This window comes from uncultured Castellaniella sp. (assembly GCF_937988725.1).
Taxonomy (GTDB): Bacteria; Pseudomonadota; Gammaproteobacteria; order Burkholderiales; family Burkholderiaceae_B; genus Castellaniella.
The window spans coordinates 55,042-111,449 of sequence record NZ_CALKHS010000008.1; the positions used below are offsets into that span (position 1 = coordinate 55,042).

The 56,408-nt window shown below is 66.8% G+C and carries 52 protein-coding genes, 1 tRNA gene and 1 pseudogene (2 of these 54 only partly in view); 25 read left to right on the plus strand and 29 right to left on the minus strand.

Annotated features, from left to right (window positions below; all coding sequences use genetic code 11):
• The 4 genes in view from mrdA to Q0263_RS06455 are tightly spaced (at most 26 nt apart) and all read right to left on the minus strand, a layout consistent with a single transcriptional unit that may run on beyond the window.
• Positions 1–1,401, minus strand: the 5' portion of a protein-coding gene (mrdA, locus tag Q0263_RS06440) for a penicillin-binding protein 2 (protein WP_298014507.1). It extends 636 nt beyond the left edge of the window; the window shows 1,401 of its 2,037 coding nt (coding positions 1–1,401); its start codon is at positions 1,399–1,401; its stop codon lies beyond the left edge, outside the window.
• Positions 1,402–1,410: 9 nt separating this feature from the next.
• The gene (mreD, locus tag Q0263_RS06445) at positions 1,411–1,932 is read right to left on the minus strand and encodes a rod shape-determining protein MreD (RefSeq protein ID WP_298014946.1); all 522 of its coding nucleotides are present in this window, start codon (positions 1,930–1,932) and stop codon (positions 1,411–1,413) included.
• A gap of 25 nt (positions 1,933–1,957) precedes the next feature.
• The gene (gene mreC / locus Q0263_RS06450; RefSeq protein WP_298014509.1) at positions 1,958–2,842 is read right to left on the minus strand and encodes a rod shape-determining protein MreC; all 885 of its coding nucleotides are present in this window, start codon (positions 2,840–2,842) and stop codon (positions 1,958–1,960) included.
• 26 nt (positions 2,843–2,868) lie between these two features.
• Entirely contained in the window at positions 2,869–3,912 is a 1,044-nt protein-coding gene (locus Q0263_RS06455) for a rod shape-determining protein (RefSeq protein ID WP_043685149.1), read from the minus strand.
• Positions 3,913–4,166: 254 nt separating this feature from the next.
• Here Q0263_RS06455 and gatC point away from each other — a divergent pair, with 254 nt between their 5' ends.
• From gatC to gatB, 3 genes are read left to right on the plus strand one after another with little or no spacing between them, the layout of a single operon-like run.
• Positions 4,167–4,475 (plus strand): Asp-tRNA(Asn)/Glu-tRNA(Gln) amidotransferase subunit GatC, encoded by a 309-nt coding sequence (gatC, locus tag Q0263_RS06460; protein WP_298014512.1) that lies wholly within the window; start codon positions 4,167–4,169, stop codon positions 4,473–4,475.
• A gap of 4 nt (positions 4,476–4,479) precedes the next feature.
• Positions 4,480–6,003, plus strand: coding sequence for an Asp-tRNA(Asn)/Glu-tRNA(Gln) amidotransferase subunit GatA (gene gatA, locus Q0263_RS06465; protein ID WP_298014514.1), 1,524 nt, complete (start codon positions 4,480–4,482; stop codon positions 6,001–6,003).
• A complete protein-coding gene (gatB, locus tag Q0263_RS06470) occupies positions 6,003–7,460 on the plus strand; it encodes an Asp-tRNA(Asn)/Glu-tRNA(Gln) amidotransferase subunit GatB (protein WP_298014515.1) in 1,458 nt (485 codons plus the stop codon). The genes gatA and gatB overlap by 1 nt, the downstream gene beginning before the upstream one ends.
• Positions 7,461–7,798: 338 nt before the next feature.
• On the opposite strand, the gene pyrE is transcribed toward gatB, so the two are convergent.
• Positions 7,799–8,473: an orotate phosphoribosyltransferase gene (gene pyrE / locus Q0263_RS06475; RefSeq protein WP_298014516.1), complete on the minus strand. Its 675-nt coding sequence runs from the start codon at positions 8,471–8,473 to the stop codon at positions 7,799–7,801.
• A gap of 125 nt (positions 8,474–8,598) precedes the next feature.
• On the opposite strand from pyrE, the gene Q0263_RS06480 reads away from it, so the two are divergent.
• The 3 genes from Q0263_RS06480 to Q0263_RS06490 all read left to right on the plus strand — a co-directional run bounded on the left by Q0263_RS06480 (position 8,599) and on the right by Q0263_RS06490 (position 10,491).
• Entirely contained in the window at positions 8,599–9,396 is a 798-nt protein-coding gene (locus Q0263_RS06480; protein ID WP_298014517.1) for a class III extradiol ring-cleavage dioxygenase, read from the plus strand.
• A gap of 16 nt (positions 9,397–9,412) precedes the next feature.
• A complete protein-coding gene (locus Q0263_RS06485) occupies positions 9,413–10,204 on the plus strand; it encodes an exodeoxyribonuclease III (protein WP_298014518.1) in 792 nt (263 codons plus the stop codon).
• Between the two features lie 83 nt (positions 10,205–10,287).
• Positions 10,288–10,491, plus strand: a complete 204-nt coding sequence (locus Q0263_RS06490; protein ID WP_298014519.1) for a hypothetical protein — start codon at positions 10,288–10,290, stop codon at positions 10,489–10,491.
• Between the two features lie 157 nt (positions 10,492–10,648).
• On the opposite strand, the gene Q0263_RS06495 is transcribed toward Q0263_RS06490, so the two are convergent.
• The 4 genes from Q0263_RS06495 to Q0263_RS06510 all read right to left on the minus strand — a co-directional run bounded on the left by Q0263_RS06495 (position 10,649) and on the right by Q0263_RS06510 (position 14,942).
• Positions 10,649–11,656, minus strand: a complete 1,008-nt coding sequence (locus Q0263_RS06495; protein WP_298014520.1) for a bile acid:sodium symporter family protein — start codon at positions 11,654–11,656, stop codon at positions 10,649–10,651.
• A gap of 129 nt (positions 11,657–11,785) precedes the next feature.
• Positions 11,786–13,036: a muropeptide transporter gene (locus Q0263_RS06500; protein WP_298014521.1), complete on the minus strand. Its 1,251-nt coding sequence runs from the start codon at positions 13,034–13,036 to the stop codon at positions 11,786–11,788.
• Positions 13,033–13,701, minus strand: a complete 669-nt coding sequence (gene metW, locus Q0263_RS06505; RefSeq protein WP_298014522.1) for a methionine biosynthesis protein MetW — start codon at positions 13,699–13,701, stop codon at positions 13,033–13,035. Before metW ends, Q0263_RS06500 begins: the two co-directional genes overlap by 4 nt.
• Positions 13,698–14,942 carry a homoserine O-acetyltransferase gene (locus Q0263_RS06510; protein ID WP_298014523.1) on the minus strand — a complete coding sequence of 415 codons (1,245 nt, stop codon included), beginning with the start codon at positions 14,940–14,942 and terminating at the stop codon, positions 13,698–13,700. The genes metW and Q0263_RS06510 overlap by 4 nt, the downstream gene beginning before the upstream one ends.
• 271 nt (positions 14,943–15,213) lie before the next feature.
• On the opposite strand from Q0263_RS06510, the gene Q0263_RS06515 reads away from it, so the two are divergent.
• From Q0263_RS06515 to Q0263_RS06530, 4 genes and pseudogenes are all read left to right on the plus strand, one after another.
• Positions 15,214–15,516 carry a helix-turn-helix domain-containing protein gene (locus Q0263_RS06515; protein ID WP_298014524.1) on the plus strand — a complete coding sequence of 101 codons (303 nt, stop codon included), beginning with the start codon at positions 15,214–15,216 and terminating at the stop codon, positions 15,514–15,516.
• 36 nt (positions 15,517–15,552) lie between these two features.
• On the plus strand, positions 15,553–17,121 hold the full coding sequence (gene gshA / locus Q0263_RS06520) for a glutamate--cysteine ligase (protein WP_298014525.1): 1,569 nt from the start codon (positions 15,553–15,555) through the stop codon (positions 17,119–17,121).
• A 61-nt stretch (positions 17,122–17,182) separates the two neighbouring features.
• A pseudogene (locus Q0263_RS06525) lies at positions 17,183–17,647 on the plus strand (GNAT family N-acetyltransferase); the annotation flags it as partial.
• 45 nt (positions 17,648–17,692) lie between these two features.
• Positions 17,693–18,406 (plus strand): SDR family oxidoreductase, encoded by a 714-nt coding sequence (locus Q0263_RS06530; RefSeq protein WP_298014948.1) that lies wholly within the window; start codon positions 17,693–17,695, stop codon positions 18,404–18,406.
• Between the two features lie 6 nt (positions 18,407–18,412).
• On the opposite strand, the gene Q0263_RS06535 is transcribed toward Q0263_RS06530, so the two are convergent.
• The gene (locus Q0263_RS06535; protein ID WP_298014526.1) at positions 18,413–21,655 is read right to left on the minus strand and encodes an autotransporter domain-containing protein; all 3,243 of its coding nucleotides are present in this window, start codon (positions 21,653–21,655) and stop codon (positions 18,413–18,415) included.
• A gap of 328 nt (positions 21,656–21,983) precedes the next feature.
• Entirely contained in the window at positions 21,984–22,466 is a 483-nt protein-coding gene (locus tag Q0263_RS06540; RefSeq protein WP_298014528.1) for an Lrp/AsnC family transcriptional regulator, read from the minus strand.
• 86 nt (positions 22,467–22,552) lie between these two features.
• Between Q0263_RS06540 and Q0263_RS06545 the strand changes: the two genes are divergently transcribed.
• The 4 genes from Q0263_RS06545 to Q0263_RS06560 are packed head-to-tail and all read left to right on the plus strand — an operon-like array spanning position 22,553 to position 24,772.
• Entirely contained in the window at positions 22,553–23,443 is an 891-nt protein-coding gene (locus tag Q0263_RS06545; RefSeq protein WP_298014529.1) for an EamA family transporter, read from the plus strand.
• Between the two features lie 39 nt (positions 23,444–23,482).
• Positions 23,483–23,761 carry a type II toxin-antitoxin system RelE/ParE family toxin gene (locus tag Q0263_RS06550; RefSeq protein WP_298014531.1) on the plus strand — a complete coding sequence of 93 codons (279 nt, stop codon included), beginning with the start codon at positions 23,483–23,485 and terminating at the stop codon, positions 23,759–23,761.
• 11 nt (positions 23,762–23,772) lie between these two features.
• Positions 23,773–24,075, plus strand: coding sequence for a HigA family addiction module antitoxin (locus tag Q0263_RS06555; protein WP_298014533.1), 303 nt, complete (start codon positions 23,773–23,775; stop codon positions 24,073–24,075).
• Between the two features lie 37 nt (positions 24,076–24,112).
• Positions 24,113–24,772 (plus strand): hypothetical protein, encoded by a 660-nt coding sequence (locus Q0263_RS06560; RefSeq protein WP_298014535.1) that lies wholly within the window; start codon positions 24,113–24,115, stop codon positions 24,770–24,772.
• Between the two features lie 18 nt (positions 24,773–24,790).
• On the opposite strand, the gene Q0263_RS06565 is transcribed toward Q0263_RS06560, so the two are convergent.
• Positions 24,791–24,865: transfer RNA gene (locus tag Q0263_RS06565), tRNA-Arg, on the minus strand.
• Positions 24,866–25,071: 206 nt separating this feature from the next.
• Between Q0263_RS06565 and Q0263_RS06570 the strand changes: the two genes are divergently transcribed.
• The 4 genes from Q0263_RS06570 (at position 25,072) to Q0263_RS06585 (ending at position 28,290) form a co-directional block, all read left to right on the plus strand.
• Positions 25,072–25,983: a c-type cytochrome gene (locus Q0263_RS06570; protein ID WP_298014537.1), complete on the plus strand. Its 912-nt coding sequence runs from the start codon at positions 25,072–25,074 to the stop codon at positions 25,981–25,983.
• 137 nt (positions 25,984–26,120) lie between these two features.
• A complete protein-coding gene (locus Q0263_RS06575) occupies positions 26,121–27,122 on the plus strand; it encodes a nitronate monooxygenase (protein ID WP_298014949.1) in 1,002 nt (333 codons plus the stop codon).
• Positions 27,119–27,850 (plus strand): enoyl-CoA hydratase-related protein, encoded by a 732-nt coding sequence (locus tag Q0263_RS06580; protein ID WP_298014539.1) that lies wholly within the window; start codon positions 27,119–27,121, stop codon positions 27,848–27,850. The genes Q0263_RS06575 and Q0263_RS06580 overlap by 4 nt, the downstream gene beginning before the upstream one ends.
• A 212-nt stretch (positions 27,851–28,062) precedes the next feature.
• Positions 28,063–28,290, plus strand: coding sequence for a hypothetical protein (locus tag Q0263_RS06585; RefSeq protein ID WP_298014541.1), 228 nt, complete (start codon positions 28,063–28,065; stop codon positions 28,288–28,290).
• A gap of 83 nt (positions 28,291–28,373) precedes the next feature.
• Here the strand turns inward: Q0263_RS06585 and Q0263_RS06590 are convergent, their stop codons facing one another.
• The 4 genes from Q0263_RS06590 to Q0263_RS06605 form a co-directional block, all read right to left on the minus strand.
• The gene (locus Q0263_RS06590) at positions 28,374–30,578 is read right to left on the minus strand and encodes a UvrD-helicase domain-containing protein (RefSeq protein WP_298014543.1); all 2,205 of its coding nucleotides are present in this window, start codon (positions 30,576–30,578) and stop codon (positions 28,374–28,376) included.
• Position 30,579: 1 nt separating this feature from the next.
• Positions 30,580–32,676 carry a primosomal protein N' gene (locus Q0263_RS06595; protein ID WP_298014545.1) on the minus strand — a complete coding sequence of 699 codons (2,097 nt, stop codon included), beginning with the start codon at positions 32,674–32,676 and terminating at the stop codon, positions 30,580–30,582.
• A 254-nt stretch (positions 32,677–32,930) separates the two neighbouring features.
• Positions 32,931–33,998, minus strand: coding sequence for a uroporphyrinogen decarboxylase (hemE, locus tag Q0263_RS06600; protein WP_298014547.1), 1,068 nt, complete (start codon positions 33,996–33,998; stop codon positions 32,931–32,933).
• A gap of 1 nt (position 33,999) precedes the next feature.
• The gene (locus Q0263_RS06605) at positions 34,000–34,854 is read right to left on the minus strand and encodes a helix-turn-helix domain-containing protein (protein WP_298014550.1); all 855 of its coding nucleotides are present in this window, start codon (positions 34,852–34,854) and stop codon (positions 34,000–34,002) included.
• Between the two features lie 299 nt (positions 34,855–35,153).
• On the opposite strand from Q0263_RS06605, the gene Q0263_RS06610 reads away from it, so the two are divergent.
• Positions 35,154–36,473, plus strand: a complete 1,320-nt coding sequence (locus Q0263_RS06610) for a sodium:alanine symporter family protein (protein WP_298014951.1) — start codon at positions 35,154–35,156, stop codon at positions 36,471–36,473.
• Between the two features lie 52 nt (positions 36,474–36,525).
• On the opposite strand, the gene Q0263_RS06615 is transcribed toward Q0263_RS06610, so the two are convergent.
• From Q0263_RS06615 to Q0263_RS06655, 9 genes are all read right to left on the minus strand, one after another.
• Complete coding sequence (locus tag Q0263_RS06615; protein ID WP_298014552.1) at positions 36,526–37,551, minus strand: ABC transporter ATP-binding protein; 1,026 nt, start codon at positions 37,549–37,551, stop codon at positions 36,526–36,528.
• The gene (locus Q0263_RS06620; RefSeq protein ID WP_298014554.1) at positions 37,548–38,600 is read right to left on the minus strand and encodes an ABC transporter ATP-binding protein; all 1,053 of its coding nucleotides are present in this window, start codon (positions 38,598–38,600) and stop codon (positions 37,548–37,550) included. The genes Q0263_RS06615 and Q0263_RS06620 overlap by 4 nt, the downstream gene beginning before the upstream one ends.
• A complete protein-coding gene (ddpC, locus tag Q0263_RS06625; protein WP_298014556.1) occupies positions 38,597–39,430 on the minus strand; it encodes a D,D-dipeptide ABC transporter permease in 834 nt (277 codons plus the stop codon). Before ddpC ends, Q0263_RS06620 begins: the two co-directional genes overlap by 4 nt.
• Positions 39,427–40,449, minus strand: a complete 1,023-nt coding sequence (locus Q0263_RS06630; RefSeq protein WP_298014558.1) for an ABC transporter permease — start codon at positions 40,447–40,449, stop codon at positions 39,427–39,429. The genes ddpC and Q0263_RS06630 overlap by 4 nt, the downstream gene beginning before the upstream one ends.
• A 55-nt stretch (positions 40,450–40,504) precedes the next feature.
• A complete protein-coding gene (locus Q0263_RS06635; protein ID WP_298014560.1) occupies positions 40,505–42,067 on the minus strand; it encodes an ABC transporter substrate-binding protein in 1,563 nt (520 codons plus the stop codon).
• A gap of 37 nt (positions 42,068–42,104) precedes the next feature.
• Entirely contained in the window at positions 42,105–42,665 is a 561-nt protein-coding gene (gene ddpX, locus Q0263_RS06640) for a D-alanyl-D-alanine dipeptidase (RefSeq protein ID WP_298014562.1), read from the minus strand.
• A 61-nt stretch (positions 42,666–42,726) separates the two neighbouring features.
• Positions 42,727–44,313 carry a glucose-6-phosphate isomerase gene (pgi, locus tag Q0263_RS06645; protein WP_298014564.1) on the minus strand — a complete coding sequence of 529 codons (1,587 nt, stop codon included), beginning with the start codon at positions 44,311–44,313 and terminating at the stop codon, positions 42,727–42,729.
• Between the two features lie 121 nt (positions 44,314–44,434).
• Positions 44,435–45,631 (minus strand): acetyl-CoA C-acyltransferase, encoded by a 1,197-nt coding sequence (locus tag Q0263_RS06650; RefSeq protein ID WP_298014566.1) that lies wholly within the window; start codon positions 45,629–45,631, stop codon positions 44,435–44,437.
• A gap of 11 nt (positions 45,632–45,642) precedes the next feature.
• Positions 45,643–48,066: a 3-hydroxyacyl-CoA dehydrogenase NAD-binding domain-containing protein gene (locus Q0263_RS06655; RefSeq protein WP_298014568.1), complete on the minus strand. Its 2,424-nt coding sequence runs from the start codon at positions 48,064–48,066 to the stop codon at positions 45,643–45,645.
• Positions 48,067–48,353: 287 nt separating this feature from the next.
• On the opposite strand from Q0263_RS06655, the gene Q0263_RS06660 reads away from it, so the two are divergent.
• The 3 genes from Q0263_RS06660 to Q0263_RS06670 all read left to right on the plus strand — a co-directional run bounded on the left by Q0263_RS06660 (position 48,354) and on the right by Q0263_RS06670 (position 50,222).
• Positions 48,354–49,124: a hypothetical protein gene (locus Q0263_RS06660; protein ID WP_298014570.1), complete on the plus strand. Its 771-nt coding sequence runs from the start codon at positions 48,354–48,356 to the stop codon at positions 49,122–49,124.
• Between the two features lie 130 nt (positions 49,125–49,254).
• Positions 49,255–49,626 (plus strand): DUF3597 domain-containing protein, encoded by a 372-nt coding sequence (locus Q0263_RS06665; RefSeq protein WP_298014572.1) that lies wholly within the window; start codon positions 49,255–49,257, stop codon positions 49,624–49,626.
• A 26-nt stretch (positions 49,627–49,652) separates the two neighbouring features.
• Complete coding sequence (locus tag Q0263_RS06670) at positions 49,653–50,222, plus strand: DUF937 domain-containing protein (RefSeq protein ID WP_298014573.1); 570 nt, start codon at positions 49,653–49,655, stop codon at positions 50,220–50,222.
• A gap of 34 nt (positions 50,223–50,256) precedes the next feature.
• Here Q0263_RS06670 and Q0263_RS06675 read toward each other — a convergent pair whose 3' ends face one another.
• The 4 genes from Q0263_RS06675 to Q0263_RS06690 all read right to left on the minus strand — a co-directional run bounded on the left by Q0263_RS06675 (position 50,257) and on the right by Q0263_RS06690 (position 54,204).
• The gene (locus Q0263_RS06675; protein ID WP_298014575.1) at positions 50,257–50,532 is read right to left on the minus strand and encodes a BrnA antitoxin family protein; all 276 of its coding nucleotides are present in this window, start codon (positions 50,530–50,532) and stop codon (positions 50,257–50,259) included.
• On the minus strand, positions 50,504–50,785 hold the full coding sequence (locus tag Q0263_RS06680; protein WP_298014577.1) for a BrnT family toxin: 282 nt from the start codon (positions 50,783–50,785) through the stop codon (positions 50,504–50,506). The genes Q0263_RS06675 and Q0263_RS06680 overlap by 29 nt, the downstream gene beginning before the upstream one ends.
• A gap of 151 nt (positions 50,786–50,936) precedes the next feature.
• A complete protein-coding gene (locus tag Q0263_RS06685) occupies positions 50,937–53,240 on the minus strand; it encodes a TonB-dependent siderophore receptor (RefSeq protein ID WP_298014580.1) in 2,304 nt (767 codons plus the stop codon).
• A gap of 103 nt (positions 53,241–53,343) precedes the next feature.
• The gene (locus Q0263_RS06690) at positions 53,344–54,204 is read right to left on the minus strand and encodes an alpha/beta hydrolase (protein ID WP_298014582.1); all 861 of its coding nucleotides are present in this window, start codon (positions 54,202–54,204) and stop codon (positions 53,344–53,346) included.
• A gap of 54 nt (positions 54,205–54,258) precedes the next feature.
• On the opposite strand from Q0263_RS06690, the gene Q0263_RS06695 reads away from it, so the two are divergent.
• The 3 genes in view from Q0263_RS06695 to Q0263_RS06705 are tightly spaced (at most 36 nt apart) and all read left to right on the plus strand, a layout consistent with a single transcriptional unit that may run on beyond the window.
• Positions 54,259–55,314 carry an iron ABC transporter permease gene (locus Q0263_RS06695; RefSeq protein WP_298014584.1) on the plus strand — a complete coding sequence of 352 codons (1,056 nt, stop codon included), beginning with the start codon at positions 54,259–54,261 and terminating at the stop codon, positions 55,312–55,314.
• A 19-nt stretch (positions 55,315–55,333) separates the two neighbouring features.
• Positions 55,334–56,116: an ABC transporter ATP-binding protein gene (locus Q0263_RS06700; protein ID WP_298014586.1), complete on the plus strand. Its 783-nt coding sequence runs from the start codon at positions 55,334–55,336 to the stop codon at positions 56,114–56,116.
• Between the two features lie 36 nt (positions 56,117–56,152).
• Positions 56,153–56,408 carry the start of an ABC transporter substrate-binding protein gene (locus Q0263_RS06705; RefSeq protein WP_298014588.1) on the plus strand. Its footprint extends 950 nt past the window's final position, so the window shows 256 of its 1,206 coding nt (coding positions 1–256); its start codon is at positions 56,153–56,155; the stop codon falls past the right edge of the window.

A 56,408-nucleotide genomic window follows, 5' to 3' on the forward strand; every position in this document is an offset into this window, starting at 1 on the left:
CGCCAGCTGCAGCAGGGTGAAGGCGTTGTAGCCCTGGCCCACCGTCACGGAAACCGTTTCACCTTGATACCAATGCTGCTGCGCCGGTTTCTTGTAAGTCTTGCGCTTCCATTCCCGCGAAGGCAGCACGCCGCGCCGTTCGCCGTCCAGATCGATGCCGGTGATCTGGCCGAAACCGAACTGCTTGCTGAAATCGTGCAGGGCATCGACGTCCATCATGGCGCCCAGCGAAAAGAAGTAGGTGTCCGAGGACACGACGATCGCCTTGTGCAGATTGGTCGGCCCGTACACGGCTCCGCCCGCATTGCGGAATTTCTGGCCGGCCAGCTCGAAGTACCCCGGGTCCGGCACCAGGTCCTGGGCGCCGCGCAAGCCCATTTCCAGCGCCGCCAGGGCGACGAAGGGCTTGTACGTCGAACCGATCGGATAGGTGCCGTACAAGGGCCGGTTGATCAGGGGATGATCCGGCGATTCATTGAGCTTGCGCCAGTTCTCGACGTCGATGCCGTCGACGAACAGGTTCGGATCGAACGACGGCGAGGACACGAAGGCCAGGACCTCGCCGGTATGCGGCGCAATGGCCACCAGCGCCCCGCGCCGGCCGTCGAACTGGGCTTCGGCAAGTTTCTGCAGGCCGACATCCAGGGACAATTCCAGGTTCGAGCCCGGGATCGGGTCGGTGCGGCTCAGTTCGCGCACGGGCCGGCCGGTCGCCGTGACTTCCAGTTCCTCGACCCCGGTGCGGCCATGCAGCACTTTCTCCCAGGTCTTTTCGATGCCTTTCTTGCCCATCACCAGGGTGCCCCGGTAATTGCCTTCCTGGCCGGTGTCTTCCAGATGCTGCTCGTCCGCTTCCGATATCCGGCCCACGAAACCCAGCACATGGGCCGCGGATTCCTGCAGGGGGTAGGATCGCACCCAGCGGGCCTGCAGGCTGACGCCCGGGAATTCGAAGGCATGCACGGCGAACCAGGACGCCTCGATGTCGTTCAGGTTGTTGCGCAGCAGCACCGGCGCGTAGCGGCCGCTCTGCTGGTAGAGCCGCAGGAATTTGCGCTGATCGCTCTCGCTGATGTAGATGAGTTCCCGCAGCCGGTCCAGCAGGTCTTCGACCTTTCCCTGGACCTGCGCCCGCGTCACCAGCAGCGTGTAATCCCGCTGGTTGGTCGCCATGGTTTCGCCATTGCGATCCGTGATCTGGCCGCGCCGGGGCGGCACCGGCACGATGGTGATGCGGTTCTGATCGGCGCGCGCCGCCAGATTGTCGTAACGCACGACCTGCAGGTACCACAAGCGGCCGACCAGCAGCAGCAGGCACACCGTGGCGAACACGCCCGCCACCCAGGCGCGCAGCAGCACCGTCTGACGCTGGTGCAGGCCGGTCTTGCGAAACTCAAACATACCGCGCCGTCATACCGCGCCGACGTCGTCGCCATCCAGCCGGCGCTGAGGCAGCAACAGCAGCACGTCCGCCAGGGGCAGCAGCGCGCCGGTGATCAGCGCCGCCCATAGCCAGTCCCAACCCACCCATTCGCCGTTGAGCCAGGCCCCCAGCAGCCGCGGCACCAGGGCCGCCAGCACGAAAACAGGCAGCACGTGCAGCGTCTGGACCCAGACATTGAAATGCTGCAGGCGCCGGTGCAGGCGCAGCACCCCGTAGGCGCACAGCACGTAATTCAAGGCATGCAGGCCCAGCAGGCCGGAATCATGCACGTCCATCAGCAGGCCCAGGACAAAGGCCGTCAGCAAGCCGACGCGCCCCGGTTCGTGCAGGCACCAGAATGCCAGCACCAGCACCAGCAGGTCGGGCACCGGCTGCCACAGGCGCCAGGGCAGCAGGGACGCCAGCCAGACCAGCAGCAAGGTTCCCCACACCAGCACGGCCGATGAGGGCCGGTGGAAGGGCGCGGCATCCACCGGCTGCAGGGACATCAGCGAGGAGCCCCCCGCCGGCCGTTTACTGGTCACCAAGGGCACGTTCGATCTCCTCGGATTTGGGCTCTTTCGACACATCGACGCGCAGCACCAGGAAATGGCGATAGCGTTCGGGATGCGACAGGGGTTCGGCAACCGCCACGGCGAAGCCGGTTCCCGGGTCGCGGTCCACCTTGTCCACCCGGCCCACGGACAGTCCCGCCGGGAACAGGCCGCCGATGCCGCTGGTCACCAGCGTATCGCCCGCCTGCACGTCCATGTTGGCGGTCAGGTAGCGGACTTCCAGCTTGCCGACTTCGTCGCTGCCGAAGGCGATCAGGCGCAGGCCGTTGCGCAGCACCTGGACCGGGATGGACACCTGGTCATCGATCAGCAGGGCGGCTTCGGACGTGAACGGCGTGACGTGGATGATCTGACCCACGACCCCGCCCTCGTCGATGACCGGCATGCCGGGCGCGATGCCCGCGTCGGAGCCCTTGTTGAAGATCAGCCGATGGCTGAAGGCGTTGGGCGGCACGTAGAAGACTTCGACGGCCACCGACTGCTGGGAAATGGACTCGGACACGTTCAGCAGGCGGCGCAATTGCTCGTTTTCGGTCGTCAGCTGGGCCGCATGCGTGACCAATTGCGCCATCTCGATCTGCTGCCGGCGCAAGGCGTCCTGCTCCTCGCGAGCCAGCGCGGCCGCGTGCGACCAGCTGTTCACGTATTCCATGGCCTCGCGCGGCGCCAGCACCACCCGTTGGAACGGATAGATGGCCGTCGACAGGGCCTGGCGCACCGGATTCAGGACCGGCCAGTGCGCATCGGTCACGATCAGCGCCAGGCAGGCGGCCAGCAGCAGGACCAGGCGGACTTCGATGCTGGGCCCTCGTTTGAAGAGCCTGAGCGTCCCGGGTTCACGCATGACGAAACAGAGCGCGGAGCGCCCGGTCAATCGTAAATGAAGACCCCGCCCAGACGCTCGAGATGTTCGAGTGCTTCGCCGCAGCCCCGCACGACGCACGTCAGCGGGTCCTCGGCGACGACCACGGGCAGGCCGGTTTCTTCCTGGAGCAGGCGGTCCAGATCATGCAGCAGCGCCCCGCCCCCGGTCAGGGCGATGCCCTTGTCGGTGATGTCCGCGCCCAGTTCGGGTGGCGTCTGTTCCAGGGCGGTCTTCACGGCCGAGACGATCTGATTCAGCGGATCCGTCAGGGATTCGAGGATTTCGTTCGAGGACACCGTGAAGCTGCGCGGCACGCCTTCGGACAGATTGCGACCCTTGACTTCGATCTCGCGGATCTCGGACCCGGGGAACGCCGAGCCGATTTCCTTCTTGATCAGTTCGGCGGTGGGCTCGCCGATCAGCATGCCGTAGTTGCGGCGGATGTAATTGATGATGGCTTCGTCGAACTTGTCGCCGCCGACGCGCACGGAGCCTTTATAGACCATGCCGCCCAGGGAGATCACGGCGACTTCGGTGGTGCCGCCGCCGATGTCCACGACCATGGAGCCGCTGGCGTCGGACACGGCCAGCCCGGCGCCGATGGCGGCGGCCATGGGTTCCTCGATCAGGTAGACCTGGCTGGCGCCCGCGCCCAATGCGGATTCGCGGATGGCGCGGCGTTCGACCTGGGTGGAGCCGCAGGGCACGCAGACGATGATGCGCGGGCTGGGGGCCAGCATGCTGCGCGGATGCACCATGCGGATGAATTGCTTGAGCATCTGCTCGGTCACGGTGAAGTCGGCGATCACGCCGTCTTTCATCGGGCGGATGGCTTCGATGTTGCCGGGCACCCGGCCCAGCATCTGCTTGGCTTCGTGGCCGACGGCCTGGATGATCTTCTTGCCGTTGGGGCCGCCGTCGTGGCGGATGGCGACGACCGAGGGTTCGTCGAGCACGATGCCCTTGCTGCGGACATAGATCAGCGTATTGGCCGTGCCGAGGTCAATCGCCATATCGCTGGAAAAATAGCTGCGTAGGAATCCGAACATGGGCGCACTAATATAAAGAAGATGGAATGGGATTTGCGCACGTAGGGCCCGATGTCGCCGACGATCTAACGCCAACGCAGCAGGCACAGGCCAGGCAAGCCGCATGGAATCGGTAATGATAACTTATAATCCCCCGTGGACATGCCTGAAATAACGGGGAAAGTTTTGCAAAACTTCCGCTTTTGGCATTCCCGGACACATCCGCACACACTCATTCGGCCGTCCCCTGGCGGCGGCCTCTCCGGCAAGACGACATGGCACTGACCGAACAGGACATATCCCGGCTCGCACGGCTTTCGGGCCTGCGTCTGGATTCCAATGACCAATCCCGCGCCCACCAGGAATTGAACCGCATCCTGGGCCTGATCGAAGAACTGCAGGCGGTGGACACGACAGGTATCGAACCCATGGCCCACCCCCTGGCGGCCCACCAGCCCATCGCGCTGCGGCTGCGCGACGACGCGGCCGATCCGGCCCAGTCGGCCGAGCAGCGCGACGCCTGCCTGCAGAACGCCCCGGCGGCCCATCAGGGCCTGTTCCTCGTGCCCACCGTCATCGAATAAGGCCATGACCCAGCTTTCCGAATTCCACAGCATCCCGGCGCTGGGCGAAGCCCTGCGCGCCCGGCGCGTCAGCGCCGCCGAACTGGCCGCGGACGCCCTGCGCGCCGCCCGCGCGCACTCCGACGCCAACGTCTTCCTGCACATCGACGACGAGCTGACCCTGGCCCAGGCCCGCGAAGCCGACCAGGCGCTGGCCGACGGCCGGGCGGGCCCGCTGACCGGCATCCCCATCGCCCACAAGGACCTGTTCGTGACGCGCGGCTGGCGCACCACCGCCGCCAGTCGCATGCTGGCCGATTACGTCAGCCCCTTCGACGCCACGGTCGTGGACCGCCTGCGCCAGGCCGGCGCCGTGTCCCTGGGCAAGCTCAGCTGCGATGAATTCGCCATGGGCTCGGCCAACGAGAATTCCGCCTTCGGCCCCGTGCGCAACCCCTGGGACGCCGAGCGCATCCCGGGCGGCTCCTCGGGCGGCTCCGCCGCCGCCGTGGCCTCCGGCCTGGTGCTGGGCGCCACCGGCACCGACACGGGCGGCTCGGTGCGCCAGCCCGCCGCCTACTGCGGCGTCAGCGGCATCAAACCCACCTACGGCACCGTCTCGCGCTACGGCATCATCGCCTATGCCTCCAGCCTGGACCAGGCCGGCCCCCTGGCCCGCAGCGCCCGCGACCTGGTGCCGCTGCTGGACGCCATGAGCGGCTTCGATCCCCAGGACTCCACCAGCCTGGAATCCTGCGACGGCCGGTCCAACGCCGCCGGCCGCATCCAGGCCGACTTCGACGCCGCCCAGGCCGCTTTCCAGGCGGCGGGCGATCTGCCCCTGAAGGGCCTGCGCATCGGGGTGCCGCGCGAATTCTTCAACGAAGGCCTGGCCGCCGACGTGGGCGCCGCCATCGAATCGGCGCTGAAGGTCTTTGAATCGCTGGGCGCCTCCCGCGTGGACGTCTCCCTGCCCCGCACCCGCCTGTCGATCCCGGCGTACTACGTCATCGCCCCCGCCGAAGCGTCCAGCAACTTGTCGCGCTACGACGGGGTGCGCTACGGCCACCGGGCGGCCCAGTACACCGACCTGGCCGACATGACCAGCCGCTCGCGCTCGGAAGGCTTCGGCGAAGAAGTGCGCCGCCGCATCCTGGTGGGCACCTACGTGCTGTCGCACGGCTACTACGACGCCTACTATCTGCAGGCCCAGCGCGTGCGGCGCATGATCGTCGACGACTTCCAGCAGGCCCTGTCGCGGGACTGCGACGTCATCATGGGCCCGGTCACGCCCAGCACGGCCCGGCGCATCGGCGACAACCGCCAGGACCCCATCGCCGACTGGCTGGGCGACATCTACACCCTGGGCGTCAGCCTGGCCGGCCTGCCCGGCATGTCCATCCCCTGCGGTTTCGGCGGGGATTCGGGCAAGCTGCCCATCGGCCTGCAGATCGTCGGCCGCTATTTCGACGAAGGCCGCCTGCTGGCCCTGGCCGACCGCTACCAGCAGGCCACCGACTGGCACCAACGCACACCGGAACACGCATAATGGATTGGGAAATCGTCATCGGGCTGGAAACCCACGCCCAGCTGTCCACGCAGTCGAAGATCTTTTCGCGCAGCAGCACGCGTTTCGGCGCCGAGCCCAACACGCAGGCCAACGCCGTGGACATGGCCCTGCCGGGTTCGCTGCCGGCCATGAACCGGGGCGCGGTGGAACGCGCCATCCAGTTCGGCCTGGCGATCGGCGCCCAGGTGGCGCACCGGTCCGTGTTCGCGCGTAAGAACTATTTCTACCCCGACCTGCCGAAGAACTACCAGATCAGCCAGTTCGAACTGCCCATCGTGGTCGGCGGCCGGCTGTCGTTCTTCGTGGGCGAACAGGAACACACGATCAACCTGACGCGCGCCCACCTGGAAGAAGACGCGGGCAAGTCCCTGCACGAACACTTCACCGGGCCGCACGGCGAATCGTCCAGCGGCATCGACCTGAACCGCGCCGGCACGCCGCTGCTGGAAATCGTGACCGAACCGGAAATGCGCTCGGCCGCCGAGGCCGTGGCCTACGCCCGCACCCTGCACGGCCTGGTGGTCTGGCTGGGCATCTGCGACGGCAACATGCAGGAAGGCTCTTTCCGCTGCGACGCCAACGTGTCGGTGCGCCCGCGCGGCCAGACTGCCTTCGGCACGCGCTGCGAAATCAAGAACCTGAATTCCTTCCGCTTCCTGGAACGCGCCATCCAGTACGAAGTCCGCCGCCAGATCGAGCTGATCGAGGACGGCGGCAAGGTGGTGCAGGAAACCCGCCTGTACGACGCGGACCGCGATGAAACCCGCAGCATGCGCACGAAGGAAGATTCCGACGACTACCGCTATTTCCCCGATCCCGATCTGCCGCCGCTGATCGTGTCGCCGGAATGGATCGAGCAGGTGCGCGCCACGCTGCCGGAACTGCCGGCGGCCAAGCGCGCCCGCTTCGAATCGGACATGGGCCTGACGGCCTACGATGCCGCGCAGCTGACGCTGCACCGCGCCGTGGCGGACTATTTCGAATCGACCGCCGCGGCCCTGCCCGCCGGGCAGGCGAAGCAGGCGGCCAACTGGATCCTGGGCGAACTGTCGGCGTCGCTGAATCGCGACGGCCTGGAAATCGCGCAGTCTCCGGTTTCTCCCGCGCAACTGGCGGCGCTGATCACCCGCATCCAGGACGGGACGATTTCGACGAAGATCGCCCGCGACGTGTTCGCGGCGATGTGGACGGGCGAATCGGGCGGCGACGCGGACGCGATCATCGAATCGAAGGGCCTGCGCCAGATCAGCGACACGGGGGCGATCGAAGCGATGATCGACCAGGTGCTGGCGGCCAATCCCGCGATCGTGGAGGAATACCACGCGGGCAAGCAGAAGGCGTTCAATTCGCTGGTGGGCCAGGTGATGAAGGCGGCCAAGGGGAAGGCGAATCCGCAGCAGGTGAACACGGTTCTGAAGCAGCGGCTGGACGCGTAGTTTTCTGATCTACGCCCGGCTCATCACCACTGCTGGGGGTTGTGTAAACCTCGGCCGGTGCGCATGCAGATCTGTGAGGCTGGGCGGCGCCTTGTCTTCCGGGCGCTGTTGGAGGCCGTCGGTCATTTCATGGGAATCGGGGAGGCAAGCGAGCCACCGTTCAAGCGGGACGCTTGTGATTCGTCCAGTGGACGAATCACCCCGCGCGTTTGGCGAGCGCCCCGATTTCCGTGAAATGACCGAGCAGTCCCGGCGCAGCCGGGACCGGCCGACCGGCGCCCGGAAGACAAGGCGCCGCCCGGTCGGCTCAAGAACTCAAATCAGGCGACAGCAAGCCTTCAAGCAGAAATCCCGTACCGATCCCGATAAGCCGCAACAGCGTCCCGATGCTCGGCCAACGCGGCATCCCCCTCCAGCAGCGCCATCACATCCACCAGAGACGCAATGCTGACCACCGGAATCCCGTAGGTCTGCTCCACATCCTGCACCGCTGAATGCGCCGACAAAGCGCCCTCCGCGCCCGCGCGCTCCATCCGGTCCAGCGCGATCAGCACCGCCGCGGGCTGGGCGCCCGCCGCGCGGATCAGCGTCACCGATTCGCGCACCGACGTGCCCGCCGTGATCACGTCGTCGATGATCACCACCCGGCCCTGCAAAGGCGCGCCCACCAGCACACCGCCCTCGCCGTGGTCCTTGGCTTCCTTGCGATTGAAGGCGAAGGGCACCGGCCGGCCGGCCAGGGCGGACTGGCCCGACAGCGCCACCGCCGTGGTCGTCGCCAGCGGGATGCCCTTGTAGGCCGGGCCGAACAGCATGTCGAAATCCAGCCCGGCATCGACCAGCGCCTGCGCGTAGAACTGCCCCAGGCGGCCGACGCTGGCGCCATCGTTGAACAGGCCCGCGTTGAAAAAATACGGACTCAGGCGCCCGGACTTGGTCTTGAACTCGCCAAAACGCAGAACGCCCTGTTCCAGGGCAAAACGGACGAAGGCTTGGGCGTGCGAACCGGGCATGGCGGCAATCTCGGAATCTGGGAAGGCCACATTATCGGATATTTCCAGGCAGGCTATGCTTTCTGATTCGGCACGCCTATCATTTAGCCCTCGAAGTCCCACATGCAGCACGAAGGAACGCTCTCATGCGCCAGCCTGTCTATTTCATCTCCCACGGCGGCGGCCCCTGGCCCTGGATGCCGGACGCCACGCACAACTATGCGGCGCTCACGGCGGCCCTGCAGAGCATCCCCGCCGCGCTGCCGCAGGCGCCCCGGGCCATCCTGATGGTGTCCGCCCACTGGATCACCCGCGGCCAGCTCAAGGTCAGCGGCCACCCGCAGCCCGGCATGGTGTACGACTACCACGGCTTCCCGGCGAACACCTACGAAATCCAGTACACGGCGCCCGGCTCGCCCCGCCTGTCGGCGCGGGTCCAGTCCCTGCTGTCCGCCCAAGGCATTCCCGTGGTCGAGGACACGCGGCGCGGTTTCGACCACGGCGCCTTCGTGCCGGCCTACGTCATGTATCCCAAGGCGCAGATTCCCATGGTGCAGCTGTCGATCGAAGCCGGCTTCGACCCGGCCTGGCACCAGGCGCTGGGGGCCGCCCTGCAGCCCTTGCGCGACGAGAACATCCTGATCATCGGCAGCGGCCTCAGCTACCACAACCTGCGCGGCTTCGGTCCGGCGGGCCGGGAACCATCCGCCCTGTTCGACGCCTGGCTGCAGGACGCCCTCGTCGGCACGCCGCCGGATCAGCGCCAGGCCCGGCTGCAGCGCTGGGAAGAAGCCCCCGCCGCCCGCATCTGCCACCCCATGGAAGACCATCTGGTCCCCCTGTTCGTCGCCGAGGGGGCGGCCGGCGACGACGCCGCCACCTGTTTCCACCACGAAACCAACGCATCCGGCGGGCTGACCGTGTCCAGCTTCCGGTTCGGATAAAAGGAAAAGGAATACCGTGCTGCGCATCACCTCGCTGAACGTCAACGGCATCCGTTCCGCCTACCGCAAGGGCCTGGCGAACTGGCTGCAAATCCAGAAACCCGACATCGTCTGCCTGCAGGAAATCAAGATCCAGGACTCGGATCTGACCGACGAGCTGCGCCACCCGGACGGCTACGTCGGGCATTTCCACCATGCGGAAAAGAAAGGCTACAGCGGCGTGGGCCTGTATCTGCGCCAGGCCGCGGACGCCGTGACCATCGGCATGGACTGCCCGGAATTCGACGCCGAAGGCCGCATCCTGCGGGCCGACTGGCCCGGCCTGAGCGTCATCAGCGCCTACCTGCCATCCGGGTCCAGCGGCGACGAACGCCAGGCAGCGAAATACCGATTCCTGGACCACTACCAGAACTGGCTGGACGCGCTGATGCGCGAACACCGCGACACCGGCCGCGAATTCGTCATCTGCGGCGACTGGAACATCGCCCACCGCGAAATCGACCTGAAGAACTGGAAGGGCAACCTGAAGAACAGCGGCTTCCTGCCCGAGGAACGCGCCTGGATGACGCAGCTGTTCGAGCAGCGCGGCTGGGTGGACGTCTACCGCCAGCTGCATCCGGATACCGAGGGCGAGGCCTACACCTGGTGGAGCAATCGCGGCCAGGCCTGGGCCAAGAACGTGGGGTGGCGCATCGACTACCACGTCGCCACGCCCGGCATCGCCGCCCGGGCGCAGGCCGCCAGCGTCTACAAGGACGAACGCTTCAGCGACCACGCGCCGCTGACGATCGACTACGCGCTGCCCTGACGGGATGCATGTCCAAACCGCATCATTCTCCCCGCGATCCGCTGAAATTGTTATACTGGCCCCAGATCTCCTTGGAGCGTTCCATGTCCGAATCCGTTGAAAGCGCTGTCGCTGCCGCATCCGGCCTGCAAAACTGGTCCATGATGCAGGAAAAGCAGAATCTTTTGCTACGCAAGGTCCTGGACGGTCAGTCCAACACCATCCTCAGCCTGGTGAACTCCGTTCCCAGCGTGCCGCAACTGGCCAACGGCGGCGCCGTGGGCACTCTGCTGCACACCACGGCCTGACCCACGCCGCACAGGCCGCCGACCCAGGCGGCTTCCGATAAAAAACCCCGCGATGCGGGGTTTTTTCATGTCCAGGCGCGCTCGTGCCACGGGTTCCTGCCCGACCGCCGGAATCATCGACACGAGGCTGCAAGCGCCGCGCCGACGCGGCGCCCGATCAGGCGGGCGCCCGCCGCCGGTGATGAGCCTGCTCATCCTGGCGCTGATAGTTCTGCGCCAGGACCGCGCACACCATCAGCTGGATCTGGTGGAAGATCATCAGCGGCAACAGCACCGGCCCGATGGCGCTGGCGCTGAACAGCACGCCGGCCATCGGCACGCCGGTCGCCATGCTCTTCTTCGAACCGCAGAAGACGATGGTGATCTCGTCGGGACGCTTGAAACCCAGCTTGCGGGTGGACCAGGTATTGAGCACCAGCACGATGGCCAGCAAGGCGGCGCAGCAGATCACCAGCAGCACCAGCGACTGGGGCGCCACTTGATGCCAGAGCCCGGCCACCACCGACTCGCTGAAAGCCGTATACACCACCAGCAGGATGGAACTCTGGTCGACGCTGGTGACCAGCTTGCGATGGCGGTCCATCCAGCGGCCGATCACCGGCCGCATCAGATGCCCGGCGACGAACGGCAGGAAGATCTGCTGACCGATGCGCAGGATCGAGGACAGCAGGGAATTGCTGTCGAGCGCCGACGTATCGGTCTGCAGCAGCAACTGCAGCAGCAGCGGCGTGATGACGATGCCGACGATGCTGGACGCGGAGGCGGCGCACACCGCGGCCGGCACATTGCCCCGGGCGATGGATGTGAAGGCGATCGCCGACTGCACCGTGCCCGGCAGCACGCACAGGTACAGCACGCCCACGTACAGCGGCTCTCCCAGCAGGGGGATCAGGACGGGCCGCAGCACCCAGCCCAGGATCGGGAAGATGACGAAGGTCCAGATGAAGATCACGCCGTGCAGGCGCCAGTGCGTGGCCCCGGCGATGATGGCTTCGCGCGACAGCTTCGCGCCATGCAGGAAGAACAGCAGCGCGATGGCGGCCGCCGTCAGCCATTCGAAAAAGACGGCTCCCTGCCCGTGCGCGGGCAGCAGGGTCGCCGCGGCGACGACGGCGATCAGGATCAGGGTGAAGCGGTCAAACAGCAGGCGTAATTTCGATACCATGGCAAAGGATGCTCCAACGGTCCGGTTCTTTCTTTTGGAGGGCCGAGAATACAGGAACCGCCAAATCACGTTTGGCGACAAGCAATAGCAAAATAGTCTTGAACGGACATTCGAATGGCGGCGTTCACCTCATTGCCCGGCCGGATCCGCATCCAGCCGGCCGATCAGCCCCCGCATCCACCACAACAGCAACAGGCCCGGCAGGGCGATGACCACCGTCATCACGAAGAACGACGGCCAGCCCAGGTGCTCGACGAAAACCGGCGTCAAGGGACCGGCCAGATAGGTGCGTCCCACGGCCGACAGGGCGGACAGCAGGGCGAATTGCGTGGCGGAAAACTGCTGGCGGCACAAGGCCATCAGCAGGGCGACGAAGGCCGCCGTGCCCAGGCCGCCGCACAGGTTCTCCACCGCCACGACCGCGGCCATGGAATACAGGTGCGGCGGGGTCACGGCCAGCATCCAGTAGCCCAGGTTGGACACCGCCTGCAGCAGGCCGAAGGCCATCAGGGCGCGGTACAGCCCCAGGCGCGTCATCAGGCCGCCGCCAGCCAGGGCGCCGATGATGGTGGCCACCAGGCCGAAGACCTTGTTCACCATGCCGACCTCGGTGACGTCGAAGCCCGCCCCCCGGATCAGGAAGGTCGTGGACAAGGCGCCCGCGAAGGCGTCCCCCAGCTTGTAGAGCACGATCAGCAGCAGCACCGTCCAGGCGCCGGACCGCCCGAAGAATTCCTGCAGGGGCGCGATGACCGCCTGCTGGAGATCCCGGGGCGGCTGCGCGGCGCTCTCCGGTTCGGGCGCCCACAGCGTGGCCAGGGACGATGCCGCCATCAGCGCGCCCATCAGCATGTAGGTGCGCCCCCAGCCCAGCCATTGATCGGCCAGGATCAGGGCCAGCCCGCCCGACACCACCATGGCCAGGCGATAGCCCATCACCTTCAGCGCCGCCCCGGCCGCGCGTTCTTCGTGGCGCAGCACGTCCGTGCTGTACGCATCGAAAGCGATGTCCTGGGTCGCCGACAGAAAGGCCACCCAGACCGCCAGCAAGGCCAGCATCCGCAATTCCGAGCCCGGGGAAAAGAAACCCATGGAGGCGATCGAAGCCGCCAGCAGCCACTGCGTCAGGAACACCCAGCCGCGCCGCCGGCCCAGCCACGGCGGGGCATAGCGGTCCACCAGTGGCGCCCACAGGAACTTCAGCGTGTAGGCCGTGCCGGCCAGCGTCAGGAAACCGATGCTCTGCAGGGAGACCTGTTCCACCGTGGCCCAGGCCTGCAGCGTGCCGGAGGTCAGCGCCAGCGGCAGGCCGCTGGCGAAGCCCAGCACCAGCAAAGGAGCGACGCGCCGGCGTCCGTAGACACGCCAGCCGTCCGTCATCCCTGCCTGCCCATGGGCGATTCGAAGCGATAGACCGCCAGCGTGCTGCGCCAGCCGCGCAGCCAGTGGATTTCGGTTTCCCCCCGGAAGGTGGCCAGATGCGTGATGCGCAAGCCCAGTTGAGCGGCCAGCAGCTGAAAGTCCCGCAGCGTGCACAAATGGATGTTGGGCGTGTCGTACCACTGGTACGGCATCTGGTCGTTCACCGGCATGCGCCCGCGCAGGATCGACCAGCCATGCGGCCAGTAGCCGAAATTGGGAAAGGACACGATACCGTACCGGGCCACCCGCGCCATTTCGCGCAGGATGTGTTCGGTATGGTGCATGGATTGCAGCGTCTGCGACAGCACCACGGTATCGAACTGCTGGTCGTCGAACAGGGCCAGGCCTTCTTCCAGGTTCTGCTGGATCACCCGGACCCCGCGCCGCACGGCGGCGATCACCCGTTCATCGTCCAGCTCCACCCCCGCCCCCTGCACCTGGCGGGTGCGCTGCAGGTACGACAGCAGATAGCCGTCGGCGCACCCCAGGTCCAGCACCCGGCTGCCGGGAGCGATCCACTCGGCGATACGCCGCAGGTCGATGCGCGGCGAACCCTCGGGCGCGGTGCTGGAGGGTGGAGTCGGCCGAGTCGCCCGATCGGGAGCGGTGACGGACGGATTCATGCCAGCACCCCCGTCGTCTGGCGCCGTTCGCCCAGGCCCAGGCGCTGAGCGATCTGGTCGTAGTAGCCCTGCACGATGGCGTGATAGCGCACGTCGCCCAGCAGGAAGGCGTCATGGCCGTGCGGGGCGTCGATCTCGGCATAGGTGACTTCCCGCCGGTTCTTCAGCAGGGCCTGCACGATCTCGCGGGAATGTTCCGGCGCGAAGCGCCAGTCCGTGGAAAAGGACACCAGCAGGAAGCGCGCCTGGGCCGGAGCCAGCGCGCGGGCCAGGTCCCCGCCCGTCGCTCGGGCCGGATCGAAATAATCCAGCGCCCGGGTCAGCAGCAGATAGGTATTGGCGTCGAAACGGCGGGAAAACTTTTCCCCCTGGTGCCGCAGATAGGATTCGACCTCGAATTCGACGTCGTAGTTGTAGCGGTAATCGCCGTTGGCGTTGGGCGCGCGCTGGGCCCGCCCGAACTTGGCGGCCATGACCTCGTCGGACTGATAGGTGATGTGCCCCACCATGCGGGCCACCGACAGACCGTGCGTGGGCACCGCGCCATGCGTATAGTAGTCGCCGTCGTGGAAGTCGGGATCGGTCAGGATCGCGCGGCGGGCGACCTCGTTGAAGGCGATGTTCTGGGCCGTCAGGCGGGCCGTGCTGGCCACCACGATGCAGTCGCCCACTCGTTCCGGGCAGGTGATCGCCCAGCTGAGCGCCTGCATGCCGCCCAGCGAGCCTCCCATCACGGCGGCGAAGCGGTCGATGCCGAAATGATCGGCCACCCGCGCCTGCGCCCGCACCCAGTCTTCCACCGTCAGCAAGGGGAACGTGGCGCCCCAGGGCTTGCCGGTCTCGGGGTTGAGGGAGGTGGGGCCGGTCGAACCGAAACAGGAGCCCAGGTTGTTGACGCCGATGACGAAGAAACGGTCGGTATCGACGGCCTTTCCAGGGCCGACCATATTGTCCCACCAGCCGATCTGGTCCGGCTGATCGGCATCCATGCCCGCCACATGATGCGAGGCGTTCAGGGCATGGCAGACCAGCACGGCATTGCTGCGCTGGGCATTCAATTCGCCATAGGTTTCCACCGCCAGGGTATAGGACGACAGCACCTGGCCGCTGGACAAGGTGAGCGGTTCGTCGAAGGATAGGAACTGCGGGGACACATAGCCGACGCTGCCCGTCGGCACGGGAGGACGAACGGACGCGGCGGACGCCGCAGCGGGATCGGAAGAAACGGCAAGGGTGGTCATAGGACCTCTTTAGCTGGATTTATGGGGCGCCCGCAAGCGGATCAGGCAAATCGGCGCAAATTCGTGAATCATTCTAGCACCGCGCCCCCGACCCGGCCTCCTTTCGCGCTGCATAAGCCTTATCACGCGGGGCCCGTACCCCACCGCTTCCGACCCTGTCAGAAAGGACACACCTCCCTGTTTTCTGTGACAATTCCATACACATTTCGTGATACATTCGCTCACGTATGCGCGCAGTAGCCAATAACAATATCTCTACGGGGGGACTACCATGACACAACTGACCGCTCGCGAACACGACTGCCTGTACTGGGCTTCCCAAGGCAAGACCAGCTGGGAAATGGGCCGCATCCTGGGCATCACGGAACGGACGGCCAACTTCCACATCGCCAACTCATGCGACAAGCTGGGAGTCAGGTCGCGCCAGGCCGCCATCACCCAGGCGCTGCAGCGCAAGCTGCTGGATCTGGACAAATTCACCCGGACGGGATCGCCGGAATACCGCCAGGACAAGTCCGGCCCCGCACCGCCCCGCCTGCGACATCTTGCCGGGACCGTGCCCTGCGTCAGCTAAAATCGGTTTATTCAGACCAACCCGGTACCGTATATCATGACCCAGGCCTTCGACCGGCGCAGCCTGCTCGCTGCCCATCCCGAGCTGTTGCGCACGATCCGGCGCGGCATCGAGAAAGAAGGCCTGCGGGTGGATGCCGGGGGGACGCTGGCACGCACGCCGCACCCCGTTTCGCTGGGCGCGGCGCTGACCAACCCCCGCATCACCACGGACTATTCCGAAGCGCTCCTGGAACTCGTCACCAGCCCGGATGCGTCGCCCGACGCCCTGATCCGCGAACTGACCGACATCCACACCTTCGTCGCGCTGCGCAATCCCGACGAGGCCATCTGGAACCAGTCCATGCCGGCCCACCTGCCGGCGCAGGCCGACATCCCGGTCGCCTGGTACGGCACGTCCAACACCGGCATGCTCAAGCACGTCTACCGCCAGGGCCTGGCCTGGAGATACGGAAAGATCATGCAATGCATCGCGGGGGTGCATTACAACTTTTCCCTGCCGGAATCCGCCTGGGATCTGCTGATCCCGGGCGGCACGCCGAAGGAACGGCGCAACGCGGGCTACATGGGGCTGATCCGCAACTTCATGCGCCATTCCTGGCTGCTGATGTACCTGTTCGGCGCCTCGCCCGCCATGTCGCGCAGCTTCCTGCAGAACGCCGGCCTGGAAGCCCAGCTGACCCACCTGAGCCCCGACACCTACTGCCTGCCCTGGGCCACCAGCCTGCGCATGAGCGACCTGGGCTACAAGAACCCCACGCAATCCGAACTGCACCTCTGCTACAACGACCTGGACACCTTCACGGCCCGCATCCACGCAGCCGTCACCACGCCCTGGCCCGCCTACGAAGCCATCGGCACCCACCGCGACGGCCAGCGCATCCAGCTGAACACCAACATCCTGCAGATCGAGAACGAGTACTACGCCACGATCCGGCCCAAACAGACGGCCGGGCGCTGCGAGCGGCCCAACACCATCCTGCACCAGCGCGGCATCCAGTACGTGGAAGCGCGCTGCATGGACATCGACCCCTGGGAACCGGCTGGCATATCCGCGGACACCAGCCGCTTCCTGGACGCCTTCCTGCTGTACTGCGCCCTGGAAGACAGCCCCCTGTTTCCCGCGCCCGGCACCTGCCAGGAAAGCCAGGCCAATTTCGCGCTCGTCGCCCGCGAAGGCCGCCGGCCCGGTCTGCGGCTCATGCACGAAGGCCAGGCCGTCGGACTGCAGGACTGGGCCGACCGCATCCTGTCGGGCATCGCGCCCTACGCCGAACTGCTGGATCAGCACACGGGCGACCGCGGGCACATGGCCACGCTGGACCAGCAGCGCCACAAGGTGCAGGACGCGTCCGCCACGCCCTCCGCCCGCCTGCTGGCGGCGCTGCGCGACAGCGGCCAGGAATTCCACGACTGGACGCTGGCGCAAAGCCAGGCCCACTGGGCCGTCCTGCAGGCCCGCGGCCTGCCCGCCGACACCTTGGCCGCCTACGACCAGGCCGCCCGGGATTCCCTGGCCGAACAGGCCGCCCTGGAAGCATCGGACACGGAAAGCTTCGAAGATTACGTCGCCCGATTCCACGCGGCCCTGGTGAAAGCGGCCTGAATTCCATGGCCGCGCACACGGGCGCCGTGCGGGGCATCCTCGCCGGGGAAGGCGCGAGGCCATGAGGCGGACGCCCCCCGCCGTCCGCCTGCGCGATTTTCAGCCGGGCGACGCCGACGCCCTCGCGCGGCTGCTCCATGAATCGGTCCGTGAAATCGGCGCCCGGGATTACAGCCAGGCGCAGGTCGAGGCATGGAGTCCCGCCCCCGCCGGCGCGGCTGCGTTTCTGCGGCGCGTCTCCGACGGCAGGCGGGTCCTGGTCGCGATCGATCAGGCGGACCGGCCGGCCGGTTTCATCGAACTCTGCGCCGACGGCTATATAGACTGCTTCTACTGCCACCCCCGCGCTGCGGGAACCGGCGTTGGCGCGATACTGTATGCGCGCCTTGAATCGATCGCGCGGGACATGGGCATGCGATCGCTGCGAGTCGATGCCAGCGAAGCGGCCAGACGCTTCTTCCTGTCACGCGGCTTTCGCGTCATCCAGCGCCGGGAACTCGAACGCAACGGCGTCCCGATCCACAACTTCAGGATGGAAAAAGCAAGAATCGCTCAACCGCAAGGAGTTCCCATGACACAGTCCAGCAACGACAAAGCGCCGGTCATCCTGCTCATCGGCGCCTCGCGCGGCCTCGGGTACGCCATGGCGGCGGAATGTCTGGAAAGAGGATGGAACATCGTCGGCACCGTGCGCCCCGGCGCCCGGACCCCGCTGCACGATCTGGCGGACACGCATCCGGGCCGAGTCACGGTCGAACGACTCGACGTCACCGAGCCTGATCAGATCGCCGCACTGCACGACCGGCTCTCGGGCAGCCGCTTCGACATCCTGTTCGTCAACGCCGGCACCGCAAACGACCGCCAGGACGAAACCATCGCCCAGGTCTCCACGGAGGAATTCGTGAACGTCATGATCACGAACGCACTCAGCCCGATGCGCGTCGTCGAAGCGCTGCAGGACCTGGTGCCCGCCGACGGCCTGATCGGCATCATGTCCTCGGGGCAAGGCAGCATCGCCGGCAATGAAAAAGGCGGACACGAGGTGTATCGCGGCAGCAAGTCGGCCCTGAACCAGTACATGCGCAGCTACGCCGCCCGCCATGCCGGAGAACCGCGCGCCCTCTTGCTGCTGGCGCCCGGCTGGATCCGGACCGCCCTGGGCGGGCCGGACGCGCCGTTCGGCATCGAGGAAGCCATCCCGGACATCGTGAACACGCTGCTCTCGAAGCGCGGCAAGCCCGGGCTGGAATATCTGGATCGCCTGGGCCGCGCCATTCCGTGGTGATGCAACTCAGAACCGTATGTTCAGATCAGCCTCCGCGCCATTGTCATAGGAGCCGGAACCGAACTGCCCCGTGTAGGAGATGCGGAACGTGGCATCGCGGCCGACCGCGAAGTCCAGGCCGGTCCGCAGGACGGCGGCATCCTCGGCGATCGGCACGCCCGCTACGGTGAAGGCATCTCCGCCGGAGAAGGCCAGCGTCGTCCGCGGCGTGGTGTTGCCGTAGGCATGACGCCACCCGATCATGCCGCGCGCCGTTGCCGACGCGCGGCCCAGGTCGACCTGCGTCGTGGCCCAAAGGCCGAGTGTGGTGAACGTGGTATCGGTGTTCCGGGACGAGCTGCTCAGCGCGGCGGCGCCGCCCTGCTCGGTGAAGCCGTCCGTGTGCAACCTGGCATACGCCAGATTGGCGAAGGGCTCGAACGAGGCTGCTGCCGTGTCGATGCGGTAGCCGAGTTCGCCGAACGCCTGGAAAGTGCCGGCATCGTAGTCGGCGGTCAGCCTGTCGGCGAAGCCGGAAAACGCCACCGCGCGACGAGTCGAGACATCGTGCCAGGAGTAGGCCGCGCCGACCCGCAGACCGAGCGCGCCACGCTGCGTGCCGCCGTAGACGCCCAGGTGGTAATTGTCGCTCGACCCGGACGCATCCAGGCCATCGGCGCTGAAGCGGTCGTGACTGTAGCCCGCCAGGATGCCCAGCCGCAGGCGCGGCGCCACCAGCCCGTCCACTCCGGCGAGGAAGCCCCCGGTGGACCGGTGCTGCCCTGCGGCATTGCCATCGCCATCCGTGTCGCCCCATGAACCGAACGTCGATCCCCAGGCGGAAAAGCGCCCGTCATGGGCCGGCGCGGACGCAGTGCCCAGACCGGGCAGAGATCCGCTGTCGGAGACCGTGGAGCCGCCATAACCATAGGCCAGCAGATGCGGCGCCGGTGCGCCGGCATCCTCGAAAGCGACACGGAGACGGCCGTCGATCGCATCGCGGACGAAATGGCTGCTTTCGAGCAGCATGCCTCTGGCGGACGCATGCGCGTCGCCGGCAAGCTGGTCCATGGCTGCACGCGCCTGAGCGGCGGAAAGATTGACCAATGCGCCATAGACAGGGCTGTCCATGCCCAGGCTTTCCGCGCCGGCGCCCACGGCGCGCTGGTTGGGCGTGAAGCCGACGGCCGCGAAGTCGGTGGTGTTGCGCGCCATGGACAGATAGAGATGATTCGCGTCGTAGCTGAGCGACGGCGTCAGGAAGGCCAGGTTCGAGGCCACGCTGAAATCACTGTTCCTGGTAATGCCGCCATCGGCGGTCAGGAGGGTGTAGTCGGTCCGCGTCGCATAGGTGCCGGAGCCGGCCAGCACTTTCACGGTCCCTCCGTTGATCGTGGCCGCGCCGCTGGCGACGATCCGATCCGATTGCCCCGCCGCATTGATCTCGGCCGCGTAGGTCGAGCCAGGGGCGAAGGTGATGTCGGCTACCTTGATCGTCCCGATGGAGTTGCCGGGGGCCAGCGTACCGCCCGAAGCGACGGTCACATGCTCCAGGGTGCCGATGCCGCCCAGCGTGCCGGCCGTATTCACATTCACGTTACCCGAAAGGCTAGCGCCCGGGTGGCTGTCGTCGCCCACCGTCAGCGTGCCGCCTTCGACTGAAGTCGTCCCCGCATAGGCGGTGCTTGCGCCGTTCAGCGCCAGCACGCCCGCGCCTTTCTTCGTCAGCGTGCCGGAACCGGAAATGACCGAATCGAGGGTGGCAGCGTCCGTGAAATCGGCGACGATCCGACCGTCGTTGACGATGGAGGCACCGGTGAACCTGCCCGCGAGGCCGCCCGTGCCTAGATTGAAGGTGCCGGGAGCATAGAGCTTCAGCACGGAAGTGGACACGGCGCCGCCGTTGACGAGATTCAGCGTACCGGAGCTGCCATAGCCGAGATGGATGTTCTTTATATTGTCCCAAGCCGACCCGCTGCCGTCCACGGTGATCGTGGTGCCGGCCGTCCCGACATCGCCAATCAGCGCCTGACCGGTCGTCAGGTGACCGCCCGCCGTCACGTCGACCGTCGTGCCGGCGGCGCCGCTATACGTCCAGAACCAGGAAGCCGACCCGTCGCCCACGACCGCATTCCAGTCCGAGCCGGCTCCGGTGATCGAAACCCGTGTCTGCGCGCCGGCCGTGCTTTGTCCGATGAAAGCGCCATTGGTTTTCAGGGTGCCTCCGCTCTGGATGGTCAGCACGCCAGACCCGGCTCCCTGCCCCAGATAGAACTGCCCAGCGGTAGCATCCACTGCACCATGGTCCGCGATACCCAGGGTCCCGTCATAGCCGGTACCAACCCTCAATCCGCCCGCACCCAGATTCCAGGCCGAACCCCTTCCGGTCACGGTCGCGGAGCTGCCACTGTTGCCGAAGACGGTCCCCCCACGACTTGCGACGGTCCCGCCATTCTTGACGATCAACGTGCCACGCCCCGCCTTGCCGACATCCAGACTGCCCGGCGTCACATCAACGGACCCGCCATCCACAATCAAGGTGCCATCACCGGTCGCTCCGACGCCCAGCGTCATCCCCTGAAAGCCAGTCACGAGGCCACCCGCAGTCACATTCAACGTGCCTGTACCGTCATACCCGACATAGAAATTGCCCGGATATCCTACTGGGCCCACGCTTTCCAGAGTCGCGGCTCCTGACCCGCCTCCGACACTCACCGTGCCATTGCTGCCCGCCTGATTGCCGATCAGCACCGACCCCGCCAGGCTGCCAGTGGTCTTCACCGTCCCGCCATTCGAGATATCCAGCGTCCCGGCGCCAGTGTCGCCTACGACGATGGCGCCGCCGCGCTGACCGAATCCCGGGGAATTGCCGTCGTTGTCCCACACCGCGCCGCTGCCCGAGACCTCGACCTTGCCGCCGGTGTCGATGACTGCGTTACGGGAATTAGCGGTCCCGCTCTGAACCCGCGCGGTGCCGCTCTTGACGTTGACGTCCGTTGAAGAATCGGGCGTCGACGCGGGCGACCACTGACCGGAGTCGGACCAGTCCCCATCGCCGCCACCCCAGTCCGCACCGAACGCAGGCGTCGGAAGAGTCGTCATCGCGAAGACGCCCGAGAGCGCCACGACCAGGGTCAGGTTCCTCTGCCCACGCCATCCGCCGCCATGCCCGAAGCCGGCGCCGCGCGTTCGCCGCCGGGATGTGGATGACGGCTCCGGCGCTTTGGCGGATCGCTGCGGGGATCCGAGAAGAAGGGTCGCTTCGCTCATAGTGTGCTGTCCAGGATGATCCCGGCACAATCGCCCTGAACGGAAACCCGACTTTTCCAGCGGCCCGCATTCCGCAGAAGGTCATGAAGTGAACGCCATTCCGCCCGCTGGCTCCGCCCGGGATGTCCATGTCGCCATAGGGGTTTGGGTACAGTATCACCGCAATCACAATTGGAAACAATGGTGTGACATCAGTAGTTTCCCCGATCACGGCACATCATGCCGTGATCTCCTCCATACAGCTTCCGGCACTTTGAGAATTACCGCTGGAGGGCCTTGACCCAATGCGGCGGGGACGGCGTCACCAACCGCATCTGACCCCAGTTCCCTATGCTTCCTGCGATCCAGGCAGCGGCAGGCCGCGCAGTTGGACGGGTGTGCTTTGAACGATACTGGTTGTGGTCTGGCCATAGACGAGGAACTGGTCGAGCACCTGATCGAGCTGGTCGATCGACGGCAGATAGACTTTAAGCACGAAGCAATCCTCTCCCGTGACGCGATGGCATTCGACCACCTGCGGCAGCGCGCGTGCCAGTTCCGCGATCTTTGGAAGCTGGCCCGGCACTGGCCGCACACGCACATAGGCCGACACGGGGTACCCGAGCGCAACAGGGTCGACCTCCAAACGATAGCCGCGAATCACGCCCGCCTCTTCCAATCGCAGGACGCGCTCGCGCACCGCCGGCGCCGACATGCCGACACGACGCGCAAGCTCTGAGATGCTGAGGCGCGGATCATCGAGCAGCAGGCTCAGCAGCTCGACATTGCGCCGGTCGCGCAGCAATTCCGATGTTTGTAGGTGAAAAGACATTTTTTATGATAAATAAAAATGTTGAATGGCTATATTACCTTCATATCTACATTTATTGACTGCATTTATCTTCCTATGATGGAGTCATGGCTTCCAATGGCTCCGTTCCCGCAATTATCTCCGCATCGACACTCGCTGATCGGCTGCCGCCGCATGTCTTCTTTTTTGTCAGTGCGGTATTCCACTATCTCGGCCCCTCCTTCGCCGTGCTGCTGTTCGCAAGCCTCGCACCACCGGGCGTCGCATGGCTGCGGATTGCCAGCGCCGGTTTGATCTTTGCGCTGTGGCGCAGACCATGGCGCACTTTCACGACGCTGCCTGCACGGGACAAGAGGATCATCATGGGACTGGGCGTCATCCTGGGCCTGATGAACACGCTGTTCTACGAAGCTATCGCCCGACTGCCGCTGGCGACGGTGGGCGCGATCGAATTCCTTGGCCCGATCGCACTCGCGGCTTGGGGCATGCGGACGCGGCGCAACCTCGCTGCGATCACACTGGCAGCAGGCGGCGTCTATGTTCTGACGGATGTCCGCATCGGGGGCGAGCTGCTCGGCTACCTCTTCGCCTTTGCCAACTGCGTATTGTTCATGGGCTATATCATCCTAGGACACCGCATCTCGGCTGGCGGCGCAGGGGTATCCGGCATTGACCGGCTGGGCTGCGCCATGCTCGCCGCGACAGTCGCGGCATTGCCCTTCGGCATCAATGATGCTCTGCCAGCCTTCGCCAACCCCATGCTGCTGGCGGCTGCCATTGGTGTCGGCGTGTCGTCGTCCGTCATTCCCTACGTCTGTGACCAGCTCGCAATGGCGCGACTTCCCCGCGCCAGTTTTGCCCTGTTGCTGTCGCTGCTGCCGGCAAGCGCCACAGTGATCGGCTTTATCGTGCTGCGCCAGACCCCCACACCTGCAGAACTGTTCGGGATCACACTCGTCATCGCTGGCGTGGCGCTGCACCGTTCGTCAGACGCCTAACAGCTTGACGTTGAACGATAAACGATATACGATAAACGCATGATAAAAAGCTTCCGGTGCGGAGAGACACAGGCTCTTTACGAAGGCAAAAATGTCAGGCGCTTTGCCAATTTTCGATCGGTTGCCGAGCGCAAACTACAAATGCTCGACAGCGCCAGCACCTTGGATTTTCTGCGCTCACCACCCGGCAATCGCCTGGAGGCCCTGAAAGGAAACCGTGCAGGACAACACAGCATCCGGGTCAATAGCCAATGGCGTATTTGCTTTGTCTGGACCACCGAAGGTCCTGAATACGTCGAGATCGTCGACTACCACTAAGGAAATACATCATGGCCAGAAACGGTATGCGCCCTATCCATCCCGGTGAAATCCTACGCGAGGAATATCTAGCCCCCATCGGCATGAGTGTCAACGCCCTGGCTACTCATTTGCGCGTTCCCGCGACGCGCATCAATGAAATCGTCCGTGAGCGGCGCGGCATCACACCCGACACCGCTCTGCGGCTCGCTGCGTTCTTTGGGGGCGACGCAAGCTCATGGCTGAACCTGCAGCAGGCCTTCGATCTGAAGTCGGTCGACGAGAAAACCGTCGAACAGATCATCAAGGAAATCCAACCGCTGGAACACGCCTAAGGCCGCCGGTACCATCAAACTGAACCATGACTCCCACATGCCCGATCGGCATCAAACCGGTATGAAGGCAAGCAACCCTATGGAAAACATACCCGACTACTGGCGTGACCACTTTCGGGAGATGGAAAAGCTGACAAAGAAAGGCGCTGACGAACACCTGGCATTGCGCCATGTCCTGTTGTCTCTACGAGACATGCCATATGCACGCCCAGTTCAAGGGAACACGGTCCGGGGCTGCATCACGGAATGGACCGGCACCTGCTCAGCCAAACACATGGCCGCGCACGAGTGGCTCACTTTGCTGGGTTACCACCCGATATTCTGGATGGCATGCTATGCCATCGACTTCAAGCAACCCTATTTTTCCGACCAGTTGCGCGCCGTCGCCAAGGGCATTGAAGTCTACGATGTTCACAATTTCTTGACGTGCGACCTTGGCCACGGCGAAATCATCATCGATATTACGTTTCCAGCCTATTTAGGCCGCTACGGCTTTCCCGTCACCATTGACTGGAACGGAACCGATGACTTCACGCTCTGTTGCAATCCGCAGAACCGGATCGCCCTGGACAGCATTGATACTGCGGACCAACGCAAACGATGTTGGCTGCGGTCACTGAACACAGACGAGACGTATCAAATCAGGGAAGCCGCAATCCAGGAAATGTCACGCTATGCCGGCCACGAAAGGCCATGACCCATTGATTCTTATATATGGCGCGCCCGACAGGAATCGAACCTGTATCAGAAGCTTCGGAAACTCCTATTCTATCCATTGAACTACAGGCGCACGGGTCATCGGCCTGGCGGCCGGGACATCCGCACATCGTTGCGATGCGCGGGCTCGACATTGTAGCGGGTTTATCCTATCCCTGCAGTGTGCCGGGGCTGTCGCTATAATCGAAGGTTGAGGCCTGTAACAGAAACAGTCGGGCGACACGACACCGGCGGCAGGCCAGCGGCCGCATCCCACTATCCCAGGACCAGGAACCCATCATGAGTCTCCCAGAACACGCCGAACACGCGCACGGGCACGAAAGTGCCATCAAGACCCCGAAACAGCTGCTGGTCACGGTCGTGCTGGCGTTCGTGATTCCCATCTCGGTCATCATTCTGCTGGTCAATCTGGTGGGCTCCTCGATCCGCACGGGCTATGGTTCCAACAGCCAGACCGAAGAAGCCATCGCCAAGCGCATCCAGCCGGTGGCCGGATTCAAGCTGGTCGACGCGAACGCGCCGAAGGTCTTCAAGACCGGCGAGCAGGTCTTCCAGTCCACCTGTGTGGCCTGTCACGGCGCGGGTGTGGCCGGGGCGCCGAAGTTCGGCGACAAGGACGCCTGGGCTCCGTTCATCAAACAGGGCTTCGAAGACCTGGCCAAGAACGCCATCCACGGGATCGGCGCCATGCCTCCCAAGGGCGGCAACTCCTCGCTGGACGACTTCGAAGTCGCGCGCGCCGTCGCCTACATGACCAACCAGTCCGGCGCCAACTTCCCGGAACCCAAGGAACCCGCCGGCGACAAGGCCGCCGCGCCCGCAGCGCCCGCCGCCGCGGCCAAACCCGCCGAACAGAAGCCGGCCGCCCAGGCCGCCGCCCCCAAGGCCGCCGAAAAGCCCGCCGAACAGCAGGCCGCCCCGAAGGCCGAGGCCGCCCAGGCGTCCGCCGGCAACACCGTGGGCGAAAAGCTCTACAAGTCCGTCTGCATCACCTGCCACTCGGTGGGCGTGGCCGGCGCGCCGAAGTTCGGCGACAAGGCTTCCTGGGAACCCTTCATCAAGACCGGCCTGGACTCCATGCTGAAGAAGGCCATTTCGGGCGTGGGCGCCATGCCGCCGCGCGGGGGCTCGCAGGCCACCGACGAGGAACTGAAGGCCGCCATCCAGTACATGGTGGATGCCGCCAAATAAGCCGCAGCGCAGAACCGCCGGCTCCGCCCCCCGCCGCCAGATCTGGCCCGGGGGGTTTTTCTTGCGCGACCGAACGCCGACGGCGCATCCGGGATACCCCGCATGATTCAAACGATCGTTTGAATTAGAATAAGCGCATCATTTCGCGGGAGACAATCCTCATGCCCCACCCCCTGGCAGCCTCGCTGCATCGGACCATGACCTTGCCGGTCATGGCCGCCCCCATGTTCATCGTATCCAATCCGGAACTGGTGATCGCGCAATGCGTCAGCGGCATCATCGGCTCCATGCCGGCCCTGAACGCCCGGCCTCAGGCAACGCTGGACGCCTGGCTGACGCGGATCGAGGACGGCCTGGCGGCGGCGCGCGCCGCCGATCCCGACCGACCGATCCCACCCTACGCCATCAATCACATCATCCACCAGTCCAACGACCGGCTGCAGGCGGACCTGGAAACCTGCGCCCGGCACCGCGTGCCGCTGATCATCACCAGCCTGCGGGCGCCCGGCCAGGTCGTGGACGCCGTGCACGGCTGGGGCGGCAAGGTCTTTCACGACGTCACGACCCTGAGACACGCGCGAAAGGCCATCGATGCGGGCGTGGACGGCTTGATCCTGGTCTGCGCCGGCGCCGGCGGGCACGCCGGAACCCTCTCGCCCTTCGCCCTGCTGGGCGAAGTCCGGCGGATATTCGACGGGCCGGTCTGCCTGTCGGGCGCCATCAGCCGGGGACAGGACGTGCTGGCGGCGCGCGCCATGGGCGCGGACTTCGCCTACGTCGGCACGCGCTTCATCGCCAGCGCCGAGGCCAATGCCCAGGCCGAATACAAGCAGATGATCGTCGACACGGCCGCCGCCGACATCGTCTATACCCCCTATTTCACCGGCATCCCCGGCAATTACCTGAAGCCCTGCGTGCGCAACATCGGCCTGGACCCGGACCGGCTGCCCGCGTCCCAGGGCACGAACTTCGGCAGCGACAGCAAAAAAGCCTGGCGCGACATCTGGGGGGCGGGACAGGGAGTGGGCAACATCGACGCCGTGCTGCCCACCGCCGACATCGTCGCCCGCCTGCGCGATGAATACCGACAGGCCGCCCAATCGCTGCGGGACGGCTTCATCACGGAGACTTGCTCATGATCCGCCAGACCCGCAACGGCGCCATCCTGGAAATCCTGATCGACCGGCCGGATCGGCGCAACGCCCTGACCGACGCAATGTATCGCGAGATCGACCGGGCGCTGCAAGCCGCCGACGCCGATTCCGCCTGCGCCGCCGTCATCCTGCACGGCGCGGGCGGCCACTTCACGGCCGGCAACGACCTGGCGGAATTCCAGATGCCGCACAGCAGCCGCGACGTGGGCTCGATCGCTTTCCTGCATACCCTGGCCAGCGTCAACGTGCCCGTCATCGCCGCCGTCCAGGGACAGGCGGTGGGGGTGGGCGTGACCCTGCTGGCCCACTGCGACTTCGTCTATGCCGACCGCAGCGCGGTATTCCGCCTGCCTTTCGTCTCGCTGGGCCTGTGCCCGGAGGGGGCATCCAGCTTCCTGCTGCCCCGGCTGGCGGGCCCGCGCCGCGCCGCGCAATGGCTGCTGCAGGCCCAGCCCTTCGACGCCGACGAGGCGCTGGCCGGCCGGCTGATCAGCGGCATCCAGGAAGACCCGCTGGCCGCCGCCCGCGCATGCGCCCAGGCCCTCGCCGCGCAACCCGCCCAGGCCGTTCGCGCCAGCAAGCAGCTGCTGCGGGCCCCCGAACGCGACACCGTGCACCAGGTGCTGGACGCCGAGGCGGCGGTCTTCTTCGAGCGCCTGAAAAGCGCGGAAGCCCAGGCGGCGTTCCAGCGCTTCTTCGCCCGCAAGGGATAAGCCGGGCGGAGGCCGGGCCGGCGCGACGCCCCGCGCCGGCCTCTTCTTTCGGAGCCGCGCAGCGCGGCCAGCCGGCTTTGTGGTTTTCACCACACTTCGGGGCCGATTTTTCACCCCTAAAAGAACATTAGGGTTTACCCCTAGCTTTATCCTAGGGTTTACCCTATACTGACTCTATCGAAAATCTGAATCTTCTGAAACAGGAGTCAGTCATGAACTACGCTTTCACCTCGAACCTGATGTCTGATGCGCTGGAACGCGCCTACTCTCACGCGTTTCTGACCGAAACGCAGCCCCTGTCCCTGAAGAAGGGCCTGCGCGCCGTGGGCCGTGCGCTGAGCCGGGGCGCCAAGGCTGTGGGCCGCGGCATCGTGGTCGTCATCAATTCCCAGGCCGAAGCGCGCGCCCGCAACATGCTGTACAACCGCGCCCCCTGGTAATCGAGGTCGGGGCCCCGCCCGCGCGGCGGCCCCGGCACACCGGAACGGAACAGCCGCATCGTCTTTGACGGTGCGGCTGTTTTTCATGGGCGCCTGAGGAGGTTCTTCAGGCTGCTCAGGGCGCGGTCGGGGTCCATCTCGGAGGCCCCCGGCACGGAACCATCCGCCTGCGCCTGCAAGCCCATTTCCGCGATGAACCGCGAAGGTTCGCACATGGTGTCCTCGCGCCCGCGCCGGCGCTTGCGGCACCAGCTGATCTGCAGAGTGCGCTGGGCCCGGGTGATGCCGACGTACATCAGGCGGCGCTCCTCCTGGATGCGGCGCACCCGGGCCGCCATCGCCGCCTCGCTGACGTCGCCCTCGTCGTCCCCGCCGCGATGCGGCAGCAGGCCCTCTTCCACCCCGATCAGATAGACGTGCGGAAACTCCAGGCCCTTGGACGCATGCAGGGTGGACAGCTTGACCGCATCCGGCTCCTCGTCATCCGAGCGCTCCAGCATCGTGACCAGCGCCACGTGCTGCACCAGTTCCAGCAGGGTCATGTCGTCCTCGTCGGCCTTGCGCTTGAGCCATTCCAGCAGTTCCAGCACATTGGTCCAACGCGCCTGGGCCTGGCGCTCGTCCAGCGTATCGTAGAGATGGCGTTCGTAGCCCATGGCCGCCAGCAGGTCGTCGAGCACCCGGGCGGCATTGTCTTCGCGCAGGCCGTCGATGCCCACCGCCGCGCCAGCCAGGCCCTCGGGCGCGGCCTGAAGCCCGTTCGCCGCCGGGCGCGCGGCGTCGGACGAAATCTCGCTTCCTTCCACGCCGACAGGCGCCGGATCCGGATCGAATGCCAGCAGATCGCCCTGCGTCGCCGCTCCCGGCAGAGGCGGCACCGCCCCGCCGCGCCGGGCGGCCCGCCCCTGGAAATGCTGGATCAGGTGGACGAAGCCCTGGACGGCATCCCGCTGGCGGGCCGCCGGCAGGATGGCTTCCGTCACGCCGGCGGCGACGGCGAACAGGGACACCCCCAGCCGGGCCGCCTCGCCGCCCAGGGCCTGCAAGGTGTTCTGCCCGATCCCCCGCCGGGGCGTCGTGGCCGCCCGGATGAAGGCGGGGTCCTCGTCCTCGTTGGCGATCAGGCGCAGCCAGGCCAGCACGTCGCGGATTTCCGCCTTGTCGAAAAAACTCTGGCCGCCGGACACGGTATAGGGAATGCGCAGGGTGCGCAGCGCCTGCTCCATGGTCCGGGCCTGGTGGTTGCCGCGATACAGGACGGCGAAGTCCTTCCACTGCGCCTGGCGCTCGAAACGGGATGCCGACAGCCGCATGGCGATGGATTCCGCTTCGATCAGGTCCGAATCCATCGGCGTGACGCCGATGGGGTCGCCCACGCCCAGGTCGGACCACAGCGTCTTGTCGAAGGTCTTGGGATTGTGGCTGATCACCTGATTGGCGGCCTGCAGGATGCGCTGCACCGAGCGGTAGTTCTGTTCCAGCTTGATCAGCCGCAGCTGCGGGTAATCGCGTTCCAGCTGCGCCAGGTTTTCGACCGTGGCGCCGCGCCAGGCGTAGATGGCCTGGTCGTCGTCGCCCACGGCCGTGAACATGGCCCGGTCGCCGCACAGCAGCCGCACCAGCTGGTACTGGCAGGCATTGGTGTCCTGGTATTCGTCCACCAGCAGATACTGCACTCGCGCCTGCCAGCGCTGCCGCACGGACTCGTCATCCTGCAGCAGCTGCGCCGGCAGGCGGATCAGGTCGTCGAAATCGACCGACTGATAGGCCCGCAGCGTGGCCTCGTAGCTGCGATAGACGCGGACGGCCTCCGCCTCGTCGGGCCCCTGGGCCGCCCGGGACGCGCCGTCCGGGTCCAGCTGGGCGTTCTTCCAGAGGGAAATCATCTGCTGGACGGCCCGCAGGCGGGCGCGGTCGGTGGTGGCCAGCAATTCCTGGATGATGCCCTGCGCATCGGTGGCGTCCAGAATGGAAAACCCGCGCTTGAGCCCCAGGGCCGCGTATTCCTCGCGCAGGAAGCGCAGGCCCAGGGAATGGAAGGTGCCCACCGTCAGGCCGCGCAAGAGCCGGGCTTCGACCAGGGTGCGCACGCGCTCGTTCATTTCCCGCGCCGCCTTGTTGGTGAAGGTCAGCGCCACCACGTGGCGGGCCTGGTAGCCGCATTCCTGCAGCAGATAGGCCATCTTCCGCGTGATCACGCGCGTCTTCCCGCTGCCGGCGCCGGCCAGCACCAGACAGGGGCCATTCAGATAGCGCACGGCTTCGTTCTGGCTGGGATTCAGATCCATCTCAGATTTCCTGGGGATCGATTTCGAGCCCCCAGCGCACCGGCCGCCCGGCGGCCAGGGCATCGGCCTGCGGCAGCAGGGCCCGCAGCAAGCCGTGCAGCGCGCCGCGGCGCGAGGATTCGATCAGCAATTGGGCTCGTTCGACCCTGGCCACCCGCACGATCCGCAAGGGGACGGCATCGTACAGACAGACCTCCGCCGATTCCGGCATGGCGTCCGCCTGCGCCCGGACGGCTCGCAGGAAATCCAGGGCATCCGCCAGGCGCGCGGCCTGGGCCGTCAGCAGGGCCTGGCTGGAAAACGGCGGCAGGCCCAGGTCCTCGCGTTCGGCCAGGGCGGATTCGGCGAAACGCACGTAATCGTGCCGACACAACGCCTGATAGACCTGCTGGTCGGGATAATCGGTCTGCACCAGGACCTGCGCGCCGCCTGCGCGCCGCCCGGCGCGGCCCGCGACCTGCATCAGCTGGGCGAACAGGCGTTCCGGCGCCCGGAAGTCCTGGGCGAACAGCATGGTGTCGGCATTCAGCACGCCCACCAGCCCCAGACGCGCGAAGTCGTGGCCTTTGGACACCATCTGCGTGCCGACCAGGATGTCGGCCTGGCCGGCATGCACCTGGGCGAACAAGGCCTCGGCGCTGCCCTTGCGCCGCGTCGCATCGGCATCGATGCGCACGATCCGCGCCTGGGGAAAGCGTTCGGCCAGGAATTCCTCGACCCGCTGCGTACCCCGGCCCATGGGCTGCAAGTCCTGGTCGCCGCAATCCGGGCAGGCGCGGGGCACGGGCCGGGCGTCGCCGCAATGGTGGCACTGCAGCACCGCCCGGCGGCCTTCCCGATGCAGCACCGTGTGCGCCGTGCACCGGCGGCACTGGCTGACCCAGCCGCAGGAAGGGCAGCGCAGCACCGGGGCATAGCCGCGCCGGTTCAGGAACACCAGGCTTTGTTCGCCCTGTTCCAGCCGCGTGGCCAGCGCCTGCAGCAGCTGCGGCGTGAATCCCTGTTCCAGTTGCGCCCGGCGCGTATCGACCAGGCGGATGTCCGGCAGAGGCTGGGCCTGGGCGCGTTCCGGCAGAGACACCAGGCGGTAGTCCCCGCGCTGGGCGCGGCGCCAGCTTTCCAGGGACGGGGTCGCCGACCCCAGGACCACGGGAATCCCCAGGTCATGCCCCCGCCAGACGGCCAGGTCGCGGGCCGAATAGCGCAACCCGTCCTGCTGCTTGTACGAAGCGTCGTGTTCCTCGTCCACCACGATCAGTCCCAGGCGCGGCAGGGGCGTCATCAGCGCCAGCCGGGTGCCCAGCAGCAAAGCCGCCTGCCCCCGGGAGGCCCGCAGCCAGGCTCTCAGCCGCTCGCCATCGGACAGGCGGCTGTGCAGCACCGCCAGATCGCCCGTCGACGCGCAAAGCCGCGTCCTGACGACCTGTTCCAGCTGCGGGGTCAGATTGATTTCCGGCACCAGGATCAGGACCTGCCGTCCCTGGTCCAGCACCTGGCGGGCCAGCCGCAGATACAGTTCGGTCTTGCCGCTGCCCGTCACGCCATGCAGAAGCGCCACGCCATGCCCCGCCGCCCGCAAGGCCTGCAACTGATCCAGGGCGGTGCGCTGGCCGGCCGTCAGGGTCATCGCCGGAGCCGGGACGGCTTCCCCGGCCGCCGATCGCGCGGCGCCCGGCCTGCGGTCCGCCCGGCGGACAGGGCCGCCCGCCGCCCGCGATCCGGTGTAGGCAGCCGGCCTGCGCAGCGGCGGCGGCAGCGCCGGCAGCAGCACCTCGCCCAAAGGGCGGTGGTAGTACTGCGCGGCAAAACCCGCCAGCCGCAGCCAGTCGGCCGGCATGGGCGGCAGATCGTCCAGGACCGCCTCGATAGGGCGCACGCGGTCGGCGGCGACTTCCGGGCGTTCCCGCACGGCCCAGACCATGCCCACCATGGCCCGGCGGCCGAACACCACCCGCACCCGCACGCCCGGCGCAAGCGGCGCATCGTGGGAATAGTCGAACAGCCCCGGCAGGGGGACGTCCAGCGCGACCGCCAGAAAGACCGGCGCGGCGGATCCGCTGGTGCCTTCCGGGCGCGAGGAGTCAGGCGGCTCAAGCATGAGGACGTATTTTTCCGGCCTGTGGATAACTTTGTGGAGAAAGAGGGAACAAATGGATCAACACCAGTTCCCCGATTGAGTCAAGACTTGTCAAAACACCAGTATTTTTTGATTTTCTGTTTTAATTCAACGAATTACAAAAGAAACCCAGATTCATTCCAGGAATGTCGGTATTAACCCCGACCCGACAAAAATTGTGCATAAGCACAAAAGTCAAGCGCCCCGGGAACTGCGGGCCCGGAGCGGCCCCGCCATCAGGCATGATAAGCGCGGCTGGCGGTATGGACTTCGTCGATCAGGGACAGGACGGCATCGGGCGGGGTGAACTGCGAGATGCCATGGCCCAGGTTGAACACATGCCCCCCCGCCCCGACCATGCCGAAATCCGCCAGCACGCGGCGGACTTCCGTGCGGATGGCGGCATCGCTGCCGAACAGCGCCATGGGATCGAGATTGCCCTGCAGCGCCACGCGATCTTCCACGGCGCGCCGCGCCGTGGACAGCCGCGCGGTCCAGTCCAGCCCCACGGCATCGCAGCCGCTGGCGGCGATGTCCTGGATCCACTGGCCGCCGCCCTTGGTGAAGACGATGACGGGGACGCGCTGACCATCGTGTTCGCGCTGCAGGCCATCGAGCACCTGGCGCGTGTAATACAGGGAAAACTGCTGGAACAGCCCATCGGCCAGCACGCCCCCCCAGCTGTCGAACACCATGATGGCCTGGGCGCCGGCGCGGATCTGCGCATTCAGATACGCCTGCACCGCGCGCGCATTGACGTCCAGGATGCGGTGCAGCAGGTCGGGACGCTGATACAGCAGTGTCTTGATCTGCCGGTAATCGCTGCTGCCCTGGCCTTCGACCATATAACAGGCCAGGGTCCAGGGGCTGCCGGAGAACCCGATCAGCGGCACGGCGCCATCCAGCTCGCGGCGGATCAGGGACACGGCGTCGAAGACGTAACGCAGGCTGTCCAGATCGGGCTCCCGCAGGGCGGCGATCGCGGATTCGTCCCGCAGGGGGCGTTCGAAACGCGGCCCTTCCCCGGCCACGAACTGCAGGCCCAGGCCCATGGCGTCGGGCACGGTCAGGATGTCGGAAAACAGAATGGCCGCGTCCAGCGCGAAACGGCGCAAGGGCTGCAGCGTGACCTCACAGGCGTATTCCGGATTCTGGGCCAGGCCGAGAAAGGAGCCCGCCTGGGCGCGGGTCTGGTTGTATTCCGGCAGATAGCGCCCGGCCTGGCGCATCATCCAGACCGGGGTATAGGGCACGGGCTGGCGCTGCAATGCGCGCAGGAACACATCATTTTTCAACTGGGTCACGTCAGGTTTCCTGTGGACAGTCGCGTGATTCACACGCTGGCGGCTTGATCGGAGGAAGACTCTGGATTTTACCCGGCCCGTGCGCGGGAAGGTCGTCGTCCGGATCCGCCCGGTACGGGGCGGGATCGATGTCATGCTTGCGCATCAGGGCCCAGAAGGCGCGGCGGTGCTTCTGGGCCATGCGGGCCGCCAGGGTGACGTTGCCGCCATGGCGGCCCAGCGCCGCGCGGATGTAGGCGCGCTCGAAGCGGGCCACCACCTGGCTTTTGGCATCGCGGAACGAATCCCGCGAGGTCGCCCGCTGCATGGCCAGGGCCACGGCATAGGCTTCCAGTTCGGCCCCCGACCGGTCCAGGATGGTGTTGCAGAGATCGGCTTCGGTGGGCCCCTGGTTCGCCGGCGCCATCTTCCCGGGCATCGCCCGGCTGCCATAGACGGGATCGGGTTCGGCTACGCAGACCGGCGCGAGCCGTCTCAAGGCGCCTTCCAGCCGGGCCCGGAGTTCTTCGGGACAGAAGGGCGGCCGCAGGAAATCGGACGCCCCCAGGGCGATCAGGTCGTGCACCGCCTGGGCCCGCAGCCCGACGGCATAGACCAGCAGCACCGCGGGAAGCCGGCCGGCGCGCACCGCCAGCGCCGTGCGCCACGACGGCAGCGAGGATTCATCGGCATACAGCAAGCCGGCATCGTACCGGCCATGCGTCAGGGCGGGGTCGTCAAACAGCGTGTCGACCACCATGTGGCGCTGCTGCAGGGTGTGCAGATGCAGGCGCCCGCCCAGATGAACCCCTTTCAGGGCCTGGACCCAGCAGGGCTGTTCCAGGGTCAACAACGCGCAATCCAGTCGTTCTCGCATGCCAGGTCTCCCTTGGTGACTGCGGGGTCCGGTCCGACTGCCGTCGCCCCGCCGAAACACCAGAATAGGCACGCCCCGACAACCCGCCTAGTCGCAAAACTACGCTAGGGTTAACCCTTGTTCATGCTCTAATAAGCATCTTTTTGGAACTTATCACTGAATTCAGGGGATTTTCAGAAATATTCACTGAAACCCCAGTGATAGCATGGCGCCAATTTTATCCGGGAAGCAGGAGACAAACCTTGGAAGCATTGAACACTTTCGTCAACGACATCAACGGCCTGGTCTGGGGCCCGCCCATGCTGGTGCTGATCCTCGGCACGGGCTTTTTCCTGATGATCCTGCTGAAGTTCATGCCGCTGCGGCGCATCGGCACGGGCTTCGCCATGATCTGGCGCGGCCGCCATCGCGGCGATGCCGCCACGGGCGAGATCAGCCCCTTCGAAGCCCTGATGACCTGCCTGGCAGCCACCGTCGGGACCGGCAACATCGCCGGCGTGGCGACCGCCATCGCCGTGGGCGGCCCCGGCGCGCTGTTCTGGATGTGGTGTACGGCTCTGGTCGGGATGGCCACCAAATACGCCGAAGTCGTGGTCGCCGTCCATTTCCGTGAAAAGGACGAACGCGGCGAACACGCCGGCGGCCCCATGTACGCCATCAAGAACGGCCTGGGCCGCAAGTGGCTCTGGCTGGGCTTCGCCTTCGCGATCTTCGGCGGCTTCGCCGGCTTCGGCATCGGCAACATGGTCCAGGTCAACAGCATGGCCCAGGCGCTGGAATCCACGTTCTCGGTGCCCACCTGGATCACCGGCGTCGTCACCATGATCCTGATCGGCCTGGTCATCCTGGGCGGCATCAAGCGCATCGGCGCGGTCGCGGCATCCCTGGTGCCGTTCATGTGCGTGGCCTACGTGCTGGCCGGCCTGGTCGTCCTGGCCGTCAACGCGGAACGCATCCCGGAAGCCCTGGACCTGATCTTCACCCACGCCTTCTCGCCCATCGCCGCCACGGGCGGTTTCGCCGGCGCCGCCGTCATGGCCGCCATCCGGTTCGGTGTCGCGCGCGGCATCTTCTCGAACGAGGCCGGCCTGGGCTCGGCCGGCATCGCACAGGCGGCGGGCACCACCAGCAATGCGGTGGAATCCGGCCTGATCGGCATGATGGGCACCTTCATCGATACCATCATCATCTGCAGCATCACCGGCCTGGCCATCGTGTGCTCGGGCGTGTGGAGCAGCGGGGAAAGCGGGGCCGCCCTGTCGGCCAGCGCCTTCGAAGTGTCCATGCCCGGCATCGGCGGCATCATCCTGACCATCGCTCTGGTGATCTTCGCCTTCACCACCATCCTGGGCTGGAGCTACTACGGCGAAAAATGCTGGGAATTCCTGCTGGGCTCCAGATCCACGCTGCCGTACCGCATCGTGTGGGTGGTCGCCATCCCCTTCGGCGCCGTCACGCAGCTGGACTTCGCCTGGCTGCTGGCCGACACCTTGAACGGCCTGATGGCCCTGCCCAACCTGGCTTCGCTGATTTTGCTGAGCCCGGTCATCGTGAAACTGACGCGGGACTATTTCCAGAACCGCGCCTCGACCGGTGAACTGAGCGCGCAGACGAAATAAGCGGCTCGCCGCGCATCGCCGTCGCCCCGGCAGCCCAGGCTGCCGGGGCTTTTTATTTTTGCGCCACGTGGCAGCGGAACAGATGCTGCGGAGCGTCCGCGTCGCACAGCAGCGGCTGCGGTCGTTCGCACCCCTGCCTAGCCCACGGGCAGCGTTCCCGGAAGAAGCAGCCGGCGGGCAGGACGCGGTTGCCCGGCAGCTCCACCGGCTCGGCGGGCGCACCGTCCGTCCAGGGCCGATCCAGGCGCGGCACGGCATCCAGCAATTCCCGGGTATAGGGATGGCGAGGCGTTTCCAGCACGGCGGCTGCGGTCCCCTGTTCGACGATCTGGCCCAGGTACATGACGGCGACCCGGTCGCACAGATGCCGTACGACGGACACATTGTGCGAGATCAGCACATACGTCAGCCCGTGGCGGCCGCGCAGGTCCTGCAGCAGGTTCAGGATCTGCGCCTGCACGGAAATGTCCAGCGCCGAGGTCGGCTCGTCCAGCACGATCACGTCGGGATCGGAGGACAAGGCGCGGGCGATGGCGATGCGCTGGCGCTGGCCGCCGGAAAACTCATGCACGTAACGATCCAGGGTCTCGGGACGCAAGCCGACCTGGACGGCCAGTTCGGCCGCGCAGGCGCGCAAGGCCGCCCTGCCCGACCGCGAATCCCGTCCCGGCGCGGCGCGGCGCCCCCGGACGACGACCGGCTCGACGATGACCTTCCAGGCCGGCAGCCGCGGATCCAGCGAAGACTGGGGATCCTGGAAAACGATCTGGACGTTGGCCGGACGCCCGTCGCCGCGCGGCTGGCGCCGCACCTCGCCTTCCGTGGGCGGCAACAGCCCCATCAGCACCTGGGCCAGCGTGCTTTTTCCGCAGCCGGATTCCCCGACGATGCCGAAGGCCTCGCCGCGCCGGATGCGCAGATCGATGCCGTTGAGCGCATGAGCGGACTGCGCGACGCGGCCCCGCCAGTCGCGGACCATGGGAAATCGGACGCGAACGTCCCGGACCTCCAGGACCAGATCCTGTTCCTGCTGTCCGGCGCCTGCGCCCGGCGCCATGGGGAGATCCATAATCGTCATGTCCGCTCTCCGGGCATGTCCGCCGCCGGCTGCGCCAGGGGATGCCAGCAGGCCAGCAGGCGCTCTTCCGCCGCCCCTTCGCCGGCCGCCGCCGGTTCCGGCGTGTCCGTATCCAGAGGCAGCAAGGCGGGCCGCTGGCGGCAGGCCTCGTCCGCGAAAGCGCAGCGATCGAAGAACGGGCAGCCCGACGGCGGATGGCGCATGTCGGGCACCTGCCCCGGAATCGCCGCCAGCGCCGTCCCCGGCGACGCGCCTTCCGGCAGGCCATCGAGCAGGCCGCGCGTGTAGGGATGGCGCGGATCCCGCAGCACCCGCCGCGTCGGCCCCTGCTCGACCACCGTGCCCGCGTACATCACGTACACCCGGTCGCACAACTGGGACACGACCGCCATGTCGTGCGTGATGAACAGGATGGCGGTGCCCCGCTCGCGCGCGTGGTGGCGCAGCAGCTGCAGGACCTGGCGCTGCACGGTGACGTCCAGCGCCGTCGTGGGCTCGTCCGCGATCAGCAGGTCCGGGTCGCAGGAAAAGGCCATGGCCACCATGACGCGCTGGCGCATGCCGCCCGACAATTCAAAAGGATAGGCCCTCAGCACCTGGGCCGGATCCGGGATCATCATGTCGCGCAGCAGGGATTCCGCCTGGGCCAGGGCGTCGCGCGAACGGACGCGGCGATGCGCGCGCAGGACGCCGCACATCTGTTCGCCGATCCGCTGCGTGGGATTCAGGGCCGTCATCGGTTCCTGAAAGATCATGGCGGCCCGGCGGCCGCGCCACTGGCGCACGATGGATTCCGGGGCGGCCAGCACGTCGTCTCCTCCCAGATGCAGGCTGCCTTCGGCGACCCGGTAGCCGTCCGGCGGCAACAGCCGCAGGGCGGCCATGGCCGTCACGGACTTGCCGGAGCCGGACTCGCCCACGATGCCGACGATCTCCCCCGGCATGACGCGCAGGCTGACGCCATTGAGCGCCCGGACGGCCCCGCCGAAGACGGGGAATTCCAGCGACAGGCCGCGCACGTCCAGGATGGGGGTGGCGTCCGCGTTCATTTCACCCTCGACTTCGGATCCAGCAGATCCCGCACGCCGTCGCCGACCAGATTGCAGGCCAGCGCCGTCACCAGAATGGCGCACCCCGGCGTCACCGTGTACCACCATTGATCCAGCAGGAAATTGCGGCCGGTGGCCACCATGGCCCCCCATTCCGCCGTGGGCTGCTGAGCCCCCAGGCCGATGAAGCCCAGCGCCGCCGCCATCAGGATCGCGCCGCCCACGTCCAGTGTGGCCTGGACCACGATGGGCGAGGCGGCGTTGCGCACCACGTGCCAGCGCACCACGTGGCGCCGGCCGGCGCCGAAGGTCCAGGCGGCCTGCACATAGGCCATCTCGCGGATGCTGAGGGTCTGGCCGCGCGCCAGCCGCACGTAGAAGGGAATCCGGACCAGGGTGATGGCCAGCATGGCGTTGAACAGACTGGGCCCGAGCGCCGCGGCCAGCGCCATGATCAGCACCAGCGACGGGACGGACAGCACGACGTCCATGGTCCGCATGATCAGGCCGTCGATGCGGCCGCCCAGGATGCCGGAAAAACAGCCGACGATCGCGCCGACCACGCTGGCGCACCCGGCCACGAACAAGCCCACCCCGATGGACTGCTGCCCGCCATACAGGACCCGGCTGAAAATGTCGCGCCCGACCTCGTCCGTCCCGAACCAGTGCTGCGCGGACGGCGCCGCCAGGCGCTGGACCAGATTGATCTGCTCCGGATCATACGGCGCCACCCAGCCCGCCAGGCCCACCGCCAGGCCGACGGCCAGCAGGATCAGCAAGCCCAGAAGCATCAGGGGGCTGCGGCGCAGCTGATACCAGAAATAGCTCACCCGATCCCCCGGATGCGCGGATCCAGCCGCCGATACAGCAGGTCAACCAGCAGGTTCAGCACCACGTAGGCGAAAGACACCACGACGGCAAAGCCCATCACCGCCGGGAAATCCAGCGCCTGGATCGAATCCACCACATAGGCCCCCATGCCGGGCCAGCCGAAGACCGTTTCCGTCAGGACCGCGCCATAGAGCAGGTCCCCCAGGGCCAGCCCCAGGACGGTGACGGACGGAATCAGGGCATTGGGCAGGGCGTGGCGCAGCACCACGACCCAGGGCGACAGGCCATAGGCCCGCGCCGTGCGCACGTAGTCCTCGTTCAGCTGTTCGAGCATGGAGGAGCGCACCTGGCGGGCCACCACCCCCAGGTGGACGAAACCCAGGGTGATGGCGGGCAGCAGCATGTGCTGCAGCGCGCTGCGCCACACCGGCCAGTCGCCCGCCAGGGCGGCATCGATCAGGTACAGGCCCGTGACGCCGGGCGGAGGCGCCATGCCCTGGTCGATGCGCCCGCCCCCCGGCAGCCAGCCCAGATTCCCATAGAAAATGACGATCAGGCCCAGGCCCAGCCAGAACGCCGGCGTGGAAATGCCGGCCACGGCCAGCGTCCGGGCCAAGTGATCCGTCAGGCGGTTGCGGTAGACCGCGGACAGCACCCCCAGCGGAATGCCCAGCACGGTCGCCAGGATCAGGGCCACCAGCGCCAATTCCAGCGTCGCAGGGAAAAAGGCGGCGATGTCCTGCAGCACGGGGCGGTGCGTGCGGATGGAGGTGCCCAGATCGCCGTGCAGCAGTTGCCCCATGTAGTGCAGATATTGCTGCGGCAAGGGCAGATCCAGCCCCAGCTGGCTGCGGATGTGGGCGACGATTTCGGGCGTGGCCCGATCGCCCGCCACCAGCCGGGCCGGATCGCCGGGCACCAGATGGGAGATGATGAAGGTGATGAGGGACACCCCCACCACCACCCACACCAGGCTGATCAGACGCCGGCCCACGACCGGCAGCCACGACCCATTCATGCCCGGAACCCTTCGGCGCCCGGCCCGTCAGCGGCCGGGACGAATGGACGATGCGTCATTTCTTCATGTCGGCGACGTTGAAAACGCGCTCCAGCATGGGATTGAAGACGAAGCCCTGCACATTGGCGCCCAGCCCGGCCTGGTAGTTCTTCTGGTACAGATAGGCATAGGCCGCGTCCTTGACGACCTGTTCCTGGACCTGCTTGTACAGGGCGATCCGCTTGGACTGGTCGCTGAGCGTGGCGGCCTCGCGCAGCCAGCCGTCCACCTGGGGATTGGAATAGAAGGACCGGTTGCCCGCCAGGCCCTTCTTGTCCGAATCGAACCAGTAGCTGGTGAACATGTAGGGGTCGGCGAAATCCGGGCTCCAGTTGCCGATGGAAATGTCGAAATTGCCCTGGCCCAGGTTTTCGCGCAAGGTGGCGTTGGCCAGTTTTTCGAGCTTGACCGGGATGCCGGCCGCCGTCAGGTTGGCCTGCACGGTCAGGGCGATGGGTTCCCAGGCGGGATCCTGGGTCGAATAACGAAGCAGCAGCGGGGATTTGACGCCGCCGGCCTTGCTCACCAGGGCCTTGGCGGCCGCCACGTCCTGCTTGGGCTGCGGCAGATCGGCATCGTAGCCCCACATGCCTTCCGGGATCGGACCGCGCATCTGCTTGGCCTGCCCCATCATGATGCCATCGACGATGCCCTTGTAATCCAGCGAATCCACGACCGCGTGGCGCAGATCGGCGCTTCGCAGCGGGCCCTTGGCATTGTTCAGATACAGGTAGGTGACGCGCAGCGACGGAAATTCCGCCACGTGCACGGCCTTGTCCTTCTTCAGGGCTTGCAACTGGTCGACCGGCAGTTCCTCGGCCACGTCCAGATCGCCTTTTTGCAGCTGCAGGCGGCGGGCGGAGGATTCCGGCACGATCTTGACCACGAACTTGTCCAGCACGGGCTTCTTGGACCCGGCGTAATGCGGATTGCGTTCCAGCGTCAGCGCCTGGCCCTTCTGCCAGGAAACCAGCTGATAGGGGCCGGAGCCGGCCGTGTGGCCCGACAGCCAGGCATCGGCGTCCGGGCGCTGCATGGCCTTGGGATTGACGATGGAGGCGCCGTTGTTGGCCAGGGTGTACAGGAAGGGGGCGAACGGCTTTTTCAGGGTGAAGCGCACGGTCTTGGCGTCCACCGCATCGATCTTCATGTCGGCGGGGAAGGCTTCGGACGGGCCCTGCTTTTTGGCCAGCAGCCGTTCGAAGGATTGTTTCACGGCCTGCGCATCCACGGCCGTGCCGTCCGCGAACTGCTGGCCGGCGTTCAGGGTGAACGTCCACACCAGATTGTCGGGCGAAGTGGTCCAGCTGGCGGCCAGATCGCCTTCGACTTCGGTCGAGCCCTTGCCGTCGACCTGCTTGTAGCGCATCAGGCGCTGGTAGGCGGGATAGGTGACGGTCCAGTCGTTGTTGTCGATCGTGATCGCGGGATCCAGCGTCTGGGGGTCGGCGGGCTTGCCGATGACCAGGGTATCGGCCGGCGTCGCCGCGGCCGCTCCGCCGGCCAGGGCCAGCGCCCCGAGCCCCATCACGGCAGCCATCACGGCCCGGCGCGCGCCGGTCTGAATCATGAATTGCATGGTGTGTCTCCATCCATCGAACAAGGGTCTTCCGGTCTCAGTGTGTGTGGTACACCTGGACCATGTCGCTTTCCGGCAGTAACGCATATTCCCGCGCGTTCGGCAATTCGTAGTGCCACCATTCCGTGGGAATCGAACGGAAGCCGGCCTGCAGCATGATGCCCAGCAGCAGATGGCGGTTGCGCTGGGCTTCGGGCGGCACGTCGTCGCGGTCGTGGTGGGACTGGTCGCGCATGTCGTCAAAGCCCGTGCCCATGTCCAGCGGCTGCCCGCTGCTTTCCAGCAGGCCCACGTCCACGGCCACCCCGCGCGTATGGTTGGACCCCTGGGCCGCATCGGCCACATAGCGCGGATCCGGCAAGGCTTTCCAGAAGACGGCCTGCGCCCCCGCAGGCCGATAGGCGTCGTAGACGACCAGCGCCAGGTCCGCCCGGCGGGCCGCCTGCGCGGCGCGGCGCAGGCACTCCGCCGCCGCAGGACGCAGCGCGCAGCGGGCCCCGGGCGCATAAATGGGACGCCCGATCAGGTTGTCCGCCGTTGCATAAGCCAGCGCGATCCGCACGCCGTCGGCGTGCGTCAGTTCGATCAGTTCCGTCATGGGCCTCCCGTTTCCGTGTGTACGTCCGTCACCGCACTGTACCGGAAACCGCCGGCCGGCATCAGCCTCGCAGCTGACGTATCCAGTGGCAGGTCGAGGCGTCGTGCCCATCGTCGCCCGTCGCAGGGTCGGCGGCCGGCGTCAGCGCCTGCACGATGCCGCGCGCCAGGACCTTGCCGTATTCCACCCCCCACTGGTCGAAGGGGTCGATGCCCCAGATGACGCCCTGGGTGAAGACGCGATGCTCATAGAGCGCCAGCAGGGCGCCCAGGGAATACGGCGACAGGCGCGGCAGCGCGATCAGGTGGTTGGGGCGGCCGCCGGGGTGCACGCGATGCGGCGCCAGCCGATCCGCCTGTTCGGGGGACAGGCCTTCGGCCAGGCATTCGGCCCGTGCCTGCGTCAAGGTCTTGCCGCGCATCAGCGCTTCGCGCTGGGCCAGGCAGTTCGCCAGCAGCTGGCGGTGATGCGCTGCCCAATGGTGGTCGGCCTGGCAGCACAGGATGAAATCCACCGGGGCGCCGTCGCTGCCCTGATGCATCCACTGGAAAAACGTATGCTGGGCATCCGTGCCGGGCATCCCCCAGACGGCGGGCCCGGTGGGCACCCCCACCGGCCGGCCCGCCAGGTCCACGGACTTGCCCAGCGATTCCATGTCCAGCTGCTGCACGTAGGGCACCAGGTTCGCCAGGCGCGAATCATAGGGGGCGATGTTCAGGGACCCCTGCCCCAGGACGCTGCGGTTGACGATGCCCGCCAGCGCCATGCGCACCGGGGCGTTGACCTGCAAGGGCGCCTGGGCGAAATGCGCATCCATGGCGGCGGCGCCCATGCGCAGGCCCGCCAGCACGTCCGAGCCCACCGCCAGGGCGGTCGTCAGGCTGACGGCCGACCAGACGGAAAACCGGCCGCCGACCCAATCCCACAGGCGGAAGATCTGCGTGTCCGGGATGCCCCAGGCGCGGGCGCGGTCGGGCTGGGCCGTGACCGCCGCCATGTGATCCGCCGGATCCAGCCCGGCCGACAGCAGCCATTCCCGCGCCCGCGCCCCATTTTCCAGGGTTTCGGACGTGGTGAACGATTTGGAGACCAGAACGACCAGGGTATCGCGCGGATCCAGCCCGGCCAGGCCGCCTTCGATGGCGTGGCCGTCGATATTGGCGACGAAGCGCACGTCGCGCCAGGTGCCGGCGTACCCGAAGGCGGACACGGCCAGGCGCACCCCCCAATCCGATCCGCCGATGCCGACATGCACGATATGGCGCCAGCGGCGTTCGGCGTCCGCCCGGCGCACCCAGGCGTCCATGCGTTCGCGTTCGGCCTGCACGTCGGCCGGCGCCGTCGGCGCCCGCAGCACGGTGTGCCAGGCGGCCCGGTTCTCTGTGGCGTTGACGATCTCGCCCGCCAGCAGGCGGCGGCGCTGTTCCTCGAACCCCCGCGCCCGCAGCAGGGCCTCGCCGGCCGCCAGCAGGTCGGACGAATGGCGCTGGCCGCTGGCGTCCAGCGTCAGGCCGGGGGCCTCAAGCAGATCCAGGCCGTCGGCGCGCGGGGGACAGGTCTGCGCCGCCACGACGAATCGCTTCCATTCGGGAAGATCGGTCAGGGGGGCGAGACTGCCGACGGACACGGGCAAGGGGGCTTGGGACATGACGAAAGTATAGAGGCAAGCCCGGCGTCCGAGACGACGGAATGCGTTGCGATCATTACAAGACGCAAGCAGGCCCCCGGAGAGGCCGCGCGGCGCGCCCTGCAATCAGTCGATCAGCCGATCAGCAGCGCTCGTAGATGCCCGCCGCGCCCATGCCCGTGCCCACGCACATGGTGACCATGCCGTATTGCAGATTGCGGCGGCGCATGGCATGGATGGTCGTGGCCGAGCGGATCGCGCCGGTGGCGCCCAGGGGGTGGCCCAGGGCGATGGCGCCGCCCATGGGATTGACCACGTCCTCGTTCAGCCCCAGGTCGCGGATGACGGCCAGGGACTGGGCGGCAAAGGCTTCGTTCAGTTCGATCCAGCCCATCTGGTCCAGCGTCAGGCCGGCTTTCTTCAGCGCGGCCGGGATGGCTTCCTTGGGACCGATGCCCATGATGTCGGGCGGCACGCCGCGCACGGCGAAGGACACGAAGCGCGCCAGCGGCGTCAGATTGTGTTCCTTCAGGGCGCGCTCGGACACCACCAGCAGGGCGCCGGCGCCGTCGGACGTCTGCGAACTGTTGCCCGCCGTGACGCTGCCCCTGGCGGCGAATACCGGGCGCAAGCGCGCCAGGGCCTCCAGGCTGGTGTCGGCCCGCGGGCCCTCGTCCAGGGTCACGGTATGCCGGGTCTCGCGCACCTCGCCCGAGGCCAGGTCCGGCACGCGGCGGACGATCTCCACCGGCAGCATTTCATCGGCGAACTCGCCCGCCTGCTGCGCCGCGAGGGCGCGCTGGTGCGAACGCAGCGCGAAGGCGTCCTGATCGGCGCGGGAAATGTCCCAGCGCTCGGCGACCTGTTCCGCCGTCGCGCCCATGCCGTAGGCGATGCCGATGTTGTCGTCGTTCAGGTAGACGTCCGGGCTGAACGAGGTGTTGATGCCCATGGTGGGCACCAGGCTCATGGATTCCGTGCCGCAGGCCAGCATCACGTCGGCCTCGCCCACGCGGATGCGGTCGGCCGCCATGGCCACCGCCGTCAGGCCCGACGCGCAGAAGCGGTTGACCGTGACGCCGGCCACCGACTGGGGCAGGCCCGCCAGCAGGACGCCGACACGCGCCACGTTCAGGCCTTGGGGACCTTCGGGAATGGCGCAGCCGACGATGGCGTCCTCGATGGCGGCCGGGTCCAGGTTGGGCGCCTGGGCCAGCACGCCCCGGATCGCCTTGGCCAGCAGATCGTCGGGCCGGGTGTGGGAATACATGCCGCGCGGGGCCTTGCCGATGGGCGTGCGCGTCGCAGCGACGATATAAGCTTGTTGCAGGGCAGTCATCGAAGGTCTCCTTAATTGCGGACGGGCTTGCCGGTCTGCAGCAGCCCGGCAATGCGCTCTTGTGTCTTGGGGTTGGCCAGCAGGCCCAGGAAGGCCTGGCGCTCCAGCTTCAGCATCCAGGCCTCGTCCACCAGGCTGCCGGGATCGACGTCCCCGCCGCAGATGGCCGTGGCCACCTCCAGGCCGATGTGGAAGTCGTAGTCGCTGATGTAGCCGCCCACGTGCATGTTCACCAGCTGCGCCCTCAAGGTGGCGATCGCGTCGCGCCCGGCCACCGGGAAGCGGGCGGCCAGCGGCGCGCGGTAGCCCTGCTCGGCCAGGTTGGCGGCTTCCCGCACGGCCACGTACAGCAGTTCGTGGCGATTCATGACGATGGGATCGGAATCACGCAGGTAGCCGATCTCGCGGGCCTCCAGGGCGGATTTCGACACGCGGGCCGTGGCCACGGACAGCACGAAGTTCTTCACGTAGGCCAGCAGCGGGGCGTCCGGAGCCGACTGGGCCTGGATTTCCGCCGCGCGGCGGGCGCTGTAGGTGATGCCGCCCGCCCCCGGCACCAGGCCGATGCCGACCTCCACCAGGCCGATGTAGGTTTCCAGGTGCGCCACGCGACGGGCGCAATGCACGGACAGCTCGCAGCCGCCGCCCAGCGCCAGGCCCGCCACGGCGGCCACCACCGGCACCTGGGCGTAGCGCACGCGCAGCACCATGTCCTGCATTTCCTTCTGAATCGGCTCGACGGCCTTGACGCCACCCGTCATGAAGGCCGGCAGCATGGCCTTCAGGTCGGCGCCGGCCGAAAACGGGTCTTCCAGCTGGCCGATGACCAGGGCCTTGTAGCCCTGTTCGGCCAGGTCCACGGCGTGGACCACGCCGCGCACCACGTCGGGGCTGAGGGTGTGCATCTTGGTCTTGAAGGACGCGATCAGCACGTCCTGCGGATGCGGCGCGGGCAGCGTCCAGCACAGGATCGCATCGTTCTCATAGACGACGGCGGGCGTGACCGCCGGTCCTTCTCCCACCAGGCGCGGCGCGCCGATCTGGCGCTGGTAGACCGGCAGCGCGCTGCGCGGCACATAGGCGTTCCTGGCCGGGCTGAAAGAGCCTTCCGGCGTGTGCACGGCCTGCTTGTCCCAGACCGGGCCGCCAACGGCCCAGGCGGGCAGCGGGGCCGACGACAGGGTCTTGCCTGCGGCGATGTCCTCGTTGATCCAGCCGGCGACCCGCTGCCAGCCTGCGGCCTGCCAGATTTCAAAGGGGCCGAAGCTGTGGCCGAAGCCCCATTTCATGGCCTGGTCCAGTTCGCGCGCGCTGTCGGCGATCTCGCCCAGATGCACGGCGCTGTAGTGGAAGGTGTCTCGCAGCACGGCCCAGACGAACTGCGCCTGCGGGTGCTCGGAATCGTGCAGGGCCTGCAGGCGCTTGGCCGGGTCGCGTTCCTTCAGGATCTCCTTGACCTCGTCATCGGCCTTTTCGCCGGACGGCACGTAGGCGCCCGCCTTGGGGTCCAGGCGCAGGATCTGCTTGCCTTCCTTCTTGAAGAAACCCGCCTGGGTCTTCTGCCCCAGCGCGCCCTTCTCGATCAGGCCGGCCACCACGGGCGGAATGCTGAAATGCGCGTGGAAGGGATCATCCGGCAGTTGATCCTTCATGGTGTTGATGACGTGCGCCAGCGTATCCAGGCCGACCACGTCGGCCGTGCGATAGGTGCCGGACTTGGCGCGGCCCAGACGGGTGCCGGTCAGGTCATCCACCAATTCATAAGGCAGGTCGAAGGCCCGGGTATGGTGGAAGACGGACAGGATGCCGAACACGCCGATACGGTTGCCGATGAAATTCGGGGTGTCCTTGGCGCGGACCACGCCTTTGCCCAGCTGCGACACCAGGAAGGTTTCCAGGTGGTCCAGCAGGGCCGGTTCGGTGGCGGCGGTGGGGATCAGCTCCACCAGCGGCATATAGCGCGGCGGGTTGAAGAAGTGCACGCCGCAGAAGCGATGGCGCAGGGCTTCCGGCAGGGCCTCGGACAAAGACGTGATCGACAGGCCGGAGGTGTTGCTGGCGACGATGGCGTGCGGGTTCAGCGCCGGAGCCAGCTTGTGATACAGGTCGCGCTTCCAGTCCAGGCGTTCGGCTATGGCTTCGATGACCACGTCGCAGTCGGCCAGCAGGCCCAGGTCTTCCTCGTAATTGGCCGGGGTGATCAGGTCCGCCAGCCTGTCCACGCCCAGGGGCGCGGGGTTCAGTTTCTTCAACTGGGCGATGGCGCGGCCCACGATGGCGTTCTTGCCGCCCTGGCCGTCGTCCTTGGCCAGGTCGAACAGCACCACCGGCACGCCGGCGTTGACGCAATGGGCGGCGATCTGCGCGCCCATGACCCCGGCGCCGCACACCGCCACGCGGCGGATGAACAGGGGGGCGGACTGACTGGTTTGCATGATATGGTGTCCTCTCACGATGATGGAAGATCCCGGATGGGCGGCTCCCTGGCATGTCGGCCCCGTCAGCCGGGTGCTCCGGGCATCCTCTGGTCCCGGGGATCCTCCGATCCCTCGCCGAAAGCCGATTTTCTGATTGTCGCTGATTTGCTTCCAAAATTCAAACGATCGTTTGAATTAATGGGTGCCATCATCTTCATGGTGCGCGACGGCGAGCGTCCGCGCAAGGCTCCTATAATCTAAGGCCTTGACGGATACGTTGGCCGAACCCGGCTCCAACACACATCATGGCCCGCCTCCCCCGCCTGTATGCCCCCCGCGTTCCGCAACTGGCGCAGGCCCGGTTCGCCCGGGCGCTGGCGCCTGCCGACGCGCCGGCGCCGGGTGCCGCCCTGGACCGGATCGCCGGCTGGCTGGCCGAAGAAGCCCGCCTGGCGGCCACCCCGAAGAATGACGCCCCCAGGCCGCCCCGCCCGGATGCCGGCCCATCGGCTGGCGCCGGCGCGCCGGCCGTCTCCATCCATGCCTGGGCCATCCTGCCCGACAGCATCACGCTGCTGGCCACGCCGGGCGACGACCAGTCCCTGCCCCGCCTGATGCAGGCCCTGGGGCGGCGCATGGGGTCGGGGCTGCTGCGCACCCGCGTGTATGCGGGCCGCTATCACAACGCGCTACTGGAACCCGGCCGCTGGGTGCTGCCCGCCATGGTCTGGGTGGAATCGCTGGCGGCCGCGGCGGGCCATGTGGCCGCCGCCACTCAGTGGCCCTGGTCTTCCGCGGCGGAACACGCGGGGCAGGCCGCCGGCACGACCGACACCATCGGCTGGCTGCTGGACCACCCGGACTACTGGCGCGAAGGCGACACGCCCTTCGCCCGCCAGGCCGCCTGGCGCAAGCGCCTGGCGGCCGGCCTGGCCGAATCGCAGGGTCGGCAGATCGAAGCCGCCCTGCACGGGCAGTGGGCCCTGGGGGAAAAGATCTTCCTGACGCACCTGGGGCGCCTGGCGTCCCGGCGCGTCAGCCCCGCGCCCCGGGGGCGGCCCAGGAAAACCAGCTAGGCGGCGATGCCGCCATGCCTGGACAACATCCGGCAGGGGCCCGCACATCAAACAATGTCAAAAGGCGGCGCATTTCCCGCAAACGATGGTCCAATGCCCCTACATTCCTCGAACCTTCAAGGAGACAGCCATGGGACTGTTCAGCACCATTCTCGAGAAACTGGGTTTCGGCGATGCGCAGGCCGCCCCGGCGCCTGATGCGGCCGCCGCCAGCGCCGCCCCGGCCAGCCAGGCGATTTCCGCCGTGGACGTGGTGGGCCAGCTGGAACAGAAAGCCGCCGCCAATGCCCAGCAACTGAACTGGAAGACGTCCATCGTCGACCTGATGAAGCTGCTCGACATGGACAGCAGCCTGGGAGCGCGCAAGGAACTGGCCGCCGAGCTGGGCTGCCCGGCCGACAAGATGGGCGACTCGGCGCAGATGAACATGTGGCTGCACAAAGCCGTGTTGGCCCGCCTGGCGGAAAACGGCGGCAACGTGCCGGCCGACCTCCTGCACTGAACTCCTTCCCGCCCAAGGAAACCATCATGCAAATCACCGACATCCTCGCCCAGGCCGGCGGGCTGGAATCCATTGCCCGCCAGCTCGGCATCACGGAAACACAGGCCGCCAGCGGCGCCCAGGCGCTGCTGCCGGCCGTGATGGGCGGCTTCCAGAAACAGGCGCAGGGCGCGGGCGGGCTTGGCGGCCTGCTGAACGGCCTGGGCCTTTCGGGCGATGCCGGCAACCTGGAGCCCGCCGACACGTCCCGAGGCAACGACGTGCTGGGGCAGATCTTCGGCTCCAAGGACGTCAGCCGCACCGTCGCCCAGCACGCCGCTTCAGGCAGCGGGCTGGACCCCGCCCTGCTCAAGCAGATGCTGCCCCTGTTGGCCACGCTGGTCGCGGGATTCATGTCCCGGCAAGGCGGCGCGGATCAAGCGGCCCCGGCCCAGCAGCCCATGAGCGGCCTGTTGGGCGGCCTCCTGGGCGGCTCCGGCGGCCAGGGCGGCGGCCTGCTCGGCAGCCTGAACTCGCTGCTCGACGCAAACGGCGACGGCAATGCCCTGGACGACATCCTGCGCATGGCGGGCAAGGCGGGTTCCCGCCAGGCGTAACGCCCGGGTAGCGGCCAAGGGCAGCGGCCCAGGCCTAGGCGCGGTGAGTTTTCAACCAGTGTTTCAACACAGCGTCCACCCGAGCCTGCCAGCCCGGGCCTGTCGCCCGAAAGCCATCAACGACTTCGGGCGACAAGCGGATCGTTATCATTTTCTTGACCGGCATCTTTTGCGGCCCCCGCCGACGGATGCCCATTGCCTCATGCAAAGCGGCAGGCAGCACATCGGCCGCAGGCCTCGCCCGCGCGAAGTCCGATTCATCCCATTCCGGGTTGTCGGAATCAATCAGTTCCGGATTTGGCTTTTTCATATCCTGCGACCTCACGCGCATTGGCTTTGCGCAAGCTGATGACGCGCAACGCGGCGCCGCGTATCGTGAAAATCAGCACGTACAAGCGGCCCTGGATCGGCCCCAGGGCCTGGAAACGCGGTTCCGCGTAATCCCGGCGAACATCTGCGACCACCAGAGTTTCGTTCCACTCCAGGTGCCGTGCAAGCTCGAATGACAGACCACGATCAATAACGTTCCGGTCGTTTTTGATGGGGTCATATTCGATCTCCATAATGGGCCGATTTCTTATAAATTGTAAATACGATTAGATACTTGCGCAAGATCATGGAATCTTGCCGCCAAGGCTGACGCGCCCCATCGTAAAAGTCCCATGCCCCCAGGGAAAGAGGGCATGGGACCTATTGGCCACAGCGAAGAATCGATCAGAACGAGCTGCTCACCTCCAGGAAGAACGTGCGGCCGGGCTGGTTGTAGGTGTAGGCGCCGGCGCCGTAGATGTAGTTGGCATTGTCCATGTTGACGCCGATCGCGTTCCCCCGGCGGAACAGGCGCTTGTCGAACACATTGTCCACGCCCGCCGTCACCCGCAGGTTCTTGTTGACCTTGTACCGTGTGCTCAGGCCGAACAGGGCATAGGGCGGGATCTTGTCCGTGGCGCTGCCGGTCAGGGGCTGGCCGTAGTAGTCATACTTCGGCCCTTCCTGCTCGCCATACACGGTCGCCTTGGCGCGCAGGGACCAGGCCGGCGTCACGGCCCAGTCCAGTGTGCTGTTGATCGTGTATTCGGGAATGGTGGACAGGTGCTCGCCGGTCTCCTTGTTCTTCGACTCGATCATGTAGGTGAAATTCGTGGACCACAGCCAGTCCTGCGCAAAAGGCCAGGTCAGATTGCCCTCGATGCCCTGCACGACGGCTCGGGGAATGTTCTCCCATTGAAAGACATTCTGCTTGAAGCCCGTGCTCCCGACGAACGAATCGATGGCGGTGCGCCCCGCCTCGATCTTGTCGCGGTAATCGTTGTGGAAATAGGTCAGGCTGGCGCCCAAGCCGTCCGGACTGCGGAACTCGATTCCCAGCTCCTTGTTGATGCTGGTCTCCGCCTTCAGATCCGAATTCCCCAGCAGGAAGCAGCCCTCCGTGCCGCCCGGCGCGTTACCCCAGCAGCCATTGCCCGCGCTGTACAGCAGGTACCCGGAGTTGCTCTGGTACAGATTGGGCGCCTTGTAGGCCCGGGCAATGCCGGCCTTCACCGTCCACTGGTCGTTGACCATGTAGGACAGATTCAACGACGGACTCCAGTTGTTGCCCTGGATGCTGTGATGGTCGAAGCGCAGGCCGGGCGTCACGGTCCAACGGTCGCCGACATACAGATTGTCTTCGGCGAATACGGAATAGATGTTGGCATGCGCCTTGGGGTTGTAGGCGAAGGGCACCTCGGGCATCTTCTTGCTCGGACTGTTGCGCGCAGCCAGATCGGAGGCAGTGTCCTCCAGATCCTGGCGCACCCATTCCAGGCCGAAGGTACCCATCTGGTCGATGCCGCCCCAGTTCAGGCGCCGATTCAGTTCGGTATGGGCCGTCAGGGTGCGCAGATCGATGTCGCCATAACCGCCGTCATTCACCCGGGGATTGGTCGGGTCGTTGAACGCGCCTTCGGTGCCCCCGGCCAGACCTTCCAGCAGGCGGGTGTTGCGGGTCCGCTCGTACTGCAGATAGCTCAGGGTATGGGTGTCGGCATTCCAGTCGCCATTATGGGTGATGGAATAGGCCTGGCGATAGGCGCGGTTCGTCTCGCCCCCCAGCTCACGCTTCACCATGTCATTGGTGTTGGTGTTCTGCGTGTCGCCGACGTAGATGTTGCCCTGGCGCCCGTAGCCGGCCTCGAAGTCGATCTTGTGCCCGGCTGCGGGCTTCCAGCTCAGTACGCCATTGACGTCGCGGTTCTTGAAGCCTTCGCGGCCGGCGGGAAAAGTGTCCTTGTTGCCGCCTCCGCGCAATGACGCATGATCCTCGTTGATGTCGTACGCATCCCCCTGGAAGTTCGCCGTGCTGCCAGTCAGGCGGAAGTCCAGGCTGTCCGAAATCGGGCCGGACAGGCTGAAGGTGGTGCGGGCGGTCGAACCCTCGTCGCTGTGTTCCGGGGCATTGGCGTACACCGACACGGAACCCGTGAGCTTGTCCGAGGCCGGCTTGGTGATGATGTTCACCACGCCGCCGGCCGCGCCATTGCCGTAGCGGGCGGCGGCGGGGCCGCGCAGGACTTCGATGCGTTCGATCTGTTCGGGCGGCACCCAGTTGGTGTCGCCGCGCGTGTCGCGTTCGCCGCGCCAGCCGAAACGCACCGATCCGCGCGACGATACGGGCTTGCCGTCGATCAGGATCAGGGTGTTTTCCGGCCCCATGCCGCGGATGTCGATCTGGCGGTTGTTGCCGCGCTGGCCGCTGGACGAATTGCCGGTCAGGTTCACGCCCGGCATGGTGCGGATGATCTCGGACACGTCGTTGGCCGGGGGCGATTTCTGGATGTCGGCCGCCGTGATGGTGGATGCGCCCGGGGTCTGCTTCAGTTCCTGTTCGGCCTTGACGACGACGCGATCGAGCTGGGCGACATCGCCGGCCGACGGATCGGCAAGAGCGGGCGCCTGGACGGCGACCCCCGACAAGCCCAGAGAAAGGCAAAGCCCCAGGGACGGCAGGGCCTGAGCGGGCCGGCTTGAGAGCGACATGAAGGGTTTCCTTTAATTGAGAATGAGAACTATGAACGTTTTATAAAATATAAACGACAATAGTTCTCATTTACAACAAGGAGTGTCACATCTCTGATTCAGATCAAGCGTTCCCCTGCGCCAGCAGCCACCGCCACCCGCTCATCAGCGCATCCTGCGGCGCGGTCCGGTGGATGTGCCCCGGCAACACCACATGGCGCAGCCGCAGGCCCGGGCAGGCGCCCAGGTCCTCCGCCAGCGCCCGCACGCCATCCACCATGGCGCGGCGCCGGCGCTTGAGCAACTGCTGTTCGCGCTCCTCGGCATCCAGGCTCATTTCCCCGGGGCTAAGGCTCTGCTCGTATTCCCCCACCGTCAGGAACAGGCCCAGGCCCGGCAGTCCCTGCGCCGCCAGCCAGGCCAGACGCCGCCGCGCCAGGCGCCGGGCGTAGCCCCCGCCCCACCACACCGACGGGCTGGACAGGACGTAGCCGTCGAAGGCGCGCGGCCGATGCAGCAGGACATAGAACGCGAACAAGGCTCCCAGGGAATGCCCCGCCAGCACCTGGCGACTGGGGTCCGGGCGGAATTCGGCGGTCACCCGGGAGCGCACGCCGTCCAGCGCATGCAGCCACCGGGCGGCACCGGTCAGCACATCCGCCGGCAACGGGCCGGGGCCCTGGAACCCCGCCGGGCCGGCTTGCGGCCGCGCGGCCGGATCGCCAGCGGCGAATCCTGTCGCCCAGCCGCGCGGCGGATAATCCCAGACCCGCTGCGCCGGCACCTGGGGCGCCAGCCCGACCAGGATTCCCGGCAATCCATCCGCGCCGGCCGTCCGGCGCAGGGTCTCGAACTGGCTGACATCCAGCACGTAGGCGATCGGCCAGCCGTCCGACGGCATCAGCCCTTGCGGCACGGCCAGCCGCACGACGCAGCGGCGGCCATCCGGCAAGGGCTGGGTGAACTCCGAAGAATATGTCGTCATGACGCCGCCGTCCCTGATCCTCTATACTGGCGCAATTGTAAACGTTTCTCATTCATGGATATCCGCGAAGCCGCCCCCTCCGCCACCTTGCAGCACTACCAGCACCTGCTGCGCCGCCGCTGGCTGCTGGTCGCCGTGCTGGGACTCGTCATCCTGACCTCGATCCTGGCGGATTTCATGCTGGGACCTTCCGGCCTGGGATGGGCCGAACTCAGCCACGCGCTGTTCCAGCCCGCGCAGGCCGACCCGACCACCCGCGTGATCGTCTGGGACATCCGCCTGCCCTACGCCCTGATGGCGGTGGCTGTGGGCCTGGCGCTGGGTCTGGCGGGCGGCGAAATGCAGACCATCCTGAACAACCCGCTGGCCAGCCCCTTCACCCTGGGCATTTCCTCGGCCGCCGCCTTCGGCGCCTCGCTGGCCATCGTGCTGGGCCTGTCGCTCCCGGGCGTGCCCCAATCGTGGATGGTGGCGGCCAACGCCTTCGTCTTCGCGCTCGCGTCCGCCCTGCTGCTGGACCTGGTCGCCCGCTGGGGCGCCATGAGCACGTCCGGCCTGATCCTGTTCGGCATCGCGCTGGTGTTTTCCTTCAACGCCGCGGTGTCCCTGGTGCAATTCGTGGCCAGCGCCGAGGCCCTGCAGGGCCTGGTGTTCTGGACCATGGGCAGCCTGGCGCGCTCGTCCTGGCCGAAGCTGGGCATCCTGCTGCTGGCGATCGCGTTGCTGCTGCCGCTGTCGCTGCGCGACACCTGGAAGCTGACCGCGCTGCGGCTGGGCGAGGACCGCGCCGCCAGTTTCGGCATCGACGTGCCGCGCCTGCGACTGACGGCGCTGGTGCGCATCAGCATCCTGGCGGCGCTGGCAGTGTCCTTCGTCGGCACCATCGGCTTCGTCGGCCTGATCGCCCCCCACATCGCCCGGCGCCTGTTCGGCGAGGATCACCGCTTCTACCTGCCGGGCAGCGCCCTGGTGGGCGGCACGATCCTGTCGCTGGCCTCGATCGCCTCGAAGAACATCGTGCCGGGCATCATCGTGCCGGTCGGGATCGTGACCTCGCTGGTCGGCGTCCCGTTCTTCCTGTCCGTCGTCCTGCGCCGGCAAGTGAAATGAACCCCAAAGCCCCCTGACCATGCTGCAGATTCAGGATCTTTCCGTCGCCTATGGCCGCCAGACCATCATCCACAGCCTGACGGCCGGCCCCCTGGCCCCCGGCCGGGTGGTCTCCCTGCTGGGCCCTAATGGCAGCGGCAAATCCACCCTGCTCAAGGCCATCGCCGGGCTGCTCAAATCCCATGGCCAGGTGCTGCTGGACGGCCAGGACCTGACGCGCCTGTCCTTCGAACAGCGCGCCCAGCAGGTCGTCTACCTGCCTCAATCCCTGCCCGCGTCCGTGCACCTGCGGGTCTTCGAATCCGTGCTGGTGGCCGCCCGGGCGTCGGATCTGTCGCCTCAGGCGCAGGACGCCAGCCCGCAGCGCATCCTGGACGTGCTGTCGCGGCTGGGCATCGAACACCTGTCCATGCACTACCTGGACGAACTGTCCGGCGGACAGAAGCAGCTGGTCGGTCTGGCCCAGGCCCTGATCCGCACCCCGCGCCTGCTGCTGCTGGACGAGCCGCTGTCGGCCCTGGACCTGAACTATCAGTGCCACGTCATGGACCTGCTGCGCCAGGAAACGCGGGAACACGGCCTGACGACGCTGATCGTGCTGCACGACCTGAACATCGCCCTGCAGCGCAGCGACGACGCCCTGCTGATCCGTGCGGGCGAACTGGCCGGCCACGGCAGCCCCGATGCGGTCATCACGCCCGACTCGCTGGCCCAGGTCTATCAGGTCGAGGCCCGCGTGGAAACCTGCTCGCGCGGCTTGCGCCACGTCCTGATCGACGGACTGTGCCGGCCTGCGGGCTGATCCCCAGAACTCCTCATTCCCGAGACGCCCACCGCCATGTCTTTCCCGGATTTCCGCCATACGGCCGCTTTGGCCCGCGATCACGCCCGCCCCTGCCGGTCCGCCATCTTGCCGCCGACCGGCCCCCGCGCCCTGCTGGCGGCGCTGCTGCTGATGTTGTCCGCCCTGTTCGCGACCCCGGCCGCCGCGACCATCACCGTCACCGACGTGCTGGGCCGCACCGTCACCCTGCCGGGCCCGGCGCAGCGCGTGGTCCTGGCCCAGGCCCGGCATTTCCAGGTTCTGTCCCTGC

Coding starts and splice junctions, on each gene's coding strand:
- mreD (WP_298014946.1), bottom strand. CDS start 1,932: ATGTCCCTGCAGCCGGTGGATGCCGCGCCCTTCCACCGGCCCTCATCG.
- mreC (WP_298014509.1), bottom strand. CDS start 2,842: ATGCGTGAACCCGGGACGCTCAGGCTCTTCAAACGAGGGCCCAGCATC.
- Q0263_RS06455 (WP_043685149.1), bottom strand. CDS start 3,912: ATGTTCGGATTCCTACGCAGCTATTTTTCCAGCGATATGGCGATTGAC.
- gatC (WP_298014512.1), top strand. CDS start 4,167: ATGGCACTGACCGAACAGGACATATCCCGGCTCGCACGGCTTTCGGGC.
- gatA (WP_298014514.1), top strand. CDS start 4,480: ATGACCCAGCTTTCCGAATTCCACAGCATCCCGGCGCTGGGCGAAGCC.
- gatB (WP_298014515.1), top strand. CDS start 6,003: ATGGATTGGGAAATCGTCATCGGGCTGGAAACCCACGCCCAGCTGTCC.
- pyrE (WP_298014516.1), bottom strand. CDS start 8,473: ATGCCCGGTTCGCACGCCCAAGCCTTCGTCCGTTTTGCCCTGGAACAG.
- Q0263_RS06480 (WP_298014517.1), top strand. CDS start 8,599: ATGCGCCAGCCTGTCTATTTCATCTCCCACGGCGGCGGCCCCTGGCCC.
- Q0263_RS06490 (WP_298014519.1), top strand. CDS start 10,288: ATGTCCGAATCCGTTGAAAGCGCTGTCGCTGCCGCATCCGGCCTGCAA.
- Q0263_RS06495 (WP_298014520.1), bottom strand. CDS start 11,656: ATGGTATCGAAATTACGCCTGCTGTTTGACCGCTTCACCCTGATCCTG.
- Q0263_RS06500 (WP_298014521.1), bottom strand. CDS start 13,036: ATGACGGACGGCTGGCGTGTCTACGGACGCCGGCGCGTCGCTCCTTTG.
- metW (WP_298014522.1), bottom strand. CDS start 13,701: ATGAATCCGTCCGTCACCGCTCCCGATCGGGCGACTCGGCCGACTCCA.
- Q0263_RS06510 (WP_298014523.1), bottom strand. CDS start 14,942: ATGACCACCCTTGCCGTTTCTTCCGATCCCGCTGCGGCGTCCGCCGCG.
- Q0263_RS06515 (WP_298014524.1), top strand. CDS start 15,214: ATGACACAACTGACCGCTCGCGAACACGACTGCCTGTACTGGGCTTCC.
- gshA (WP_298014525.1), top strand. CDS start 15,553: ATGACCCAGGCCTTCGACCGGCGCAGCCTGCTCGCTGCCCATCCCGAG.
- Q0263_RS06530 (WP_298014948.1), top strand. CDS start 17,693: ATGACACAGTCCAGCAACGACAAAGCGCCGGTCATCCTGCTCATCGGC.
- Q0263_RS06535 (WP_298014526.1), bottom strand. CDS start 21,655: ATGAGCGAAGCGACCCTTCTTCTCGGATCCCCGCAGCGATCCGCCAAA.
- Q0263_RS06540 (WP_298014528.1), bottom strand. CDS start 22,466: ATGTCTTTTCACCTACAAACATCGGAATTGCTGCGCGACCGGCGCAAT.
- Q0263_RS06545 (WP_298014529.1), top strand. CDS start 22,553: ATGGCTTCCAATGGCTCCGTTCCCGCAATTATCTCCGCATCGACACTC.
- Q0263_RS06550 (WP_298014531.1), top strand. CDS start 23,483: ATGATAAAAAGCTTCCGGTGCGGAGAGACACAGGCTCTTTACGAAGGC.
- Q0263_RS06555 (WP_298014533.1), top strand. CDS start 23,773: ATGGCCAGAAACGGTATGCGCCCTATCCATCCCGGTGAAATCCTACGC.
- Q0263_RS06560 (WP_298014535.1), top strand. CDS start 24,113: ATGCCCGATCGGCATCAAACCGGTATGAAGGCAAGCAACCCTATGGAA.
- Q0263_RS06570 (WP_298014537.1), top strand. CDS start 25,072: ATGAGTCTCCCAGAACACGCCGAACACGCGCACGGGCACGAAAGTGCC.
- Q0263_RS06580 (WP_298014539.1), top strand. CDS start 27,119: ATGATCCGCCAGACCCGCAACGGCGCCATCCTGGAAATCCTGATCGAC.
- Q0263_RS06585 (WP_298014541.1), top strand. CDS start 28,063: ATGAACTACGCTTTCACCTCGAACCTGATGTCTGATGCGCTGGAACGC.
- Q0263_RS06590 (WP_298014543.1), bottom strand. CDS start 30,578: ATGGATCTGAATCCCAGCCAGAACGAAGCCGTGCGCTATCTGAATGGC.
- Q0263_RS06595 (WP_298014545.1), bottom strand. CDS start 32,676: ATGCTTGAGCCGCCTGACTCCTCGCGCCCGGAAGGCACCAGCGGATCC.
- Q0263_RS06605 (WP_298014550.1), bottom strand. CDS start 34,854: ATGCGAGAACGACTGGATTGCGCGTTGTTGACCCTGGAACAGCCCTGC.
- Q0263_RS06610 (WP_298014951.1), top strand. CDS start 35,154: ATGCTGGTGCTGATCCTCGGCACGGGCTTTTTCCTGATGATCCTGCTG.
- Q0263_RS06615 (WP_298014552.1), bottom strand. CDS start 37,551: ATGACGATTATGGATCTCCCCATGGCGCCGGGCGCAGGCGCCGGACAG.
- Q0263_RS06620 (WP_298014554.1), bottom strand. CDS start 38,600: ATGAACGCGGACGCCACCCCCATCCTGGACGTGCGCGGCCTGTCGCTG.
- Q0263_RS06630 (WP_298014558.1), bottom strand. CDS start 40,449: ATGAATGGGTCGTGGCTGCCGGTCGTGGGCCGGCGTCTGATCAGCCTG.
- Q0263_RS06635 (WP_298014560.1), bottom strand. CDS start 42,067: ATGCAATTCATGATTCAGACCGGCGCGCGCCGGGCCGTGATGGCTGCC.
- ddpX (WP_298014562.1), bottom strand. CDS start 42,665: ATGACGGAACTGATCGAACTGACGCACGCCGACGGCGTGCGGATCGCG.
- pgi (WP_298014564.1), bottom strand. CDS start 44,313: ATGTCCCAAGCCCCCTTGCCCGTGTCCGTCGGCAGTCTCGCCCCCCTG.
- Q0263_RS06650 (WP_298014566.1), bottom strand. CDS start 45,631: ATGACTGCCCTGCAACAAGCTTATATCGTCGCTGCGACGCGCACGCCC.
- Q0263_RS06655 (WP_298014568.1), bottom strand. CDS start 48,066: ATGCAAACCAGTCAGTCCGCCCCCCTGTTCATCCGCCGCGTGGCGGTG.
- Q0263_RS06660 (WP_298014570.1), top strand. CDS start 48,354: ATGGCCCGCCTCCCCCGCCTGTATGCCCCCCGCGTTCCGCAACTGGCG.
- Q0263_RS06665 (WP_298014572.1), top strand. CDS start 49,255: ATGGGACTGTTCAGCACCATTCTCGAGAAACTGGGTTTCGGCGATGCG.
- Q0263_RS06670 (WP_298014573.1), top strand. CDS start 49,653: ATGCAAATCACCGACATCCTCGCCCAGGCCGGCGGGCTGGAATCCATT.
- Q0263_RS06675 (WP_298014575.1), bottom strand. CDS start 50,532: ATGAAAAAGCCAAATCCGGAACTGATTGATTCCGACAACCCGGAATGG.
- Q0263_RS06680 (WP_298014577.1), bottom strand. CDS start 50,785: ATGGAGATCGAATATGACCCCATCAAAAACGACCGGAACGTTATTGAT.
- Q0263_RS06685 (WP_298014580.1), bottom strand. CDS start 53,240: ATGTCGCTCTCAAGCCGGCCCGCTCAGGCCCTGCCGTCCCTGGGGCTT.
- Q0263_RS06690 (WP_298014582.1), bottom strand. CDS start 54,204: ATGACGACATATTCTTCGGAGTTCACCCAGCCCTTGCCGGATGGCCGC.
- Q0263_RS06695 (WP_298014584.1), top strand. CDS start 54,259: ATGGATATCCGCGAAGCCGCCCCCTCCGCCACCTTGCAGCACTACCAG.
- Q0263_RS06700 (WP_298014586.1), top strand. CDS start 55,334: ATGCTGCAGATTCAGGATCTTTCCGTCGCCTATGGCCGCCAGACCATC.